Genomic DNA, 57671 nt, shown 5'->3' on the forward strand with positions numbered 1-57671 from the left:
CAATGGCGCCGTGCTCTTCTAACAGAGAAATACGGATGCGTTGTTGCCACCCCGTCGGCGTGGTCAGAGTGTAGACGAAATCAGGCTGCATCGGCCCGGTCGGTCTGCTTTAGCGGTAGCCGGATCGTAAAAATGGTACCGGCGCCGAGTTGACTTGCCACAGTCATGGTGCCGCCGTGGTGCTGAATGATGTCATGGGAGATGGACAGCCCAAGACCGGTGCCCTGGCCTATGGGCTTGGTGGTGAAGAAGGGTTCGAAGATCTGCTGTAGGAATTCATCGGCAATGCCTGGTCCATCGTCGGCAATGGTCAGAGTGCACCATTTTTCATCGCACTGGGCTGCAATAGTGATGTGACCTTTGTCTTCGATAGCCTGGGCTGCGTTGACGAACAGATTCATGAACACTTGCGACAGCTGGCTTGCCGATCCACTAATCGTAGGTAGAGAATCGGGTAGAGTGTGAGTAACCGTAATCCGATTTTTAATTTCATGTTTGGCTAGGTTCAACGCAATCGCTAGGCAGGCAGGAATATCGGTAGGGCAGAACGCTTCTGGCTGGTTATGGGAGAAGTGCTTTAAGTCGCGAATGATTTTCTTGATCCGCTCAATCCCTTCCTCGGTTTCATTCAGCAGTGCAGGATAATCTTCCATCATGAAGGCCAGCTTTTTTGTGTCTATATTCAGGTTTTCTGCAGTGCTTAGAAATTTCTGGAACTGATCATTGCTGATACGCTTTTTAAGTCCCTTAATAAGACCTGCCATGGAGTTGAGGTAATCCCGGCTGCGATTCAAATTGGAAGAAATATAGGCGATAGGATTATTTATTTCGTGGGCAATACCTGCCGATATGGTTCCCAATGAGGCCATTTTTTCCGAGTGTAATAGCAGCGATTCCACCTGATCCAGTTTTTGGCTCTTGTCTTTCACCTCCTGCATTAGTTGATTGTTTTCGGTTTTGATGTCGGTGATATCGGTGCCGAAATAAATATAGCCGTCGTCTTCATCGGAAATGTAAGAAAGAGGAAATAGGAACATGTTCATCCAGTAACGGCTACCGTCTGCATGACGGTTGCATACCTCCCCGTTCCACACACCAGATAGCGCCTGCCCGCAACGCATGAGCGGTAGGGAATCATCTTCAGGATGATTGATCTTTTCGTTCTGACCGATAAGTTGTGAAAAAGAGTGACCGCTGAGAGCGAGAAACTTACCGTTGGCAAAGGTTATGGTGCCGTGGCGGTCGGTTGTCAGTACACAGTATTCGTCGATAATGCGCGCCAGTGGGCCAAGTAGAGCTTTGTTCAGTTTGTATTCGTCAGCATTTACCTCGATCAAATGCAGCTTGCGGCCGAACGGGTTATCCGTTAACGCCGAGAACTCTGTCAGTTTAGCTTCCACGTTAATTGAGGTGCGGTAGGTTTTATACAAAAAGAAAATAATGATCAGCAGGATGACCGTAGAGGACACTAAAAATAGCCCTTGAGCTTCCATGCCAAAGCCAATACTCGTTTTGTCCAGCAAGCTGTTCATGCGCCGAGCCGTTATTAGTTGTTTGAAGGGCGAAAAGTTAAGGGCCTAGCCCTCATAACCCATACTACGCAAGGCTTCTTGTTGCTCCCGAACCGTTTCTGCGAGCATTCGATTTTCCAAAAGAATGTCACGGAATTTTAAGCCTTCACGAATGTTGTCGAGGAGTTGCTCGTCATCCCAAGGTTTGGGGATAAAGCGAAATGCACCGGCCTTGTTAATGGCCGACATGACCGTTTCGATGTCGATCACCCCGGTCAGCACAATGCGAATAGTATCCGGCTGCAGCTCGCGCAGTTCCTGAAGCAGCTCCAAACCGTTCATTTCCGGCATCATATAGTCGGTGATGACCGCATCGAAAACCGTGGTGCGTGCCCGGCGCAGGGCTTCGTGGGGGCTCTGATAGGTCTCGACATCCCAGTCGGTGTAGGTATTGATGGTGCGTTTCAAGGCTTTGAGGATGTACTCCTCATCATCCACGATCATGACCTGATACATGATGAATCTCTCATTCACAGCGTGATATTACGCTGGCGTCCTGTCGGCGACTGCGTGCGCTCAGCAACATTGCGTCCTGCCCTATGTGTCGACAGGACAGGGACGGGAGTATTAGGTTTTACGATACCCCCCGCTCCGGGGGGTGACAATTAGAGCGGGTAACGATAAGGGCCCGCTCATGCGACCCGGATAGCCGTTTGTCAGGCAGGCAAGAAAATCATCAAAATCACAGCGTAAACGTGAAAAAAACCAACTAGGGAAGGGGGCGTGGCTGATCAATGTGCGGGTCTTTCCCGTGGAAATGTATACCGCTTTTTTATAACCTTATCGGCAGGGTTGGGATAAGGCTGTACCGTTGAAGATTCTGATTGTTGATGATCATCCGTTATTTGCTGATGCGTTAAGCGTTACGCTCAAGAATGCCTATGCTGAGGCAATGATTACTACCTGCGAGCAGCCAAAATGGTTGCTGGATAATCGTCAATTCTTACCGTTGTATGATCTGGTAATTCTTGACCAGACGATGCCGCATCTTGATGGTCTGACCCTGTGGAGCCTGATCGGTCGCCTGGTGGGAGGGGCGAAGGTGCTGGTGTGCTCTGGCTCTGCCACGGAAGCCACCGTGCGCCGTGCGGTGCAGCTGAAGGTGAATGGTTTCGTGGACAAGAGTGAGTCCGTGGAACAGATCCTCTTTGCCATCCGGGAGATCATGGCCGGCCGCAGCTACTTTTCTGAATCCTTCCGCTTGATGGCCGGGGCTGCCCCGGAAGAAGCGCTCACCCTCACCCGTCAGCAGTTGGCCATTCTGACCATGCTCCAGGAAGGTCATGGTAACAAGGAAATCGCCCGCCAGCTGTTCGTCAGCGTGAACACCATCAAGACCCACTTGCGACTACTCTACGAAAAACTGGACGTGCCTAACCGCACCGCCTGTATCGAAAAAGCCCGCCAGATAGGCCTGCTTTAGCTTTTCTTGGAGGACATCATTTCCTCCAGTTTTGCGGTTAGCGTATCCGCTGCTACCGGTTTGAACAGCACATCAATGTCCTCCGGCAAGGACTGAATGAATTGCGGATCGGTATTGCCGGTGATGATCAGGGCGGGAATTGGCTGGCGGAACAATGCGGTTACCGCGGCGATGACCGAGCCCGCATTGGTATGCGGTCCTATCTGATCATCGGTAATGACCACTGAAGGTGGCGCGCCTCGCTTTTTCAATGCCTGCATGGCTGGCTCCAGCGAGTGGTGGGCAGTTACTGTTGCGCCCAGGTTGCCCAGCAGGCTGCTCAGGGCTTCTGTAACCCTTTTGTCATCATCTATCAATAGCACGGTCAGTGTTTCAAACAGTGGCAGCGCATTGACCACGTTGTGAGCGGGCTGTGTCTGGCTGGAGGCCGCCGCCGGTAACGTCAACGTGAAGGTGGTGCCTTCGCCCTTGCGTGACTGCATATTGAACGGAATGTCGCACAGTGCAGCCAGTCGGCTGACGATGGCGAGGCCCAGCCCTAGTCCGTTCTGGATCCAACGTTGGTCGTTGTCTATCTGCATGAATTCGTCGAACACCTCGAACTGATAGATTTCGTCAATCCCGATGCCGGTGTCTGCGATGTCCAGCAACAATTGATTGTCCTGCTGCCGGGCGGCAATACGAATATGCCCGCGCTCGGTGTATTTGAGGGCATTATTGACCAGGTTGCGGACAATGCGAGCGAGCATGACCCCATCGGCGAACACATGCTGGCCGGCTAGATTTTTGGTGACCACAGCCAGTTGCTTTGCGTTTGCCTGTGGTCGAATTTCATCAAGGATGGGCTGCAAGGTGTCCAGTAGGCTGATAATGCGTTTGCGGGGTTTTAGTCGCCTGGACTGCAAGCGCGACAGCATGAGCAAGTGCCCCAGCAGTTCATTGCAGGAGCCAATGGCGGTATCCAGCTTGTCGACGATATCGGGTTGTGGGTCGGCATTGTTTTTCAGCATGGCGGCATACAGGGTGGCCGCCTGCAGCGGTTGCCTCAGGTCGTGGCTAGCGGCGGCCAGAAACCGGGTTTTGCTTTCACTGGCCTTGCGGGCACGTTCTTTGGCCTGTTCTGCTTCAATTCGCAGGGCGATAGTGCTGATCTGTGTGCGGTGAACATAAAGACTAAACACGATCATGGAAATCAGGTTGGCCAACGGAATGATTTTTATGATCCCTGGCGCTTGCGGTACGTAAATCAGAATAAAGGCCAGCCAGGCGAGATAAACCGGTGTTATGAAACTGATAAAAATATCCGGATACACACCCATGGATACAGACGGGATCGAGGTGGCCACCGAGAGGATAACCAGACAGGTCAGCAGGGTTACCGGCGTGGCCCCTTGCAGGAAGAGATAAGGGAAACTTGACCACAGTATCGCCCAGATCACGGCAAGGTAGAGGTTTAGCCGATGCCATTTCCGGGTTTTAGGCGCTTCGTGTTCCCGATGGGCGTTGTAAAACCGGATGAGGAAAAAAGATTGTGCTGCGACACAAAGCAGCACGGTATACCAGCCGATAAAGGGCGGCTCTGTACGCAGCTTCAGAAAAAATAATGGCAGTGCCGCTGCAATAAAAAACGACAGCACCATGCGTGACCCCACCTCTTCCATGAACAGGTTGTGGCGCTCCTGAAGGATGCGTTCGCGGTTTTCCGTCACCGCACGACGAAGGGTTTCTGGCATGGCTGGCGGGTTTGTAAAATGACTGGCACCCAGTCTAGCCCGATTATTACGGCATGTAAGCGCCCTCGGGTGAAATTCACCCATCAGGGTGAAGAAGCCAAATTCCTCCCGGTGCTCTAATAAACGCCTCTCTGGGATGAGTAACCAATCGGGGTAAGCGCAATGATCAACAAGCAACTCACTCAACTGGCTGCCGCCATCGGCATGGCCACCATGATGACCGCCTGTGGCGGCGATTCTTCCAGCTCTGGCGGCGGTGGCACCACCGTGGCAGAAGGGGGCAATGGCTTTGTGGTATTTCCTGCGGTTGAAAGCGCTGGCGCGATCGCCGTTCGCAGCGCCACGCCACGGGCGGCAGCGCTGACAGAATACCTTTACAAGACGGACGGTACCTCTGCCGGCACCAGCAAGATCGTTGATGACAATAACAACGGTTTTGAAGTGGGCCGTTTCGGCAGTGGTTACATGGCGGAGCTGGACGGCACGTTCTACTTTGCAGGCAAGGACAGCAACGGTGATGTAGAGCTGTGGGCCACCGACGGCACCGGCGCGGGCACCGAGCGTGTGGCGGATATCTATCCCAATGGCAACGGTCAGCCGCACAATATGGTGCCGGCGGCTGGAAAATTGTTTATGAATGCGGTGGTGGATCAGTTTGGCCGCGAGCTGGTGGTTTTCGACCCCGTTTCTAATGACACCGTAGTGCTGTCGACAAATATTAACGGCAACCCGACCAGCAATACGGCGCCTGAGTCCCTGACCCCGGTGGATGGCGGCCTGTTCTTCTTTGATCAGGATGCCGGCGATGTCTACTTCACCGATGGTACGGCGGCAGGAACCGCGAAGATCGCCACCAATAACGACACCATCACCGGTGGCTCTCTGACGAAATACCCGCAACTGATTGGCGATGATGATTGGCTGGGTTATAACGGCAAGCTGCTGTTTACCGGGCGTTTCAACGCCACCGATGCAGAAACCCGCCTTTACGAGCTGGATCAAGATGGAAATATCGAGGAAGTAGCCTTTGATGATGGTGGCAGCACGGTACGGCTCGATATCACCGAGAATGTGGTGGCCAGCAACGGCAAGGTGTATTTCGTTGCGGATAAGGGAACCAGCACCTCAGACCTGAATATCTTCGAGTATGACGGCAGCACGGTGACCAACTTGACCGCCAGCGAAGCCAATAAGCCTTATGACGAAGATCTGGTCGGCACGTCACTGGGTGTGTTGATGTACGTGGAGCAAGCCGGGCTAACCCCGTATCTTCTGCGCATTGATAATACCAGTGGCTCTGCAGAAATTGATCCGGCAGTGCGTAGCACGGGAGATTATTCCTTCTCTGATGTTGAAGCCTGGACCATGGTGGAGGCTAACGGTACGGTGTTCTTTGCGGCTGATACCGAGGGCGCCGGTGGCAGTGATTTCGGTAACGAACTGTGGAAAACCGATGGCACCTCCCAGGGAACGGAGCTGGTCAAGGATATCAATGATACAGCGGCGGGCGCAGACTCGGAGCCTTTCCCGCTGACGTTCACGTATCAGGTGCCGCCCACCGTGAATGGCGAGCTGGGCAGCAAGTACCTGTTCGTTGCGGATAATGGCAGTGACGGTTATGAGCCTTGGGTATCCGATGGCTCGGCAGCGGGCACGGTTATCCTGAAGGATATCAGCGCCGGAGGGGGTAGCAGCGTGATCGACTGATTCAGGTTGTGAGCAATAGCAAAGCGGGCCTCTGGCCCGCTTTTTTTTGGGGAGCAGATTCTTGCTGGCAAGTGTGTTTTTTTACGGGTGATGCGTTTCGTTATTGCTATCAGGGTGTGAGGCAGACGCATCCCGTTGCCACACGGTGGCGAGAAGAGAGCCAGACAAATTATGCCAGACACTGAACAGGGCGCCCGGTAGCGCGGCCAGTGGGGTGAAATGTTTAATGGCCAATGCCACCCCCAGCCCGGAGTTCTGCATACCTACTTCAATGGCCAGGGTACGCGAGGTTTGCCGGTCCAGACGCAGTAGCCGGGCGACCCCATACCCACCCAGTAATCCCAGTCCGTTGTGCAGCGCTACCGCCACAAACACGGCCAGCCCGGCTTCCCCGATACGCCCCTGATTCAATGCCACGATAATGCCGATGACGGCCACAATGGCGGCCACGGACACCAGCGGGAAACAATCCCGTATTGGTGTGAGCTGGCGGTTGAAAAACGTATTCAAGGCGCAGCCTGCCACCACCGGGACGATGACGATTTGTACCAGCGACAGTAGCATGCCATTCACTGGCACCGGGATGCGCTCGCCCAAGTATAGCCAGGTCAGCAAGGGGGTGGCGATGATCGCTAGCAGGGTTGAAGCGAATGTGATGGCCACCGACAGCGCCACGTTGGCCCGTGCCAGATAGGCAATCACATTGGAGGCGGTGCCGCCGGGGCAGGCCCCGACCAAGATCAGGCCGACTAATAGTTCCTCGGGCAGTTGCAGTGCGATGCCAATGCCCCAGGCGATCAGTGGCATCAGGCTGTATTGCAGGGCAACGCCCAGGCCAATCACGCCGGGGCGTTTCAGTACCCGCTGAAAATCCGCCCAGCTTAATGATAGCCCCATGCCGAACATAATCAGCATAAGCAGTGGCACGATGGCGTCCTTGCCGGCCACTAGCCACTGTGGCTGCCAATAGGCCAGCAGAGAAAACAGCAAGGCCCAGAGTGGGAATAGTTGGGCGAGGCGGTTGAGCATGAAGATCGCCTGTTCGTTGGGAAAGCGGCCAGTGTAAGCTGTCAGACGAAATGACGCACAGGAGTAATCTGTGAAAGCGGTGATTCAAGAAGAGGATTCAGGCTGTGGTATAGCGGCTGTGGCCGCCTTGGCAGGTGTTAGCTATGGGGAGGCGAAGCGGCGGGCAAATGCTTTGGGGATTTATGCTCAGGACCCCGGTTTGTGGTCAGACACGGGTTATGTCTGCCGGTTATTAGAGGAATACGGGTTACATGCGTCTCCGCAAGAACAGCCATTTCAGGATTGGGCGGCCCTTCCTGATCGAGCCTTGTTGGCGATCAAGTGGCACCGGGAAAACGGCACACCCTTTTGGCATTGGGTGGTGTTTGTCCGCGACGGTGGGGACGCCTATGTACTGGATTCCAAAAAAGCCCTGAAACAACACTGCCGCCGGGATTTTTGTCGCATAAAACCCAAATGGTTTATCCCCGTCCGTTCCGGGTAACCGTCATAATAACCGGTGTCATCTGGTGGGTTTCCGTTGTACTCAACGCAACGATGGGGTGGGCAATTTTTACTGTAAAAGGGGTATCGCTGGCGCGATATCAGCGATAAGTGATCACGCCACCAGCGACGCTTCTACGGCACAGAAGGGATTGATGACTAAACCGTCAAATAACGCTTGATCAGCGTCTCATCCAGTTCGCCCATGTCCCCCTCTGCTACTTTACTGCCCCGGTCGATAATGGCGAAGCGATCGGCGGTGGCGCGGGCGAAGTGAAGCTTCTGTTCTACCAGTAGCACGGTGAGCCCTTCTTGTTGGTTTAGAGTTTTGATCACCCGGCCAATCATGTCGACAATGTTGGGTTGAATACCTTCTGTGGGTTCATCCAGAATGAGCAGTGTTGGGTCCAGTGCTAGGGCGCGACCGATCGCCAGCTGTTGTTGCTGTCCGCCGGACAAGTCGCCACCGCGACGATGGCGCATTTCGTGCAGCACCGGGAAGAGTTCGTAAATACGCTCTGGAATTTTCTTGCTGCGATCCGGTCGGGCCTGTAAGCCGGTTTCCAGGTTTTCTTCCACGCTTAGCAGAGGGAAAATTTCCCGCCCCTGAGGGACATAGCCAATGCCCGCTCGGGCCCGCTCTTCGGCGGCTAGCGTAGTAAAATCGGTACCATTGAATTCAATGCTGCCACTTTTAACCGGCAATAAGCCCATAATCGTTTTCAGCAGGGTTGTTTTACCCACGCCGTTGCGGCCCATGACACACAGGCATTCGCCTTTCTTCAGGTCGAGGTCTATATCCCAGAGGGTGTGGGATTGGCCGTAGTATTGGTTAACCTTGTTCAGTTGTAACACGGTGATTCTCCGAATAGAGCAGCAAGCAAGCTATAAGCTGCAACGCGGGAAGGAGCGGTTATAGCCGGCCAGACTTCTCGCCGTGCATAGGGAAAAAGTCTAAAAAACCGGCAATCAAAAAATATTCCTGTCTCTGTCTAATGTGGCAGTGTGTAGCTGCGAATTTATTCGCCCAAATACACTTCAATCACTTTCGGATCGTTCTGTACTTGCTCCATGGTGCCTTCGGCCAGCACACTGCCCTGGTGAAGTACCGTGACGGTGCTGGCGATGGAACGAATAAACTCCATGTCATGCTCGACGACAACGACGGAATGTTTGCCGGCAAGGCTTTTCAGCAACTCTCCGGTGCGCTCGACTTCTTGGCGGGTCATGCCGGCGATGGGTTCGTCCACCAGTAGCAGCTGCGGTTTTTGCATCAGTACCATGCCGATTTCCAGCCATTGTTTCTGGCCATGAGACAGCAGCCCAGCCACCTTGTTGCGCTCGCCTAACAGCCCGACGGTGTATAGCGTTTCTTCAATCCAGTTTGTTTGCTCGCCGCTGAGCCGAGTGAAAAGAGAATGCCAGGGGCCCTTGGGGCTGTGCATGGCCAGCTCCAGGTTCTCGAAAGCGGTGTGTTCCGGGAACACGGTGGGCTTCTGGAATTTTCGGCCGATGCCGGCGGTGGCAATGTCCGTTTCACTCATGCGGGTGAGGTCCAGGGTCTGGCCGAAAAAACAGGTGCCGCTATCCGGACGGGTCTTGCCGGTGATCACATCCATCATGGTGGATTTACCGGCCCCGTTGGGGCCGATGATGCAGCGTAATTCGCCGGTTTTGATATACAGAGTCAAATCATTGATCGCTTTGAAACCATCAAAGCTGACGGTGATATCTTCCATGTAGAGAATATTTTTACTGGTACCAGAATCCAGTTGCCCTGGGAGCACTGGGCGGGTGCCTTGGCGCATGAAATCGAATACCTGATCACGGCGAAAAGTCTCGCGCAGGTTATCCAGTGCATTCATGACAGGTCTCCTTCTGCAGGTCTGGCGGAGCCGGATGGTTTGTTGTTTCGATTCAATCGCGCTTTTATTTTTTCCCAATTTTCCGATACCAAACCCACTAATCCATGGGGAAGGAATACGGTAACGGCTACAAACAGCCCCCCCAAGGCGAACAGCCAGGCTTCGGGCATGATGCCGGTGAATACGGTTTTACCGTAGTTCACCAAGATGGCGCCGATAACCGCCCCATATAGGGTGGCGCGACCGCCAACGGCCACCCATACCACCAGCTCGATGGAATTCAGTGGTGAGAACTCTCCAGGATTAATGATGCCCACCTGGGGCACATACAGCGCCCCGGCGATACCCGCGAGGATGGCGCTGAGGGTGAAAATCCACAGTTTGTAATGTTCAGTGCGGTAACCCACAAAGCGCGCTCGGGATTCTGCATCACGCACCGCCAGTACCACGCGGCCCAGTTTGCTGCCGGTGATCCAGCGGCATAGTACAAAGGCACCGGCCAGGGCTACGGCGGTGGCCATCAACAAGCCCACGCGAGTGGAATCCGATTGCAGGGAAAAGCCGAGCAAATCCTTGAAGTCGGTGAGCCCGTTGTTGCCGCCAAAACCCAACTCGTTACGGAAGAACGCCAGCATTAACGCATAGGTCAGCGCCTGGGTGATGATGGACAGGTAGACCCCTGTGACTCTAGAGCGGAACGCCAGCCAGCCGAATACGAATGCCAGCAGACCGGGCACTAGCAGAATCATCAATGCGGCAAACCAAAATTGGTCAAAACCCTGCCAATACCAGGGCAGCTCACTCCAGTTCAAAAAGACCATGAAGTCAGGGAGGTCCGGGTTGCCATAGACGCCGCGATCGCCGATCTGGCGCATCAGGTACATGCCCATGGCATAGCCTCCCAAGGCAAAGAAGGCGCCGTGGCCCAGGCTGAGAATACCGCAGTAGCCCCACACGAGATCCAGCGCCAGCGCCAGCAGCGCGTAACACAGGTATTTGCCAAGCAGCGTCACGGTGTAGGCGCTTACATGCAGGGCAGAGTCAGCTGGAAACAGCTGGTTGAGTATGGTCACCAGCAGGGTGGCACCAAACAGCACGCCCATAAAGGTTTTTGCTGCGCGGTCGCTGAAGGCGCTTTTGAATGTTGAATCTCGCATGTTATTCCTCCGCCGCCCGGCCACGTTGCGGGAACAGACCCCGCGGTTTGCGCTGTATAAACAGAATGATGAAGACCAGCACCACAATCTTGGCCAGTACCGCGCCGGCCATGGGTTCCAGTAATTTGTTGGCAATGCCGAGGCTGAAGGCCGCAGTGAGAGTGCCCCACAGATTGCCGACTCCGCCGAACACTACAACCATGAAGGAGTCGATGATGTAGCTCTGGCCCAGGTTTGGCCCCACGTTGGTTAGCTGTGCCAATGCGACGCCGGCCACTCCGGCGATGCCTGAGCCCAGCCCGAAGGTGAGAGCGTTGACCCGTTCACTGCGAATACCGAGGCTGCGGGCGGTGGCGCGATTTTGGCTGACCGCACGGACTTGCAGGCCCAGTCGGGTTTTCTTGAGCAAAGTGAGAAGGGCTAGAAAAACCGCCAAGGCAAAGAAGATAATGTACAGCCGGTTGTAGGTCAGCGAGAACACGGGGTTGATTTCCAATGCACCACTCATCCATTCCGGGGTAATTACGGTGCGGTTCAGTGGGGAGAAAATGACCCGTACTGCCTGTTGCAAAATGAGGCTGACCCCAAAGGTCGCTAGCAGGGTTTCCAGTGGTCGGCCATACAGAAAGCGAATGACAAAGCGTTCGATAAGTATGCCGACAAAGGCGGACACAAGAAAAGCAGCGGGAATGGCAATCAGCAGTGACCATTCGTGACTGGTGGGCAACAGTTGTTGCACTACATAGGTCGTGTAGGCGCCCAGCATGATCAGTTCGCCATGGGCCATGTTGATGACGCCCATCACCCCGAACGTAATGGCCAGGCCGATGGCGGCCAGTAACAATACCGAGCCCAGGCTCAGACCGAAGAACACGGTGTCGGCGGTTTGGAACCTTTCAATACGTGCTTCGATGCGGGCGATGGCTTTTTCCAGTGCCTTTTTTTCTGTTGGGTGTTGGGTTACACGCAGGCGCTCATTGAACGCATTCTTAACGTCTGGGTGCAGGTTGCCAGCGAGGGTGTCAATGGCGCTGAGTCGTGTACTCAAATCGTCACTGCGCAGGGCGGCAATATTCAGAGCGGTGTCAATTTGTACGGCAACACGAGGATCCGCTTCCTGGGCGCGGCGGCTTGCCAGCGCTGTTAGCATTTCCGGATCATCATTGCCGATCAGTTGGTTGGCGGCCCGATAGCGAACATCGCTGTCCGGGTCGTTCAGAGCAGCCAGTGCCAGCTGGTTATTGATCACGGTACGCAAGCGGTTGTTGATGATCACTGGCCGTGCAGCGCGGCTATCTACTTGGCCAATAAGCTGGGTGGTTTCTGGATCGCGTAGTTCCCATTGACCGTCTTTCTTGCTGCCTAAGACGATGCTGTTATCTTTTCGATTATGCACCAGTTCGCGATTCATCAAGGCGTTGAGTAGCGCAATAACACGGGGGTTGTCTTGGTTTGCCAGTTCACGAATAGCCGCTTCTTTTTCATCAAAGCTACGACTGGTCAACCGGTCAAGAATGTTTTGGAGGGTAGGGGTGGGTATGCCAGTGGCGCCCTCGCTGTTCTCCGTGATTGGCTGGGTTGGTGTTGTTTGTTCTTGCAGTGGCTCTTCTGCCCAGCTCACACTGACCTGCAGTGCTATTAGCAGCGCTATCAGTATTCGGCTAAATTTACGACCCATGACGGGCTCCTTACAGGGCGTCAAAATGAAAGCCAGATCAATACGTTGGAGGGCGCGCCTGTGAAAGGCGATGGCCACTGTTCTGGTGCTGGCTTCATGTGTTATGCGTAATGTTGGTCTAAGCGACGAGCACCCTGGGCGTTGCCCAGAGTGCTGTTGCGTGCAGCCTTACTCGGCAGAAGCACCGCCACAGGTGTTGGTCTTGGTGTTGTAGTTGCCGCAACGAGTCGGTGCGGTCCAGTCGGAGATCAGGTCTTTGGAGCCCGGCAGGAAATCAGACCAGGCATCACCTTGCACCAACCCTTCGGTTTCCCAGACAACGGCGAACTGACCGTCATCCTGAATTTCACCGATCAATACGGGCTTAGATAGGTGGTGGTTCTTGTTCATCACCGCTGTGCCGCCGGTCAGGTTGGGGGTCTTGATGCCGATCATGGCGTCAGCCACTTTATCGGTGTCGGTAGATTGAGCCTTTTCAACCGCCTTCACCCACATATTGAAGCCGATGTAGGTTGCTTCCATAGGGTCATTGGTCACGCGCTTGTCGTCACCGGTATAGGCGTGCCACTGGTCAATAAAAGCGTTGTTGGTATCGTTGTAGACGCTTTGGAAATAGTTCCAAGCAGCCAGATGGCCAACCAGCGGGCCGGTGTCGATGCCCGATAGCTCTTCTTCACCTACAGAGAAGGCCACCACGGGAATGTCTTCGGCGCTCACTCCTTGGTTGCCCAGCTCTTTATAGAAAGGCACATTGGCATCGCCGTTCACTGTGGAGACCACAGCGGTTTTTTTGCCTTGGCTACCGAAGGCTTTAATTTCGCTGACGATGCTCTGCCAGTCAGAATGTCCGAACGGGGTGTAGTTGATCATGATGTCCTTTTCGGACACGCCTTTGGACTTCAAGTAAGCTTCCAGAATCTTGTTAGTGGTGCGCGGATAAACGTAATCGGTCCCGGCAAGAACGAAGCGTTCAACCTCCAGATCGTTGATCAGGTAATCCACCGCAGGGATCGCCTGCTGATTGGGTGCTGCACCGGTATAGAAGACATTCTTGGACGACTCTTCACCTTCATACTGGACCGGGTAGAACAACAACCCGTTCAGCTCTTCCACTACGGGCAATACGGACTTGCGCGATACCGATGTCCAGCAGCCAAAAATAACGTCCACGTTTTCTTGGGTGATCAGCTCACGGGTTTTTTCTGCAAACAGCGGCCAGTTCGAGGCGGGGTCAACCACAACGGGCTCAAGCTTTTTGCCCATGACTCCGCCCTTTTTATTCTGTTCTTCGATCATCATCAGAACGGTGTCTTTCAGTGTGGATTCACTGATAGCCATCGTGCCGGACAGAGAGTGCAGCACCCCGACCTTGATGGTGTCGGCGGCCATAACGACACCGCTATAGGCAATGGCGCTGGAGGCGATAACCCCGGCAGCTACTTTCTTCATGGATTGTGAAAAACTCATGGTATTTCTCCTTGCTTCTCAGTCGCGTTTAAATGGGCGTTTGTATTGCCGTGAACCCTCCTTCCTACTCCTGTTGGCTCACTGGCTTGTTGTTTCCCTCTAATACGTTAACCATCACTCTTGTTGATAGAGCTTGCGGGTAACTCAGCGCGTACGCTGGCCTCGTGCAGCATGTGTACGGTGATTTTTCTGACTTCGTTACGTGATTCTTCAATGTGGGCACACAGCAGAATTTGTGCTTGCTCCACCTGGCGGTGCAGGATGGCTTCCAGCACTGCCTGGTGTTCGTTATAAGTGGCCTCCACTCGGGAGGGGCTGGTGAAATCCAGGCGCCGTATAATGCGTAGCCGCTCGGTGAGATCATGATGAATGCGTGCCATTTGATTGTTGCCGGTGCTTTCCACCAGTCGTTCGTGAAAATGTTCATCCATGCCGCTGACCACAGGGCCATCGGATAATCTTTGTGCCTTTTCTACACACCATTGGCTAACCAGATTATCCAGTTTGCTTAGTTCACCGCCGTGTTCGCATAGCTTGCGTACAGCGGCGCATTCGAGAACGGTGCGCACGTCGTATAATTCTTCGAAATATTTGAAGTCGAAGGGCTTGACCTGCCAACCGCTGCGATAGAGCACATCTACAAAGGTTTCCCGTTGTAATCGGAACAGGGCTTCTCGCACGGGGGTGCGTGATACACCCATCCGTTCGGCCACTTCGTTTTCACTGAAGCGGTCGCCGGGCATTAGCCGAAAATCAAACATGTCCTGCTTTAATTGCAGATAAATTTGTTCAGCCAGACGTTCGGTTTTTTTTCCCGCTCGCGTATTCATCTTTGATTCCTCAGGCCATCGCGGCGGTGTTGATGGCGATCACTGGATCGCGGGCGTTAATGATGGCTCCAGGCAGGCAATGCAGAACAATAACGTTGCCGCTGATGTGTGCATTGATCAGATGGCTGTGGCGGTCGCTGCTAGCGGCGTTCTGTGCCGTGAGACCGAATTCACAACGCTGTTTTGCAGCGGTTAGCGCCCCCCAGCGCCACGGCTTCATCAGTGTGTTTCCTGAGCGTTTGTCGCCACTTGCGCGATGTAGTTTCTCCAGCCGCCCAGTGCGGTAATGTCGGTGGCGTCCCCAATGGCCCAGGGTTCACAGATAAAGCCTTTCACCCAGCGACCGTCGGTGGTTTCCAGACTACCGATGCCCAGTGGGGCGGGGATTAAGCCGACAAAACTGCCGAAGTGCTTCATCGGCATTCGCCACAGCTCGATGGGAATGCAGTCACCCCCGTCTTTTTCGCTACGAATCAGCCCGGGTTTGGGCGGCACAGTGTTGGCCAGGGCGTAGAGCCGATAACAGGGCGCCGTGTGGGTGGCTTCGAGCAACACGCCGTCGCGTTCGGTGAGCTGGGTATTGAGGGGCATGCCGGAAAGGTGTGCGCCAACCACGGCGACAGTCATTACATCGTCCTCATCATCATTGGCCGCATGGGTCTGCGGCTTGGCCAGCCGCTGTCCGGTAGCGCCGGCCTGCCAGGGCTGGGCCTGCTGCCAGCGCCGGCCGAAGTCGGCCAGGGCGTGGTCCTGCCAAGCGGGGCCAATTAGGGTGACACCGCCGGGCAAGCCGTCTTCACGGAAGCCGCCGGGCAATGCCAGGGCGCACAGGTCCAAGAGGTTGACGAAATTGGTCCAGGTGCCTAGCTGGCTGTTCAGGGTGATGGGGTTGGCTTGCACGGCGGCGCGGGTGTAGATGCCGGGCGTAGTGGGGAGCAACAATGCATCAACCTGGGCCATTAGTGCTTCGGACTGCCGTTTCAATTCAGCCAGCTGGTACTGGGCCCGGAAACTGTCCGCTGCTGTCAGGGCGGCGGCGGGGGCGAGAATGTCACGAATTACTGGCAGCAAGGTGTAGGGGCTTTTTTGCAACAAGGGTTCGGTGACAATGAAACGTTCCGCCACCCAGGGGCCCTGATAGAGTAAAGCGGCGGCATCCTGCAACACCGTGGTGTCGATAGTGATCAGGTTGGCAATCTCTCTGAGCTGGTCCAGCTGTCGCTCCCACAGCTGTTGGGCTTGGCTATCCTCGAACCAGGGAAGGTCTTTGGGGATGCCGAGAGTCGGGCGTTCGGGGAGTCCGGTGGTTAGCAATCGGGGAGCTGCGCGGCTGTAAGGATCTGCGCTGTCGAACTGGCTGATGAGTCGAAAGATCTCTTGGGCATCGTCCACGTTCAGGGCAAAGATGCTGACGCAATCAAGGGTCCGGCAGGCAGGAACAACACCGTGGGTGCTAATGGCACCGCGGGTGGGCTTGAGGCCCACCGTGTTGGTGAACGCTGCAGGTACCCGGCCGGAACCGGCGGTATCGGTGCCCAGTGAAAAGGGTACCAGGCCCAGGCTCACGGCCGTGGCGGAACCTGAACTGGAGCCACCACTGAGGTAATCCGGGTTGAATGGATTGGGTACTTCGCCATAGGGGGAACGAGTGCCAACCAGACCGGTGGCAAACTGATCCAGATTGGTCTTGCCTACGACGATGGCGCCGGCGTCGCGCAGTAGTCGTACCACGGTGGCGTCTTCCGTCGGGGTGTAGGCGAATGCCGGGCAGGCTGCTGTTGTGGGCATGCCCACAACATCAATGTTGTCTTTCACGGCAAAGGGAATGCCATAGAGTGGCAGCGATGGATCCGTTAGCGCTTGCGCCTGGGCCGTCAAGGAAGCCTCATCCAGGAGATGGATCCACAGGGCGCGCTCACTATCCTGCAGAGTGGTGGCCAGTTGTTTCATGGCCTGTACCGGGGTGAGTTCACCGCTGCGGTAGGCCATCTGCCATTGTTGAAGAGTCCAGCCAATCATTCGTTAGCACACCTGGTTGTACACAAGTTGGTATTCTTATTTGTGCAAAGGGGGTGCCAGCCATGAAAAATATTTAACGCTTTGTTTTTACAGTAATTAATAAGGTTAATGTTGAGTGAAGAGAGCTATGTCCAGACACTGGGTGCGCTAATCTGATGCAGCTGCGCGGTATCGGTGCAGCCCCGCAGTGCCTTCCCTGACGGCGGCTGTGGGATGTATCAGCGATGACGATGAAAAGGACAGTAAGACTCTATTTCCCTTCTTTGGGAGGCCTTGGCATCGTTGTTGAACCGATTCAAGGACGTACAGCCCAGACCGGTTCGAGGTGGAGGGAAAAGAATGTCACAGCGTGCGTTGGTAGTGGAAGGCGGTGCCATGCGCGGTATTTTTGCTGCCGGGGTGTTGGATGCGTTTTTGGAAAAAAAACATCAGGATTTCGATTTCGCCGTGGGCGCGTCTGCCGGCTCGACCAATCTGATCGGCTATCTGGCAGGTAATCATGGCCGCAGCCGTCAAGTGATCACCGACCATGCCTGTCGACCGGACTTTATCAACTGGTCACGTTTTATGTCGGGTGGACATTTGTGTGATGTGCACTGGTTGTGGCACCAGTCTCGCATAGACGTGCCGTTGAATTTGGAGAGACATTGGCAGGGAAATACTTCTCTGTGGGTAGTGACTACCTCGATAGAAGACGGGGCGCCGCGTTATTTTCAGACCCAGCCGAGTAATTTAGATGAGGTAATCACCGCGTCCTGTTCTATTCCTTTTGCCTACCGAGACTTTCCCAAGGTGGCCGGCCACCCCATGACCGATGGCGGGCTAGCGGATTCCATTCCGGTGCGTTGGGCTTACGAACAGGGCGCGCGGGATATCACCGTGGTGTTGTCCCGCCCTCAGGGTTTCCGCAAACGCCCTAGTGCGTTGACGCCTTTATTAAAGCCTTGGGCTCGTGATATCCCCGCCTTTTATGAAGCCATGGCGAAACGTACAGATGTCTATAATAGAGCATTGGATTTTATTGACAGCCCGCCTGATGATTGTTGCCTCAATGTTATCGCCCCACCGATGCACTTCCCGGTGAATCGGTTGACCACCAATGTGGAAAAATTGCAGCAAGGATATCAGCAGGGGCATCGTGCGGGATTACAGTCGTTGGGGGTGGAGAAAGCAGTAGTGGGGTAATGTGCAAGCGCTTCACGCTGCAACAGGTTTTGCTTTCTACGTGGCGTAATCCTGCCAGGTCGAGCTAAAAGGTTTGGGCGTGGTGTTTTGTGAGCCAGGGCACTTCAAATAGTGTAGCGCCTAGCGCTCTTTCTCTTCGCAGTGCCAAACCCAGGCATCCAGCTCAATATGCTCAATACCGCGAAAATGATTCTCCATCATAAACTCGCGGCGGTCGCTGAGCATGGCGCGATTGCCGCCGGCTTTTTTGATGGCTCTGGTGAGCTTCTTGTTCACGTGGCGATCTATTCGCGCATCGCTGAACAACATGCCCCGCATTTTGCTGCCGGACGATACCGAAACCGCGCTTTTTTCTTCGCACTCCTGAGGGGCTTCGCGCAGTAGCCGTATTTTATCCGCCTGTGCTGCGAGGCAGGAGCCGAGTAGCAGAATCATCAGACAAAAACGCATGCTGTTTCCTGTTGTTATTATTGCGCTGCCATCTTGCAGGCCTGCCGGGCTTTGGCCACGTTTTCTTGTAAGTGGGCGGGGTTAATGGTGCCAGCAATGATACTGCTAACGCCGGCGATGCCAAGGATTTGGTCCAGACTTTCCTGTACCGGGTCATCAAGGGTGTCATTGAGGTGACCGCTGGCAAAGGCCTTCTTGATTAGGATGCCTTTTTGCCGGGCGGCGGCGTGCTCGATCACGGGGGCTTCGTCTTGCTGATGCAGGTTGTAGGTGACCATGGCCATGTCCGCGTGATTCAGGCTGGCGATGCCGCCAGCCACGGTTTTCGTGGACATGCCTGTGGCGCGGATCAGGCCGGCTTTTTTCAGGTCGTTGAGAGCGTCCAGAGTGCCCTTTTCGATGATTGCCAGGTCATTGCCGTCGGAGTGAATCAGCACGCAATCCAGATAGTCCGTGTTGAGCCGTTGCAGGCTACGTTCCACCGAGAAACGCACGTGTTCCGGTGAAAAATCAAAATGGCTGTCACCACTGTTGTTATCAAATTCTTCACCGACCTTGGTGACGATGACCCAGTCTTGGCGTTGGCTCATTAACTGACCGAGCCGCTGTTCACTGTGACCGTAGGCCGGCGCTGTGTCGATTAGGTTGATGCCCAAATCCTGTGCCTGAGCGAGTAGTTCTGTTACCGCACGATCATCGGGGATGGTGAAGCTGTTGGGGTACTTCACTCCCTTATCGCGGCCGATTTTCACTGTGCCCAAGCCCAGTGCACTGACGGTTAATCCTGTGTTGCCCAGTGGGCGCATGAAGGACATGATGCTTCCTTATTGGTGTCGCTGCAGGTCCGTTGCTAGCGGTGTGATGAGGAACGGTTGCAAGTTTTCGGTTCAGTAGCGACGCTGGACTTGTGTCCATTTAATGCTTGGGCGTCGCGCCCATGCCAGGTCAGTCTCGGGTTCGGGATGAAAAGATTATTCATCCTTCTCCTTTTTCCCTTTGCGCTTTAACGTTCAACTGACATTTGCGCAGCACCAACGACGCCTTGCTACAGTAATCATTAAAAACAGCGATGCCAGTACGGTACGCCCATGGGCGCCCGTTGAAGGGCTGGCGGTATCGTTAATGGCTCGCCGGGTTGAAGGCCCGTTTCTTCCACCAGCGCCATTACCCGGTCGCCTAGATCCGGCGCCAGGGTGAGTTTAGTGGGCCAGGCGATGATCAGGTTTTGATCCCGGCGGGCGTAGGCGTTATCCGGCTTGACCAGCGCATGTTGTTTGGGTTCGGCGCGGGTCACATCTAGGGTGGCGAATTGAGCGTTGCTAAAATCTAGCCAAGGGAAAAGGTGCGATAATTCTTCCCGACCGGCATGTAGTTGTTCTTCATCAGTACGCTCTACCCCCCGCTCTGCCAAGTCGCCGCCGAGGTACCACACCACCTTGCCGTCCGGACAATCGTGGGTGGTCACAGTGAGCACGGGTTTGTTGCTGGTGCCAACACAGTGGGCGTAAAGCCGATGGCCTTGGTCGTGTTTTACCAGCACCATTTTCAATGGCCGCAGCTGGCTGTGTTCCTGTTCCAAAAGGTGGGCGCGATGAGCGCCGTCAAGCAGAGCTGGGTTACCGTTGCCGGCGGCCAGCAGGGTCAGCCGTGGCTCAATGCGCTGGCCATTAATGGTGACGGCGCGCAGGCCGTCGTTATTCCATTCTAGAGTATCGCGCTGGGTATCGAACGCCAGTAGCCGGTCTCGGACCGGGGCGCTAAGGGTGTCGATCAATGATTCAGTGTCGATCACTAGGTCGTCGAGTTTATAGACGTTGCCTTTGAAAGCCTTATTGGCCAGCGCGCTGGGGAAATGGTCACGCTTGAGTTTTTCGATTCGGCCACGGAGCATCTTGCTAGCGAAAAAGTTAGTCATCCGTGAGGCCACTGATCCGCTGGACCACATGTGTTGAGTATCGCTGAGCACTTTCAGGTTGCGCAGGTCTACCGAGTCGGTGCCGGCCATGGCGGCACGCCAGCGATCCGGCATCTGGGCAATCGCTTCGGATTCGTTGGACAGGTTGCCGCTTAAGGCATACTTGAGGCCGCCGTGGATAATCCCCTGGCTCGCGAGGGTCTGGTCGCCACCAAGGCTGGCGGATTCCAGCAGTAGGCATTGGTAGCCGGCGGCGTGGAGCCGGTTTATTAGCCACAGGCCGGCAATGCCGCCACCAAAGACCACAATGTCTGGGTGGATTGTGTCGGGTTTTAGGGTCGAGTCACTCATGGCTCACCATCGTTGAACTGTGCGGCTATGCTAGCATAAGCAAGGCCGCTGGCACGCGCATCGGCGCTGACACAGACAAGATGGATCATGTGTTTTGGGCTGTGCGCGTTGCCCGTGTATTGCCTCTACATTGAGATAAGAGCCCCTATGCGAACTATTTATTCCGCCCTTTGGTATTTGCTGCTTCCCGCTCTTTTTCTGCGCTTGTGGCTGAGAGGTAGAAAAGCACCGGCTTATCGTTTGCGGTGGAAGGAGCGCATGGCGTGGGGGTACCGGTCCGGGATCTTGAAAAAAAGCCTTTGGGTGCATGCGGTGTCGGTGGGGGAAACATTGGCGGCGGCGCCGTTAATTGAGCGGTTGCTGGAAGACTACCCGGATGTGCCTTTACTGGTCACCACCACTACGCCCACTGGCTCAGAGCGGGTGCAGGCGTTGTTCGGGGGCCGGGTGACTCACGTTTATTGTCCTTGGGAATTGCCCACGGCGTTGAACCGTTTTATGCGCGCCTTTGATCCGCAACTGGTAATCGTGCTGGAAACCGAGCTGTGGCCGAATCTGTGTGCGGCGGTAAAGCGCCATGGCGCTAAACTGATGCTAATGAATGGGCGATTGTCGGAAAAAAGTTATCAGGGTTACGGCAAGTTGCCGCGGTTGATTCGCCCAATGATGGCACGCTTTGACGCGCTGGCAGTGCAGACACAAGTGGAAGCCGAGCGTTACATGGCGCTAGGGGCTTGGCCGGAACGGGTATATCCCATTGGCAGTGTGAAATTCGATATGACACTGGATGCAGCAGTGAAACAGGCTGCGGCGGCACTGCGCTCGTCGTTCGGTAACCGGCCGGTGTGGATCGCTGCCAGCACCCATCCCGGAGAGGACGCTCTGGTTTTGGCTGCCCATAAAGCATTGCGTGAACAGAGGCCCGAGGCGCTGTTAATCCTGGTGCCTCGACACCCGGAACGGTTTGCTGCAGTGGCCGATCAGATCCGTGAGGCAGGCTTGTCGGTGGCTCGGCGCAGCCAGCAGGAGTCGGCCGCCGGCGTGGATGTGTACTTGGCCGATACCATGGGTGAGCTGTTGATGTTGTTTGGCACCTGCGATGTGGCTTTTGTGGGCGGCTCTCTGGTGCCGGTAGGTGGGCATAATTTGTTGGAGCCGGCGGCTTGGCAGAAGCCGGTGCTCACCGGGCCGCATTTACATAATTTTACTGCTATTGGGCAGTTGCTTGATGATGCTGGCGGGCTCAGTGTGGTGGAGGATGCGCAATCGTTGGGGGCGACCTTGCTGGCCTTGCTGGATGACCCGGCACAATGCGCTCGGCAAGGCAAAGCTGCTGCCGGCGTGGTGGAAGCTAATCGAGGGGCGCTGGAAAAAGGGCTGCGGTTGGTTGCCATGGAGCTGAATACTGGACTTGGCCCTTCGGGTTAATGCGATCTGCTGTTTAGGTTGTGTACCTGCGCATGAATTTTTAGTGTGAAGGGCTGAACATCAACCGTCGGATTTTTCTCGCAAGTAAATATAAAAAAACCGCTGTCCGGTAACGGCTAGCGGTTTTTTTATATTTTACGATCCTGTTGACGGCAATCTCTGGCGCGGTGTTTGCCTCAGGTGGTTAGCGTCAATCGATGGACGAATTCTCCGGGACCATTTTTTCACTCTTACCGTCCAGATCCGGGTTGTAAAGGTCTAGGGGTTGTTCTGGTGCCAGCCAGTTATTCACCGCAGCGAGGTCTCCCTGCTGCAGGTCTCCGGTGGTGGATTTCAGGGTCAACGAGTTGATGATGTAGTCGTAGCGGGCATTGGCGTAATCACGTTCGGCGGCGAACAGGGCGCGCTGAGCATTGAGCACGTCGACCACATTACGGGTGCCCACTTCATAACCGGACTGGGTAGCATCCAGAGCAGAGCGAGTGGAGCGGATAGCCTGCTGGCGAGCCTTGATGCGCAGGGCGTCCGCTTCCACGGTGCGGTAAGCGCTACGGGTCTGTTGGACGATATCGCGTACGGCTTGATCGTATTGGTAATCTGCCGCATCTGCTCGCAGGTAGGCTTCTTTGCGGCGGCTGTTCAGGCCGCCCCCCTGGAACAGAGGCATGCTAACTTCAATGCCGATCTGTTTGGTTTCAGTATCGTAGAGTGAGCTGCTGCTGTAGAGTGAGCTGCTGCTTAAGCTGCCGGTTGACGATGAACTGTCTGGAGAGAGGTGGGAATGCTGATATTGTCCCACTAGTTGAACCTGAGGCAGCATGGTGCCCAGCTGACGTTTGGCCGTGTTTTCGGTTAGCTCGGTATTGTAGAGCGCGGCCAGCACTTGTGGATTTTGTGCTTTGGCTTTTTCAATCCAGTCGTTCATGTCCGTAGGCTGCGGGCCCTCCATGGGCAGTTCATTGCGCAGCTCTAGCAGGGTTGCCCATTTTTGGCCGGTGAGTGTTTCCAGCTGGTCACGGGCAATCTCGTATTGCTGGCGGGCGACAATCAGGTTGACCTGGGTCAGGTCGTAGGTTGCTTGCGCTTCCTCCACGTCGGTGGCCGGTACTAGGCCCACATCAAACCGCTCTTGGGTCTGTTCCAATTGGCGACCGATGGCCTTCTCTTCAGCTTTTGCCGATACCCAGGTATCCCAGGCACGCAGTACACCGAAGTAGCCTTGGGCGACGCGCAGCACAAAGTCTTGGCGAGCTTGTTCGAAGTTAGCCTGCGCGATATCGGTGCTGGACTGTGCTTCTTTATAGCCATACCAGGCATCAACACGGAACAGGGGCTGCGTTAGAGTGAAGGTGCTGACTTCGCTGCCGTAATTTTGCTCGTCGGGTGCGAGAGGAGGAGCGTCTTCGATTTCACGGTCGTTGTCGTAACGTCCGTAGCTGGCGGAGATGTTCGGGAACAGGGCGGCACGGCCTTGTACCATCAGCTCTTGGTCGGCATTCCAGTTCATCCGGGCAGAGCGCCAGGTACCATCGTAACTCCAGGCGGCGTTAGCGACTTGAGTGAGATCAGCGGCCTGTACGGCGCTGGCCAGTGAGGTAAGAAGAAGAACTAGGGACGTTGCCGGACTACGCTTCATTCTGGTGCACTCTTATTGTATGTCTGGTTGGTCATTATGGTACTGGCAAGTACAGAAAATTAACACTGCCTGTTTGGGCCAGTTCCGCGGTTGTTTGGCTGCTGGGCGCTGACGTATAGTGTCGCAATTCCTGAATTTCCTTTATTTTAGCCTCTGGAGGCCGACGTGCCAGACGATCAGCGCCCCATCGCCAACGCCATTGACGAATCTTGTCAGCCTATCGCCGGTTCACGAAAAATCTATGTCACGGGGTCGCGCCCGGATATTCGTGTGCCCATGCGGGAAATCCAGCAGCATCCGACCCCTTTGGCGGACGGAAAGTTCGAGGATAACCCACCGCTGTCGGTTTATGATACCTCTGGTCCTTATACCGACCCAGATACCTATATCGACATCCGTAAAGGGCTGAACCCAATTCGGGATGCCTGGATTGCTGAGCGTGATGACACCGAACAGCTGGCCGGGTTGACCAGTGAGTATGGTCGCAAGCGAGCCAATGATGTTGCCAAGGCAGGGCTACGCTTTGAGCACACTCGCATTCCTCGTCGTGCCCGTGCGGGCAAGAATGTTACCCAGATGCACTACGCGCGCCAGGGGATCATCACCCCGGAGATGGAATATATCGCCATCCGCGAGAATCAGCGCTTGCGTGAACATCGCGAAGCGGGCCTGCCTGTGAACCAGCATCCCGGCCAGAGTTTTGGTGCGGCGATTCCGGCGGAAATTACGCCGGAATTCGTCCGTGATGAAGTGGCCCGTGGTCGAGCAGTGATTCCGGTGAATATCAACCATCCGGAAATTGAGCCGATGATTATCGGCCGCAACTTTCTCACCAAGATCAACGCCAATATCGGCAACTCGGCGGTGACGTCCTCCATCGAGGAAGAGGTGTCGAAGATGACCTGGGCCACCCGTTGGGGCGGCGACACGGTGATGGACCTGTCCACCGGTGACAACATTCACGAAACCCGCGAGTGGATTCTGCGTAACTCGCCGGTGCCCATCGGTACGGTGCCGATCTATCAGGCGTTAGAAAAGGTTAACGGCGTAGCCGAAGACCTGACGTGGGAAATTTTCCGCGACACCTTAATCGAGCAGGCGGAGCAGGGGGTGAGCTACTTCACCATTCACGCGGGTGTGCTGCTGCGTTATGTGCCGATGACCGCTAATCGCGTTACCGGTATCGTCTCTCGGGGTGGTTCGATTATGGCTAAGTGGTGCCTGGCGCACCATGAAGAAAGCTTCCTCTACACCCATTTCGAAGATATCTGCGAAATCATGAAGGCCTACGACGTGACCTTCAGCCTGGGTGATGGTTTGCGTCCGGGTTCTTTGGCAGATGCCAACGATGAAGCCCAATTCAGCGAACTGCGCACTTTGGGCGAGCTGACCAAAATTGCCTGGAAGCATGATGTGCAGGTGATGATCGAAGGGCCGGGCCATGTGCCCATGCACATGATCAAAGCCAACATGGACGAGCAGCTGAAGCACTGCGGGGAAGCGCCGTTTTACACCCTTGGCCCGCTGACCATTGATATTTCTCCGGGTTATGACCACATTTCCAGTGCCATTGGCGCGGCCATGATCGGTTGGTATGGCACTGCCATGCTGTGCTACGTGACGCCCAAGGAGCACCTAGGGCTGCCGAACCGTGAAGACGTGAAAGAAGGCATCATCGCCTACAAGATTGCAGCCCATGCGGCGGATTTGGCGAAGGGTCACCCGGGAGCCCAGTTGCGCGATAATGCGCTGTCCAAGGCCCGCTTTGAGTTCCGCTGGGAAGACCAGTTCAACCTGGGGCTGGATCCGGATCGTGCCCGCGAGTATCACGATGAGACTCTGCCAAAGCAGGCCCACAAGGTGGCGCATTTCTGTTCCATGTGCGGGCCCAAGTTCTGTTCCATGAAGATCAGCCAAGAAGTCCGCGAGATCTATGGTGACGGCACCGCCCAGGTGGCTCAGGCTGAAGCGGGCATGGAAGAAAAATCCAAGGAGTTTCGAGAGCAGGGCTCCGCGCTATATCATGAGGCCCATGAGTAATCATTCGTTAACACCGCCATTTGGCCCTCAGGACGTGGAAGTGTTGGCGCGGGAGACCCCGTTCCAAGGCTTTTTCCGGGTGGATACCCTGACCCTGCGCCACAAGCACTATAACGGGGGCTGGGGCGAGCCTGTCCGCCGGGAATTGTTTGTGCGCCCACCGGCAGCGGCCGTGTTGCCCTATGATCCGGTGCGTGGCGAGATTTTGCTGGTGGAGCAGTTTCGAGTCGGCGCGCTGGAGTGGCGAGATACCCCTTGGTGCCTGGAGTTGATCGCGGGCATTGCAGACAAGGATGGCGAGAGCGCTGCCGACCTGATTCGTCGCGAAGCGGTGGAAGAGGCGGGGCTGACCTTGGGCACCCTGGAACCGATTGCCGCTTACATGCCCAGCCCGGGTGGTACCAATGAGCGCTTGCAGTTGTTTGTGGGCCATGCGGACTTGGCTGGTGCGGGTGGTATTTTTGGTTGTCCAGACGAAGGTGAAGACATTCGTGCCGTGACAATGAGTGCTGATGACATTCCTGCGTTATTGAATGGTGGCCAGGTAGATAACGCGGCCTCGCTGATTGCCCTGCAATGGTTGCTGTTGAATCGTGCCCGGTTGGATGCGGGTTGGGGAGGTAAGTGAGCCGCCGCGATCGCTACCAGCTGGATTTCCGTGCGCTGATGACTCAGTGCGAGGAAAACTATGCGCGGCTGTTGCCCTTGATGAAAGCGTTGGGGGAGCGTGACAGCATGGCTGTGGAAGTGGGCCATGATCACCATTCCCATACTTTGCAGATGAGCGTGCTGGAGCGTTCCCCCTATACCACTACGGTGCGCCTGGAGGATCAGGAGCTGCTGGCTACGCTGCCGGCGTCCCGCCTTACCGTGCGCATGTACCATGATGCGCGCCTAGCAGAAGTTACCGAAGCTCGACCTTTTCGGCGGGTAAATGCCCGTTATGCCTACCCCAATCGGAACATGCACCAGCGGGACGAGAAAGTGCAGTGGAACCGCTTTTTGGCAGAATGGTTGCGTCACCTACACGATCATGGCCGCGACAGTGGTCAAGCTTGGCGACAACAAGTCACCGGTGGCTGATTGCTTGCATGCTTTTAGTCAATAAACAACCTTTCGTGTCACGCTATGTGGAGAATTGGTAACCAATTCCTGCTCTTGGACATGTGTCCTAGAAAAGTGCCATCATCTTGGTTATAAGTGTCAAGCAGAGCTGTTCCGCGGTGCTGGGGAGTACAGGGAGGAACAGGCAAAAGATATTATATAAATAGTTAAGGGAGCGGGGATCTTGACGCAGCAGTTGCAACCCCTTCGCGTTGTGCAGTTGTCAGACTGCCATTTGTTTGCCGATCCGGAAGGTAAGCTGCTGGGCTTAAATACCCAATTCAGCCTGGACAAGGTGCTGGAACTAATCCGCAAGGAGCAACCCAATCCGGATCTGATTCTGGCCACCGGGGACCTGTCTCAGGATGCTTCCTACGAATCCTACCAACGCTTAGATCGCACTTTGTCGGGTTTTGATGTGCCCGTTTACTGGCTGGAAGGGAATCACGATAAGCCCGCTCCCATGTTGCAGGCGCTGGGTGCCCACCGCGAAAAAATGAGCCCCTGTGTGCTTAACGTGGGTAATTGGACCATCGTCATGCTCGACTCCACCATTCCTGGTGAGGTCCCAGGTGAGTTATTCGACGGGGATCTGTCATTCCTCGATAGTGCTTTGCGTGACGCCACCGGAGACCATCTGATGGTATGTCTGCATCATCACCCGGTACCGATGGAGTGTACTTGGTTGGATGCTCAGGTGGTGGGCAGTGCCGACAAATTTTTCCAAGTCATTGATCGCCATGAGCGAGTGCGTGCCATTATCTGGGGGCATGTGCACCAAGAATATGATAAGCACCGCAACGGCGTGCGGATGATGGCGGTGCCTAGCACCTGTGTGCAGTTCAAACCCAAAAGTGAAGACTTCGCAGTGGATGATGCCAGCCCCGGTTACCGTTGGCTGGACTTGCATCCGAATGGCCAGATCGACACGGCGGTGAGCCGGGTGGAGGGCATTCCCTTCGAGGTAGATTTCACCATCAAAGGGTATTGAGTTTAACGTTGGAAGTTGAAACGTGGGGTTAGGGCAGACCATTTATCGGTCATCTCTTCGCGTTGCAGGGATAATCTGAACAACGGGCACTCAAGAGATACTCTTGAGGATCACGCTCGTGCTTTTAACTTTGAACTTGCAACTCTTCCCCATCCCGGCACACTTCCGGATAGTGCAGTCATCAGGAAAGATTATGCCGGTCCCCGAAACGTCTCTTATTTATATCCACGGTTTCAATAGCTCACCAGCATCCCATAAAGCCGGGTTGTTGCGATCAGTGTTTGAGCAAGCGGGCTGCCCGGAACGGTTGGTCGTGCCCGCATTGCCGCCTTCGCCAGTGCTGGCCATGGCGGAATTGGATGCAGCCATTGCTGGGGCTGGCCCGGTGGCCCTAGTGGGATCGTCGTTGGGCGGCTTCTACGCCACCTGGCTGGCGGAGCACCATGGTTTGAAGGCTGCAATCGTAAATCCTGCGGTAAGGCCGTGGCGACTACTGGACAAATACACAGGTATCCAGCATAACTACCATACTGGCGAAGCCTATCAGTTCGATCCGGCTTGGCTGGAGCAGTTGCGCCGCTATGAGGTAGCAGAGCTCACCCAGCCGGAAAATCTATTGTTGCTGACCCAGACGGGTGACGAAACCCTGGACTGGGAAGATGGCTGGGACTATTACGGCGACTGTCACCGTTATTGTGGCTTGGGTGGCAGTCACGGCTTTGATAACTTTGACGCCTTCATTCCGCTGATGCTGCGGTTTTGTGGGATTGAAATACACGCCTGATGCCCGACGCTAGGGGCGGGACATGCGGTAGAGCATGTCTCGCCTCTGGCGCACTGCGTGAGGTGCTGCTGGAAAATCTATGACCAATAACTATACGTCCGAAAATATTGAAGTGTTGTCGGGCTTGGACCCGGTGCGTAAGCGCCCGGGCATGTACACCGATACTTCGCGCCCCAACCACCTTGCCCAGGAAGTGATCGATAACTCGGTGGATGAAGCGCTGGCAGGCCACGCCAAATCGATCAAAGTCACCCTATTCAAAGATGGCGGCGTGGAAGTGGAGGATGATGGTCGCGGCATGCCCGTGGATATGCATCCGGTACAGAAAAAGCCCGGCGTGGAAGTGATTCTGTCCACCCTGCACTCCGGGGGTAAGTTCTCCAATAACAACTACCAGTTTAGTGGCGGTCTGCACGGCGTAGGTGTGTCGGTGGTTAACGCCTTGTCCACTAAGCTGGAAATTCTGGTCAAGCGCGATGGCCAACTGCACCGTATGGAATTCGGTGATGGCGAGAAACGCAGTGATCTGGAAGTAATCGATACGGTTGGTAAGCGCAATACCGGCACCATCTTGCGCTTCTGGCCAGACAGTCAGTATTTCGACTCGCCGAAAATATCGGTGAGCCGTCTCAAACATTTGCTGAGGGCTAAGGCGGTTCTCTGCCCCGGCTTGTTGGTGACGCTGGATAATCAGCAAACCGGTGAGAGCGATGCCTGGCAGTTTGATGATGGCTTGATTGAATATCTACTGGAGTCCAGTACCGGGTGGGAACGGGTTCCTGCGGAGCCGTTTAACGGTGCCATGAGCGCGGAAACAGAAGCGGTGGATTGGGCTGTCACCTGGCTACCTGAAGGCGGCGAACTGGTTCAGGAAGCCTATGTAAACCTGATCCCCACGGCCCAGGGCGGCACCCATGTAAACGGGCTGCGTTCCGGCCTGTTGGAGGCCATGCGCGAGTTCTGTGAATTTAGAAATTTGTTGCCCCGGGGAGTCAAGCTGACGCCGGAAGATATTTGGGACCGTGCGGCCTTCGTGCTTAGCGTGAAAATGCAGGACCCGCAATTCGCCGGGCAAACCAAAGAACGGTTGAGCTCCCGTCAGACCGCGGCGTTTGTTTCCGGGGTGGTAAAAGACGCCTTCTCTCTGTGGCTGAACCAACATACCGATGAGGCCGAGAAGCTGGCGGATCTGTGCATCAATAATGCCCAGAAGCGACTACGGGCCGCCAAAAAAGTCACCCGAAAAAAAGTCACCAGTGGCCCGGCTTTGCCCGGCAAACTGGCAGATTGCACCAGTGATGACCCTTCCCAGAGTGAGATTTTCCTGGTGGAAGGGGATTCGGCGGGCGGCAGTGCCAAGCAGGCCCGAGATCGGGTTTATCAGGCGATTATGCCGCTGCGAGGCAAGATCATGAATACCTGGGAAGTGGATTCCAACGAGGTCTTGGGTAGCCAGGAAATTCACGATATCGCGGTGGCGCTTGGCATCGAGCCGGGCAGTGATGATCTCAGCAGCCTGCGTTACGGCAAGGTGTGTATCCTTGCGGATGCGGACTCTGATGGTTTGCACATTGCCACGCTGATCTGCGCGCTGTTTCTGCGTCATTTCCCCGCATTGGTGAAACAGGGCCATGTATTTGTGGCGATGCCGCCGTTGTATCGCATCGATGTGGGCAAAGAAGTCTATTACGCCCTGGACAAGCAAGAGCGTGATGGCGTGCTGGATCGCATCAAGGCGGAGAAAAAACGCGGCAAGGTCAACGTAACCCGCTTTAAAGGGCTGGGTGAAATGAACCCGTTGCAATTGCGCGAAACCACCATGGCCCGCGATACCCGCCGCCTGGTGCGCTTGGATGTGTCCACCGACGACGGCACTCACCAGCTGATGGACATGCTGCTAAGCAAAAAACGGGCTTCTGATCGCAAGGTTTGGCTGGAAGAAAAAGGCAACCTGGCAGAGATATAGACGCTGACACGCGACACGCCACCGCGCTCTAAGGCTGCATGTGCTGAAAGATGTAAGCATGATGGTTGTGCTGGCTTTTAAATGGGTTCGAACTTAAAAATAGAGCAGCTGACGTGCTGCGTTGATTGCAGAAAGGCAATGCAGAAAATGTGTTGCGTGACGCTATTAGCGTGCAGGCCAGCGAGTATAGCGAGCAAAAATGGCTGACGAATTTGAAAGTTTTCCGTTAAAGGAATATACCGAAAAAGCGTATCTGGATTACTCCATGTACGTGATTCTAGATCGGGCTTTGCCCAATATTGGCGATGGTCTGAAGCCGGTGCAGCGGCGCATTGTTTACGCCATGAGCGAGCTGGGTCTTAAAAATACGGCCAAATACAAAAAATCGGCCCGTACCGTGGGTGATGTATTGGGTAAGTATCACCCCCATGGTGATTCGGCCTGTTACGAAGCCATGGTGTTGATGGCCCAGCCGTTCAGTTATCGCTATCCGCTGGTGGATGGCCAGGGTAATTGGGGCAGCGCAGACGATCCAAAATCTTTTGCTGCCATGCGTTATACCGAGTCCAAATTGGCACCGTATGCGGAAGTGCTATTGTCCGAGTTGGGGCAGGGGACAGTGGAGTGGCTGCCTAATTTTGATGGCACCATGGATGAGCCTAAGTTGTTGCCAGCTCGCTTGCCCAATGTGTTACTCAATGGCACTACGGGTATCGCGGTGGGCATGAGTACCGATATTCCACCGCATAATTTGCGCGAAGTAGCCAATGCCTGCATCCATTTGCTGAAAGATCCCGGCGCCTCGCTGGATGATTTGATGCAATACATTCAGGGCCCGGACTTCCCTACCGAAGCAGAAGTAATCACCCCAATCAACGACATCATTCGCATGTATGCACAGGGCAAAGGCTCTCTCAAGCAGCGCGCGGTGTATGAGCGTGAAGAGGGTGATATTGTGGTGACGGCGCTGCCGTATCAGGTGTCTGGCGCCAAGGTGCTGGAACAAATCGCGGACCAAATGAACAAGAAAAAGCTGCCCATGGTCAGCGATCTGCGTGATGAATCCGACCACGAAAACCCCACCCGACTGGTGATCACGCCGCGCTCTAATCGGGTGGATGTGGAACAGTTGATGAGCCACCTTTTTGCCAGCACTGACCTGGAGAAAAACTACCGGGTTAATCTGAACATGATCGGCATCGATGGCCGCCCCCAGGTGAAAAGCCTGGACATGATTCTCAACGAATGGCTGCAGTTCCGCATGGTGACGGTGCGTCGCCGGTTGCAACACCGCCTCGATAAAGTACTGGAACGTTTGCACATTTTGGAAGGCTTACTGGCAGCATTCCTTAATATCGATGAAGTGATTCACATCATCCGTACCGAGGATGCGCCAAAGCCGGTATTGATGGAGCGCTTTGGTGTCAGTGATCGCCAGGCAGAAGCAATTCTGGAATTGAAGCTGCGCCACCTGGCGAAATTGGAAGAAATGAAAATTCGCGGTGAGCAAGATGAGCTCAACGAAGAACGCGAATACTTGGAAACCACTTTGGGCTCCATGGCGAAAATGAAGAAGCTGGTTGCCAAGGAGTTGAAGGACGACGCCGAGAAATATGGTGATGACCGTCGCTCTCCTTTGGTGGAGCGTGAGGACGCCAAGGCGTTGGATGAAAGCGATCTGCTCAGTGCCGATCCGGTAACGGTAGTGCTCTCGGAAAAAGGCTGGGTGCGAGCCGCTAAAGGCCATGAAGTGGATGTGGAAGGGCTGAGTTACAAGGCTGGTGATAAGTACAAGGCCTGCGCCAAAGGTAAATCTAACCAGGCGGTGTGCTTTATCGATAGCACTGGGCGAACCTATTCTTTGCCCGCACATACTCTACCCAGTGCGCGGGGGCAGGGTGAGCCACTGTCTGGCCGAGTGAGCCCACCCTCCGGTGCCAGCTTTGTGGCAGCAGTGATGGGTAAAGACAAGGACGCGTACTTGATGAGCACCGATGCAGGTTACGGTTTCGTGGTGCGTTATGCGGATTTGTTGGCCAACAAGAAAGCCGGTAAGACGGTACTTAATGTACCTAAAGGTGCGCGGGTCTTGTCGCCACAACCGATTGCCTCAACCACAGATGATTTGATTGCCCTGGTGTCAAACGAAGGCCGGTTGTTGGTATTCCCCGTAAGCGAGTTGCCGGAAATGGTCCGCGGTAAGGGCAACAAGATGATGTCGATTCCCGGCGCCCGCGTGGCGGATCGGGTGGAGTTCGTACAGGATGTTCAAGTAGTTGGGCCGAATGACGCGTTGACCCTCTATGCGGGTAAGCGCCACCTGACCCTGAAAGCCAATGACTTGGAACACTACTATGGTGAGCGGGGGCGCCGTGGCGCGAAGCTGCCCCGTGGTTTCCAGAATGTGGACGCCATGGCCGTGGAGCGTAAGGGCTGATCGTGCGGGTGTAGACGGGATAAGGTCGGAAATGCGATCGGCCTTTTCTCGCTGTGCGCAGGGTATGCTGCTGTGGTGAGTGCTCCCTTAATGGTAAAGGTTCGCCGGGGTAATTTAGCGCGAACGCATAAAGATTAATCGTATTAACGAGGTTTTCGCGACATGCTGACGGGAATTCTTGCCATTGTTCTGTTGTTTCTCAACACAGTGATTTTAATTGGCCCGATGTTGTTGGTGGCACTTTTAAAGCTGGTGCTGCCTGGTGTTGCAACAAAGCGTGCCTGTTCAGCTACGGTCATGTGGATTGCGGAAAGCTGGGCGGAGATTTGTAAGGGGATTTTTACGCTGCTCACACCGACCCACTGGGATATTCGTGGAGCCGAAGCATTGCGCAAGGATACTTCTTACTTGGTGGTCAGCAACCATCAATCCTGGGTGGATATTCCGGCGCTAGTGCAGACCTTCAATCGCAAAACACCGTACTTTAAGTTTTTTCTGAAAAAAGAGCTGATCTGGGTGCCGTTCTTGGGGCTGGCCTTCTGGGCGTTGGATTACCCGTTCATGAAACGCTACAGCAAAGCGTTCCTGAAAAAGAACCCCGCATTGAAAGGGAAAGATTTGGAGATTACCCGGCGAGCCTGTGAGAAGTTCCAGGGTATCCCGGTGACCGTGGTGAATTTCTTGGAAGGCACCCGGTTTACCCCAGCGAAACATGCGGCACAGCAGTCCCCTTATCGTAATCTGCTCAAACCAAAGGCGGGTGGGGTAGCGTTTGTGTTGGCTGCGCTGGGCGATAACCTGGATGCGCTGCTGGATGTGACGGTGGTGTACCCGGATGGCGAGACACCGGGGTTCTGGGATTTGCTCAGTGGCAAGGTGCGAAGGGTCATTGTGGACGTGAGAACCTGCCCGTTAGAGCCGCGCCTGTGGCGTAGTGATTACCAGGAAGATCCAGTGTTTCGTGAAGAAATTCAGCAGTGGGTGAGCGAACTCTGGCAGCAAAAAGATGCGCGCATTGATGCGATTCGTCGCGAGCTCCAAGACGCTCAATAACCGCCAGCGGTGCCATCCGTAGGTGGCGTAGGTGTCAGCCCTCGGCCTGCCTTCGCGCCGGCGCTACCGCCTGATGTCGGGTTACGTCTTTGAGGTTAGCGTGCTCTTGGGTAACGCCGGCTGTCAGTCCGGTTATGCTAGGTTTCATTCGGCTTGCACGCCAAGGGCCGCTCAGGCCCCAGGCGTGGGCGGCTAACGGTTTAGAAACTCAGTGAAATGGCAAGGTAGGGCCCGCCAATATCCAGGTCGGTATCCAGATCATTCACGTCATCGAGCACGATATTCATGCGGCTGTACCCCAGCTCCAGCCCTAACAGATAATCCGAGCGCCAGCCTATCCGAGCGTTATAGTCATTCATTTTGCTGCCATCATAGGCAATGGCGTTTACTTCCCCTCCCACATACAGGCCGGATAGGGGCAGCTTCGCTCGGATGCCGCCATGGAGCATGGGGACGGTTTCATTAATGCTCAGGCTGGTTTCTTCCGTTGGGCCGTCGAGTTGAAGATCGCCGTCCATACGCCGCACGGTGAGGCCAAGGTCGACCTTAATAGCGTTGTTGAGAGGACTGAAATAAAGGGTTCCGTCTACCATTTCCAGGTCGAAATCAGTGGCTACCCGAGTATTGGCAACAAACGTTTGTCCGTTGAATTCAATGTTTCTGCTGATGATACTGCTGGCGCTATCGGATAGATCGATATAACGCAGGCGAACATTGGGCACCAGCGGTACGCTATGTTCCACGCCCAAATAAAGTACGTTTTGGTCCGCCTCATCGAAGCCTAGCTCATCTTGCATACTGATGTCCGATCCTCCAGACGCTACATGGCCTTCCAGTTCTGTGTCCCAAGTATAGCCACCCCCATAAATGGTCAGGCCGGGGGCTGCATGGGCGAAAGGGGCGGTGGTCAATAGCGCGGTTAGGAGTAAGCTGGCACGTTTCATGAAGGAGCCCTCATTATTCTGAATTTGTTCCAGTATTGCAGGTGTGGAGGGTGGCACCAAGTCCATGCGGAGTCTGCTATCATTACGAACATACCGTGTTAATTGTTTGTTAGTGCCTTAAGGTGCTGCCTGAACCGATGATGACCCTATGTTCCTTGATGAAATGCCTGGCAAATTTCGCTACCCGCAGCCGGAAGATGCTGAAGATAAAACGCTGTTGGCCGATATCCAGCGCAAGGGCTGGCACCACTTTGCCGTTTCCGGCGGTGATGGCCTGCCCGGTTATACGTTCAGCGTGGGGCACTTTCTCAATCTGAATCACCCGGAATTGATTGTGGTCGGCCTGAAAGACGCACTGGCCAGCAAATTGTTGGATAGCGCGGCGGTTCGTATTCGTGGGCTGAAAAAACCTTATCAGCCGTACCGCCTGTATAACGACATTGCCGATGGTCTTGAAGTGATGTTCTTGCCGGTGGCTTTTCCGCACTACAAGGAATATCTGGGTTTCGCTAACTGGTTCTACCAGAGCCTGCCGGCACCGTATCCGGCGTTGCAGATGGTCTGGCCAGATCCGAAAGGCGTGTTCCCTTGGCAGCCCGGTTATGATGCGCGTTTTCATCGTGCTCAGCCGTTGCTGGGTAAGGCTCCGGCCTCGCCGCTAGGCCAGCGTTAATAGTCTGTCGACGGCCCTTCCTGAGAGGGGGCATCTGTTTATGGAGAAAGAGAGAGCATCATGGCGAACTCACTGCAGAAGCAATTAATGAAAGCGGGGCTGGCGGACGAGAAAAAAGCCCGCAAGGCCAAGCAGCAGAAGCGCGAGGATGTAAACAAAGCCAAGCGCGGCGAAATCGAGATGGAAGATCCAGCAGATCGTGCCCGCCGCCTGCGCGAGGAAAAGGCCGAGGCAGACCGCCAGCGTGAGGCCCAGCGTAAGGCCGAGCGTGAAAAGAAAGAAATCGCCGCACAGATCAAGCAGATGATCGAGCAAAGTCGGCTAGAGCGAAATGGAGAGGTCGCCTTCCAGTTCGTGCAGGACAAGAAGATAAAAAAAGCCTACGTAACCGGTAACCAGCAGAAGCAATTGGAACGGGGGCAGATCGCCATTGTCGCCTTAGGTGAGAGCTTCGAGTTGGTGCCCACTGTGGTAGCGGAAAAGATTCGTCAACGGGACGAAGCTGCGGTGTTGTTGCTCAATGAGCGTGGCACTGAAACGGTGGACGAAGATGATCCCTATAAGGACTTTCCGATCCCTGACGATTTGATGTGGTAAGGCGTGCTGTACCTGCTACAAGCGACAGTCCAGGGTTCCGCAGATTCCTCCACTCACGTTTTCAACCAAGCAGGCCAGAGCCATGACCGTAACCCCTAAACTGGGCACCCGCCATTCCCTTGAAATCCTAAAGGTCATCCGCAATGGTTTGCTGCTCGATGGCGGCGAGCTGGGCGAGGTGCTGCTGCCGTCGCGGGAAGTGGAAAACCAGTCTCTGGCTCCCGGGGACAGTGTCATGGTGACGCTGTACAGTGACGGTGAAGCTCGCCCCATGGCGAGCTTGCGGACCCCGAGAATACAGCTTGGGCAGGTGGCGTTATTGAAAGTGGTGTCCACCAGCAAGATCGGTGCGTTTGTCGATTGGGGCATGCCTAAGGATTTGCTGCTGCCGTTTGCCGAACAGAAAGGTCCAGTGCGGGAAGAAAGCTGGGTGTTGGTGATGTTGACCACGGACCGGGAAGGACGACTGATGGTCAGCGCCCAACTGGACCGTTTCCTATCAGATACCTGCCAGGCGTATCAGCAGGGTGATGAGGTGTCGTTGGTAGCGGCGCACAGCACCGATCTGGGTTACAAGGTGGTGGTGGATGATCATGCCTGGGGGATGATTGCGGCCAGCGAGTTACGCGCCCCGCTGCGTCCGGGCCAGCGGGTGACCGGCTATGTGCAGCGTTTGCGTGAGGATCAGAAACTGAGCCTTTCCCTGAATGCGCCGGGGGCGGCCAAGAGTGATGGGCTAACGGAACAGATTCTGGCGGCGCTGGAAAACGCCGGCGGCGAGTTGCCACTGGGTGACAAGAGTTCGCCGGAAGTCATTTTTCAGACCTTCCGTTGCAGCAAGAATGCCTTCAAGCAAGCCATTGGCGGCCTCTACAAGGCCCGCCGGATTGTCATTGAGAAAGAACGTATCTTCTTTCCTGAAGGCGAATAGTGGATAGCGCCCCGACGTATTCCATCCGGGGCGCTATCCGCGTGACAATTAGAATCGATAGTCCATGTTCAGGCTGTATTTGCGAGCATCTCCGCAGTAACCCCCGTTATAAAACCCCAGGTTATTGAAGTACTTTTCGTCCGTCAGATTGCTCACGTTGGCGCCCACGGACAAGGCGGCGGTGACTTGGTAGCGGGCCATCAAATCCACCAGCGTGTAGCTTTCCTGAACGAACTTGTAGTCGGCGCTGGCCCCGGGGCGGGTTACGAACGCATAGGTTTTGTTCTGCCAAGATACTGCTGTGCCGATAGTCAGGCCGTTCAGGTCACCGCGGAAACGGTACTGGGTGGACAGACGAATCATGTCTTCCGGTGAGGTGGTGTTTAGCTCGTCGCCATCCGGGTCTTCGGTAATGCGGTAGGTGTAGCCTGCCTGTACCTGCCAGCCAGGCAGAATCTCGCCGGCTGCTTCCAGCTCAACGCCATTGGTTTCGGCGCCATCCACGGCGCGGTAGGCCTCGGCGTTGGCTGGCCCGCCGGGAATGGGCTGGCCGGTGGATTCGGCCAGGTTATCCTGATTGATACGAAACACCGCGACGGTGGTGTTTAGACGGCCCTCATTGAGCTCACTCTTCAGGCCGGCTTCGTAACTGTTGCCTTCTTCCGGGGCAAGAATTTTATTGTTGATGTCGCGCACGGTTTGCGGTTGAAAGATGCGGGTGTAGCTGGCGTACACCGAGTGGTGATCGGTTAGGTCATAGACCACCCCCAGGTAGGGAACCACTTCGCCATTTTCCTGATAGGATTCGTCGTCAATCGGGCCTCGCCCGTTAAAGCCTGTGGTTTCTTGTTTCCAGTCCACAACTTGCCCGCCGGCAATAACAGCAAGACGATCAGTGGGTTTGAAGCGGGCGGTGGCGTACAGGCTTGTTTGGCTGCTGCTCTGGTCCTCCACGGTGGTTGGCGCGGCCCAGGCCGGTTTTGGAATGTCGCCATTCCAATTAAGCAGGTCCGGTACCACGTTATTGATACTGACCGGTGACTGGCCGGTGTAATCGCTCTCGGCGTCCGAATAACTGGCACCCACCACCAGTTCATGTTGGCGGCCAAACAGTGTGAAGGGCCCGTTGGCGTAGACATCGAAAGTGTCCTGGGTTTTGTCTTCTACATAGCGTCCGGCCCATAGTGTCTTGCCGCTGCCATCGCGATTAAGCTGGCCGCCACCGGCGGAGGCTAGCTGAGCGTCGTAGTTGCTCTGCTGATTATTGTAGGCAAACTTGCTGTACCAGCCGTTTTCGAAATGGTGCTCCAGGTTCAGGAAAATCGTCTGGGTATCCCGGGCCCAACGGCTCCAGTCGGTGGCCGGGTTCAGGTCGCGGTCCAGGTCGGCGATGCCGCCGTCGCTGTAGAACAGCGGGATGCCGCCCCAGGTGGAGCCCCTGGGATCATGATCCATGTAGTCCATGCCTACGGTGAGCAAGGTGTTGTCGAATAGGTCAGCTTCGATCACCCCATAGAAGATCTGTTTGTCGTTTTCGTAGTGATCCAAAAAAGAGTCGCCCTGTTCGTAGGCGCTGACGAAGCGGCCGCGAACCCGGCCATTGTTGGACAGTGATCCGCTGGCATCGAATTCTCCGCGATAACCATCCCAGCTGTTTAGCTCCACACCCACTTGGCCAGTAAAATCACGGGTAGGTTTTTTGCGTACCAGGTTCACGGTGGCAGAGGGCTCGCCAATGCCGTTGAGCAGCCCGCTGGCGCCGCGCAATACTTCGATGCGGTCGTAGATGAACGTATCGGAAAGGACGGCTTGTTTCGCCTGGCCGGCCCGCGTGGAGGGAATGCCGTCATAGAGGAAATTGGTGATGTCAAAGCCACGGGCAGACAGTTGCAGGCGTTCTGTGTCCAGTGTTTTTACGGTCACCCCCGGGGTGCGTCGCATGACATCAGCCACACTGTTGAGGTTGAAGTCGTCCATTTGCTGGCGGGTTATCACGGAAACGGATTGCGGTGTTTCACGGGGTGACAGCACCATGCGGGTCGCGGTATTGGTGGCGTTTGTGCCATATCGATCGGTGCCTTCGGTGGTCATACTGGCATCATGCTTATCCATGCCACTGGTGCTGACATGGATATCGCCCAGTGTATGTGCCTCGCTATCGGTTATGGTGTCGGAATATGCCGCGCCGGATGCCAGCATAAGGCTGGCCAGGGCGGAAAAACGCAAATCAAACATGGTTCCCCCAGTAATGAATAGTATGCAGTAGCGATGCACGCAGGGTATGCGGACATCGGGAAGGTGATAGCTGGGGGGAGCCTGGCGAGAATCACTTAATGCAAATGATAATGGTTTTCATTTTTGAATCAAAGTAGCCATGGAGCTACCTGTGAGGCCGGGACGATGATTATGCTGTAGGCGCTGTAGCGGCGGAGATAAGCGCAGAAGCCCTGCCACAAAGTGATGGCCCTCGCCTTTTTGCATGGGTAAGGTTTGCCATACTATTCCTCTCTGAATAGAGATGATTGACGATAATTAAGGAGTAACTATGAACGCTTTCCGTTTTGGCCTGATGGGGGCCTCTTTGTGTTTGGTTTTGAGTGCGCCGGCCCAGGCGTTTGACCTGAAGTCCATAACTGATTCGGCTAACAAGGCCGTGAGTGACGCCTCTGACAAGGCCTCCTCCAGCGTGAATCAGGCCAATGAAGCTGCCACCGGTGCCATGGATAGCGCCAACAGTCAGCTGGCAGTGACCGGTGAAGCCAAGGCATTAGTGGACTCTCTCTCAACCGACCTAGGCGTCACGCAGCAACAGGCGGCAGGCGGTGCCGGTGCCTTGCTGGCTATGGCCCAGAGCAACCTGTCAGGTGATCAGTTCAGCGGCATCATGAACAAGGTGCCGGGTTTGGATTCGCTGCTGGGTAGTGGTGGTGGCGTGGCGTCTTCCATGCTGGGTAATATTTCGTCCCTGCAGGGCGTATCCACAGCCTTTAGCGCCCTAGGTCTGAGCCCGGAAATGATCTCCCAGTTCGCACCGAAAATTCTCGGCTTTCTGGATGGGGAAGGCGTTGGCGCCACTGCCTTGAACAGCCTGAAAGGTGTGTGGGGTGTGGCAGGTTAAGGTGTGATTGAGCGGCGCCTTATGCCGTATTGACGGGCTGTTGGCAGGCAGGGTGGGGACTTTCGCCTTGTCTGCGTTGTTGAGTAATTCATGGATTCATTGTCACAGGCCGTGTTGGGCGCCTCTGTGGGCGGCGCCGTTCTTTCCCGGCCTCTGGGTCGCTGGGCTTTACTCGGTGGTGCACTGCTGGGGACCTTGCCCGATCTGGATGTGTTGATTGACTACGGCGATGCGGTGGTTAATTTCACTGAACATCGCGGCTTCAGTCATTCCCTGTTGGTGTTGCTGCCCGTCTCTTTTTTACTGGCCGTTTGCCTCGCTCGCTGGCAGACGCGGATTTCCCTATGGCGTTGGTGGTTATTCACCGGCTTGTGCCTGATAACCCATCCGTTGCTGGATACATTCACTACCTATGGCACGCAACTATTCTGGCCCCTAGGTGACCCGGTGGCCATTAGTAGTGTCTTCATTATCGATCCGTTTTATACCTTGCCGCTGCTGATTGGCGTGCTGTGGACGATAGCAAAACCGTCGTCGTCACGGGTGCTGATCGGCGGCTTGGTGCTGTCCTCGTTGTATCTGGTCTGGAGCCTGGCTGCCCAGTATGCGATGACCCAGCGAGTCATGCCGGCCCTGGCTGAACGCGGACTTTCAGAGGCGCCACGATTAGTGCAGCCAATGCCGTTCTCCACTTTGCTGTGGCGGATCACCGTGCTGGGTGAGCAACAGAGGCTAGAAATTCTCACAGGCCTCCTCGATCAGGATGTGCCGTTGCAGGTGGAATCATTTCCCCGCGATGCGTCACGGTTGGCAGCGATTGAGGCGCTTCCCGCGGGGCAAACTCTATTGCACTTTACCCGAGGTTTTGTGGCGGTAGAGGTGCATGGTGATGAGCTGCTGGCCACGGATATTCGTCTTGGGCTACCTGGGCTGCATCCATTCCAGTTTGTTTTGGCTACCCGCCAAGGGGCAGAGTGGCAGCCCTTAATGGCCACCCGCCGGGTACTTCGACCGATGACACATCCGCAGGCCTGGCCGGCACTGTTGTCTCGCACCCTGTCGCGTCCGCCGGGGTTGTGTTTGTCTACCTTGTCAGCGGCGGTGGATGGTCGCGGTTGCCGTTAATCCCACAGTAAAGGCGCTCATGGATGCGGCTGTAACGGTTTCTTTCGTCGCTGGTGATGGTGGCAGAGCCATTCAACCCGGGCATGATCGGGGTTAGTCCCAGCCAGCAAGAACCAGTTTCCCCACTGTGTTGCCAGACTCCAGCCGCCGGTGGGCTTCTTTCAGGTTGGCGGCATTAATGGTGCCCAGGCCTTCGCTGACGGTGGTCTGGACTGTGCCTTGATCCACTAGTTCGCTGAGCCGGGTAAGGATGTCGCCTTGATGCTGCATGTCGGTAGCGAACATGGCGCGGGTGAACATGAATTCCCAGCTGAAGCGCGCGCTCTTGGCCTTAAGGGGGTTCAGGTCGAGAGGCGCACGGGCGTCGACGATAGCGCAGATGCCTCCCAGCGGTGCGACGGCTTGGCAGGCAGTGGCCCAATAGTCGTCCAGATTTTGGGTAATGAAGATGCCGTCAATCTGCGGGCAACCAATGGCGTCCAGCTGCGCTAGTAATGGCTTGCGGTAGTCCACGATATGATGAGCGCCGAGGCTTTGACACCAGTTGGCAGAGGTTTCGCGACCCGCAGTGGTGATCACCTTAAGACCAAAATAGTGGGCGGCTAGCTGGATAGCGATGGACCCCACTCCTCCTGCGCCACCGATCACCAGCACACTTTTCCCCTCACACTCTCCGGCTTGAAAACCGAGCTGATCTTCCAGGGCCTCCCAGGCGGTTAGTGTGGTGAGGGGGAGTGCAGCCGCTTCTTGCATGCCCAGGCTATTCGGTTTTTTTGCCACTAGCCGTTCATCAACACACTGGTACTGGGCATTGCTGCCCTGGCGTTGCACGGCGCCGGCATACCAGACCCGGTCGCCGACGTTGAAGTTTTCCACTTCCTCGCCCACCGCTTCCACCACGCCGGCAGCATCAAACCCCAGTACCCGGTAACCGGGCTGCTCCAGGGGGCGTTGGCGAAGCTTGGTATCAATGGGGTTGACCGAGATAGCGTGTACGGCCACCAGTAGGTCCCGGGGGGCGGGCGAGGGAAGGTCCAGCTGGATGTCCTCCAGGGCGTGTACATCTTCTATGGCTCTGGGCCGATTGAATCCAATGGCTTTCATTCTGGCTCCCTCGTGGATCGCTAACGTATTCTTTCAAATGCTGTTCACAATGATTAAGCATACTTGGCTGCGCAGACTATGCCACAGTATGGATTGATCGTCTGGTAGCAGGCCATTCCTGCGCTTCGGGATAGTGAAAGGGAGAGCACAATGAAGTTTGCAGAATACCGCCAGTTTGATGCCATCGGGCTTGCCGAGCTGGTGGCGCGGGGGGAGGTCACGGCAATGGAATTGCTGGAGCTGGCGATTGCCCGTGCCGATGCGGTGAACCCGCAATTAAATGGTTTGATTATTCCATTGTATGACATGGCCCGAAAGCGCGCCGCGGGGCCATTGAGCGGACCGTTGGCGGGTGTGCCCATGCTAGTAAAAGATCTTTTTCAGGAAATCGGCGGTGCGCCCAACTATCAGGGCAATAAAGCGCGCAAGGCTCGTGATGTCCATGCGCAAAGAGATTCTACCCTGGTGGCACGCTGGAAACAGGGCGGGCTGGTACCATTCGGCCGCACCAATACCCCGGAGTTTGGCGCCAAGGGCGTTACCGAGCCGGATTCGTTCGGGCCGGCGCGTAATCCCTGGAACGTAGATCACACTCCCGGTGGTTCGTCCGGGGGCTCGGCGGCTATGGTGGCTGCAGGTGTGGTACCGGTGGCCGGCGCTAATGATGGTGGCGGTAGTATCCGGATTCCCGCTGCCTGTTGTGGTCTGTTCGGGCTCAAGCCGGGCCGTGGGCGCACCCCCTGGGGGCCCGAATTCACTGAGGCCATGCATGGAATAGCGGTAAACCACGCGCTGACCCGCAGCGTGCGTGACAGTGCGTTGCTGTTGGATATTACCCAGGGTGACGAGCGCGGTAGTCTGTTTCAGATTGCTCCGCCGGAGCAAGCTTACGCCCTGTCTGCGGCTAGCCGCCCCGGCAAGCTGCGTATCGGTTTTTCTACTCGCTCGCCGCTAGGCACCGATGTGGATTCGGAGGCGATCCGGGCGGTGGAGAAAACCGTGGCGTTGTTACGGGACTTGGGCCACGAAGTGGAAGAGGCTGAGCCACAGATGGACGCCAAACAGATGTGCATGGATTGGCTATCGGTTTGGTTTGGCCAGTGTGCTGCCGAGGTGGATGAGGTGAAAACGATGACCGGTTGCGGTGATGAGGGCTTTGAGCTGGATACCTTGGCCATTGCCGCTTTTGGCCGTGCTACCCCGGCCCATGAATATGTGAAGTGCCAGACCCGTTGGCAGTTATACATGATCGCCATGGATACCTTCTTGGAGCAGTACGATTTCTGGTTGACCCCTACTCTGGCGTCCCCCCCTGTCGGTATCGGCGCTATGGCGACACCGCCGTGGCAGCAGACCGCTCTGAAGGTGTTGCTCAAGGTCGGCGGGGAAAAGCTGTTAATGAAGACCGGCATGATTGAGCAGGTGGCCATAGAGAACTTCAAATACATGCCGTTCACCCAGTTTGCCAATGTCATTGGTGTGCCTGCCATGTCGGTGCCACTGCACTGGTGTGATTCTTCTTCAGGAAACGTGGGCCTGCCGCTGGGTTCCCAGTTTGTTGGTGGCCATGGGGATGAAGGCAAGCTGCTGGCGCTGGCGGCGCAACTGGAAGAGGCGGCTCCGTGGTTCAATAAGGTGCCGATGTAATGCCCTGTCGGAACGTATCGCAAGAGATGGTTCGCAAGGTTCCCGAATGTTGCTCTCCTCGTTGGTCAACAATCAGAGGAAAGCTTACAAACATTACAAAATAAATATTGTTCGCATTTGATAATGGTTATTGTTTAGGGAATACTCTCCCCCGTTTTGATTGATATGGCAATACGGGGGTAGAGGATGAAGCGGTCTTTGGGAATGCCAATTCTGGTAGGTGTTGTGGCTAACGGCTTAGCTATGCCGGCGGTTGCGCAAGAGAATACGGTCCATGAACTGGGTGCGGTCACGGTAGTTTCTGCCGCTGGTTTCGAGCAGAAAATTACCGATGCCCCAGCCAGTATTTCGGTAATTAGCCAACAGGAACTGCATAGCCGGCCTTTCACCTCCGTGGTGGATGCGGTGCGTGAGCTGGAAGGGGTCGACGTGGGGGAAACCCGTGACAAGACGGGCCAGTCCACTATCTCCATGCGCGGCATGGGGGCGGACTATACGCTAATCCTCATTGATGGCCGCCGGCAAAATAACCACGGCGATATCTACCCCAACAATTTTGGCGGCAACCAGTTTAATCATATGCCGCCGCTAGAAGCCATTGAGCGCATCGAAGTTATCCGTGGGCCGTCGTCCACTCTTTATGGTGCGGATGCCATTGGTGGGGTGATTAATATCATCACCAAAAAAGAGTATGAAAAATGGGGCGGCAGCATCAACGTGAGTCGCACTATTCAGGAATATGACCAGTACGGTGATGCGACCTCAACGGATTTCTCCGTGTCTGGCCCGTTGGGCGATCAGTTTGGCCTGGCGTTGCGAGGCAGTCTCTACGACCAGGATGCATCTAGCCCGGAATACGATCCGGTGACCGATCCTAGTGGGGTACTTCAGGAGCGAGAACTGGGTTTCGGCAGTGGTGGTCGTACTGTAGACAATGAGGACACGGCTCTGGGTTTCACTTTGAGATGGACCCCCACGGATAATCAGCGTATCTCGCTCGATTATGATGATTCCGTGCAAACCTACGACAACTCAGAGAGTCAGTTGGGTACCCATGATAGCGCTGACCGCCTACCTCGGGCGGGCTATGCACAAGACCAGGAGTTCACCCGTGAGCAAATAGCGCTGACTCACGAGGGCGAGTGGGGCTTTGGTTTGAGCAATGTTTCGTTGACCTATTTGTCCACCAATAATGAAGGGCGCACCTTGCCACTAACCGCGGATGAGCGTCAGCAATATGACGACATCGTTGCGACCAATGCGGATTGTGTTGCGGATGCCGGCAGTGACGCCTGCCTTGCCGTGCTAGGCTCCACTTTCTTACCACGCCCGGAGCGGACTTTGGAAAGCAGCGAGCTGCGCCTGGACGGTAAGCTGGACCTGCCCATCAATGATCAGCACTTTGTGGTGGTAGGTACCCAGATTCTTCGCGGTGAGTTGGAAGATGGCGTGTTCGGCCTAGAGAGTGGTGACGCGGGCGAGGTGTTTGAGAATAATTTATGGGCGCTGTATGCCGAAGATAACTGGACGCCGGTGGAGCCGTTTACGCTGACAGCGGGTGTGCGTTACGACAACCATGAAACCTTTGGCGATCAGATTAGCCCGCGCCTCTATGGTGTTTATACGCTTTCACCAAGCTGGACAGTGAAAGGCGGTGTCAGCACGGGCTATAAGACCCCCAAAACCACTGACTTATACGACGGCATTACCGGCTTTGGCGGGCAGGGCACACGCCCCTGGGTGGGCAACCCGGATTTGGAGCCGGAAACCAGCGTCAATTCTGAAATCGCTCTTTATTGGGAAAGTCCGAACCGACATAGCGCTAACCTGACGGTGTTCCATAACGACTTTAAAGACAAGATTGTTCGCCAAGACAGCGCGTTGTGTTCAGCCACTGGTGGACAAACGCCCTGTGTGGACCTAGGGGACTATGACACGGTGGGCGGTATTGTTACCCAGCCAATGAATGTGGATGAAGCGGTGATTCAAGGTGTGGAAGTGGCAGGGCGCTACCAGATCTCTCCGCGTTGGTCGCTACGTGCCAATTACACCTATATCGACAGTGAACAGAAAAGCGGGGAAGAGAAAGGCTACCCCCTCACCGGTACAGCACGGCATATGTTTAACGGCACGCTGGATTGGCAAACCACCCAGGCGTTTGCCATGTTTCTGACGGTAGAAGGGCGCCAAGATCGCTTCCGGGGCTTTGGCAGTACAGATGCCAGCGGTGGTGAATACTGGAAGGACTATGAGATTTATCACCTTGGTGCCCGTTTGGCGCTCAACAAATCTGTCACCTTGCATGCCCGGATTAACAACCTGCTGGATGAAGACTTTACTACCTATGATGTGGGCTTCGTGAATGACGGTAGCGGTGGCTATGATGTGGAGTACTACGATGACTACAACAATAAGGATGCCCGTCGTAACTTCTGGGTGGGTCTGCAAGCGACCTTCTAAGTGATGTTCCGAAAACTGGGCTGCACTCAAGTGTCGTCGTGAGATTGAAAATAAAACGGCATGGTGAAGGAATTCGCCATGCCGTTTTACTATTGCGCGACAGCCTCTCTCTTGGAAGCTGGAGACTAATACTCCCGTTACAAAACGGCAGCTGCCTGGGCTGCCGGAGAGCGTGCCAGATAATCTAGGGCCTGTTGAGTATCGCCTTCATTGATTGGGTGAAACCGCGGCGATACCCAACGCAGGGTGGCGTTGAATAAGAAACTAAAGGTGGGCACGTTTTGTGTTTTCTGGCCGACTTGCTGCAGTTGAATGAGGAGCTGAGGAAGCAGCTTGCGAGCTAACTTACGGGTTTCTTTATCTGGGTCTTGACCTGCCAGGCTCCTGCCGCCTTCCGCAATGAAATAAATGAACAAGGGGAATACCAGTGCCATTAATGCCTGGCGGCTGACGTAAAAGCCTAGTTGAGTCTTGCACAGATGTTCAAACAGGTCGTAGGCAACAGTGCGGTGCTCTACTTCTTCGGCCAAGTGCCACTTGAATAGATCGACCATGGTGGCGTCGCCGTTTTGTTCCCAGCTTTCGTTATCCATGGCCCATTGGCCAAGCACACCAGTGAAGTGCTCGATGGCGGCGATGATGCCAACACGCAATACCAGCCAGTTTTTTTTCAGGGGCTTGCGCTTTAGCAGTGTTAAACCGAAGGGCGCATCTGCCAAAGCCGTTCCAAACAACCATTCCACTTTATTCAGGAAGGGCGCCACACGTAAGCCATGACGCTCAAGATACATCTGCGCTTTGCTGTGGGCACGCGAGTGCACGGCTTCCTGACGAATAAAGCCTTCTACATCTGCTCGAAGTTGATCGTCTTTAATTAAAGGAAGCGCCTGGTTATAAACTCGGCAGAACCACAGCTCACCTTCCGGTAGTAACAAGTGAATACCGTTGATGATATGAGTAGAGAACGGGTCATCGCGCAGCCAATGCAGTGGTGTATCGTCAAAATCGAATTGCACCCGCCGAGCTTTAATTTGATGGCGAACAGCGTTGTTCATGATGTCCGGTCTCCGTGAGAGTGTATAACTGTGTACCGACATAATTACCGTGGGTAGGCACGACCAATTGTACCGGCCAGCCTGCTTCGTGTTTTTTGGATTGATTCGCTTGTGCCCAGCGTTAGCTCGATACAGCTGCATTCCCCATTTTCCGTCATCGCCGATAGTGTAGGCATTCTAAGCGCCTTGGCTGTGAACGGTGGTGGTCATATGGGCTCCCAAAACAGGACGGGGCCGTATCTAGACGACGTCAAGTTGGGAATGTATCAGTGGCCAGTGTAACGGTCAATATGCGCCTTATGACACAAGAATGAATGCTTGGCGGGCAAAGACGCTGGAAGGTGGGCTGGTGCGAAATGAAGGGGTGAGAAAATAGAAACGGCGACCCGTAGGCCGCCGTTAGTAAGGTTGGAGCAGTGGATCAGGGATTAATTACTGATCGTTGCGTTTGGGGCGCTGTCAGGCGCACCTTTTACAGAATGAACCTTGTTTATCTTTACGATGCTACGGCCATCGTCATGGTCCACTTCGCCGGTAAAGGAAAGTCGGGTGCCGGCTTTCAGCGGACGTTCTGCAGTGAGATCTTCATCTAACTCGATCTCGACTTGGCCTTTGATGTCGCGCAGCAAATAACGCTCATCACCGAGTGCCTGAACTACTTCACCTTCCATGCGCACCTCAGTACCTTCCTTGATGCCCTGAGTGATCGCTGCGCTGTCAGTGGTAATGGTCTCGCCAGCGGTAACGGTGGCGGTAGCACCCAATAGTATTGATGCAAGAATCAATTTCTTCATGAATCATCCTCCTTGGTAGATGTCTCACTAAGTTAGTGGCGGATAAGGGGGGATCGTTCCCGGTGTTTGTAAAAGTTCAGTTAAAGCATGCTATGGGTGGGGGGGGGGATAAGCTGTCACACAGGGGTGGGGGAGGATCATAAGGAGGCAGCACGCCGTGGACGGTCTTGCCCTTCAGCTGTTCTTGTTCACTTTGCAGTATGGAGACCGGCCTGGCCATCAGGCCCCGTTGGCTTGGGGAAGCGGGGGCCACCAGTCGCTAACGGCGCCGTTTTCCCATACCGCCAAGTCTCCGAATTGCAGCAATACAAATTCGCTTTGTGTGGGGCGGAGGAATAATTGATCGTCGACCTGTAGTGCGGTGTCTTTGCTGGCGTTGTACATCATCTGGTTACTGCTGGCGCCATATAGCGGGTTGGCCTGGATGCTAGGCGGAGAGATCGGCTCGGCTTTCCAGTAACCCCCGTAAATAAAATAGCTTTGCCGGCGATTGGTGTCCCAGCTTTGCCAGAGTTCGCCCAGTGGTAGTGGGCCGGGCAGGGCGAGGCCATTCAGTTGCTTGATCACCGGGGCGGCAATAAAGGCCGCGGGTTGGAAGCGTTGCAGTAGTGGCAGATCGAAGTCGCTGGCTTTGACTAGGCAGGAGCCGGCACTGAGTTCGTTGACCACGGTGCTGTCGTCATAGAGCGCTAGCGTTGGGCTGCCGGCACCGTTAAAGCACAGGTCTTGTTTTCGATAGGCCGGATTCAGTTGGTACAACCTGTGGATATACTGCTGGTAGAGGGCCTCCGTTTCCCGGTGGCCTTCTTCTGCGCTCTGTACAAAACCGGGTAGTCTACCCACGTGAGCGTCGTAGCCCATGAAGCCACTAAAGCGTAGCTGTTCGGGGTGGGCCTCAATCAGCGCGATCATGGCGTCCAGTTGCTGGGGGTCGGTAAGCCCGCCCCGGTGCAGGCCCACATCGATCTCAATGTTGATGTTGAGATGTCGTTGCTGCTCGCGGGCAAGGCTCAGGTATTGCTCTAGGCGAGAGGAGGAATCAATCAGCCACTGCAGTTGTTGGTCCGGTTTGAACGGGCTGGGATGGCTCTGTTCATTGTGGCTCAACTCAGAATAGAAACGTCGTGCTGCCCGAATCGGCATGGGTTTACCCAGTAGCATGTCACAGCCGGGTTCGGCATCGGCCAGAGCGTTCATAAAAGGTTGATGGAATACCATTATCCGTCGGCTGCCGGTGTGGGTCATTACTTCCTGAATAAGGGGGACGCTGGGTAGGGATTTGGCCACGATACGAAGCTGGCAGTGGCGGGGCATCATGCTCATCAGTGTCTTGCAGTTGGCGGCCAGTCGTTGGCGATCGATGAGCATCAAGGGGCGGCCCGGTCCGGCGCGACGCAGGTAGTCGTTGATGGTTTGAAAGTAATCGCCGTGGGGTTGGCCCTGATTGCTCGGCCTTAGCAGCCAGCCACTGGCGGCCAGGGTGGCCATCGCGATTAGAAGTCCACGGCGTTTCATAAACGCCCCCTTTTGCTATCAATGAAGACGGTGCAGGCAAACCTCGCACTACGTAAACAGCGTCTTGAGATGGTCATTCAGCATGCGTCCTTGTGGGTCCAGCTCACGACGTACCGCTTGAAAGCGCTCAAAAGCGGGGTACAACTCCGTCAATTCTTCGCGTTCCTGGCTGTGAATTTTGCCCCAGTGGGGGCGTCCGGCGTAGCGGCGCAGAATAGGTTCAACCACACCGAAGAGGGGCTGATAGTCCTGTTCGTAGTATTGGTGTATAGACAGGCTGGCGCTGGGTTGCTGATAGAACATGGATAGCAGGTTGTTGTCGGCGGCCACATAGCGAAATTCAATGGGAAAGAAAACATTGATGTCATGCTGACGAATGGCGTCGCACACTTCTTCCAGGCAAGCCATGCCGTCTTCAGCAGGCACGCTGTATTCCATCTCGTTGAAACGTACGGTGCGATGGTTGGCAAACACCTTGTGCGACGGCCCGGTGAAGGTGGCTTCTTCGACAAATTTCGTGGCGAGCGTTTGCAGGGTTGGGGTCAGCCAGCCGGCATGCATGGCCAGTTTGCAGGCCATTTCCAGGATGTCATTTTCATTCTGGCGTGGCGGGCCATTCTTCGGGTCGTCGGTGATTTCCAATGTTTTGACGATGGCCTGCTTGCCGAGCGGGAAGGGGAAAATTTCAATATGGCGGTAGTTGTCTTTCTCCTTCTGCACATAATCCATGGCGTCACGAAGGGGCAGAGTCCAGGTTCGCTCCTTGAGTCGATAGGTTGGCTGATGGCGCAAAGTGATGTCTGAGACAATACCCAGTGCGCCGACGTTACAGCAGGCGGCAAGGAAGTGATCCCCGCCATCGGCGTTTAATTCCAGTAGTTCGCCACTAGGCAACATCAGGCGAATAGCATCCACTTGCCCGGATATGCTGGTAAGGCCGGTACCGGTTCCGTGAGTGCTGGTGGCAATGGCCCCGGCAAGGGACTGCAAATTAATGTCCGGTTCATTGCTGAAACTGTAGCCCAGGCTATGGGCCTGGGCGCTGGCTATGGCCAGCCGGGTGCCGCCGCCCCAGGTAAACAGGTCTTCATTTTGGTGGCGTAGTCCCCCCATGGCTTCAAGCGAAATCATGGTGTCGTTAGAGGGGGCCACCGCACTGAATGAGTGGCTGCCACCAAAGGCGCGCAGGGTACCGGTGCCAGACGTAACCGCATCGCGAAGTTCGTCCTGGTTACGGGGGAACAGTAACTGGCTGGGCTTGGCTTGCTGATTCCCTGACCAATTTTGCCAGGTGGCGGCTTTGCTCGTGTCGGCGAGCAGTTGGCTAGGGCTCATTGAGCCTAGAGCGCCAGTGGCGGCCAGGGATTTCAAAAAAGCACGGCGGTTCAGTGACGAAAAAACAGGCATGGGCGACCTTGTTGTATTTTTCGTACGATCGTACCACGCTGGAATTTGGGCGCCACCCTGCTCTGTGAGCCGGCGCCCATTCTAGGATTATTCCGGGGTGTCGATGCCCAGTGAGGACCACATTTCATCCACCCGGGTTTTTACAGCGGGATCCATGGCGATGGCGCGGCCCCACTCGCGGGTGGTTTCGCCTGCCCACTTGTTCGTGGCATCCATTCCCATTTTGGAACCAAGGCCGGCCACCGGAGAGGCGAAATCCAGATAATCAATGGGCGTGTTTTCGATCATCACGGTATCGCGGGCCGGGTCCATGCGGGTGGTCATGGCCCAGATCACATCTTTCCAGTCACGGGCATTCACATCGTCGTCGCAGACGATCACGAACTTGGTGTACATGAACTGACGCAGGAATGACCAAACACCCATCATCACGCGCTTGGCGTGGCCGGGGTACTGCTTCTTCATGGTGACCACGGCCATGCGGTAGGAGCAGCCTTCCGGCGGCAGGTAAAAGTCGACGATCTCGGGAAACTGCTTTTTCAGGATGGGCACGAAGATTTCATTCATGGCCACGCCGAGTACCGCCGGTTCATCCGGCGGCCGGCCCGTATAGGTGCTGTGATAAATCGGGTTGCGACGGTGAGTGATGCGCTCCACGGTGAATACAGGGAAACGCTCCACTTCATTGTAATAGCCGGTGTGGTCGCCGAAGGGGCCTTCGTCAGCCATGTCACCCGGATAAAGAAAGCCTTCCAAAACGAATTCGGCGCTGGCGGGCACTTGCAGGTCATTGCCTATACATTTCACCAGCTCGGTCTTGGAGCCGCGCAGCAAACCGGCAAAGGCGTATTCGCTGAGGGTATCCGGCACTGGGGTGACAGCGCCCAGAATCGTGGCCGGGTCGGCGCCCAGTGCCACGCTCACCGGGAACGGTTCGCCAGGATGTTGCTGTTGCCATTCTTGGAAATCCAGTGCTCCGCCCCGGTGGCTCAGCCAGCGCATGATCAGCTTGTTGCGGCCGATCAGTTGTTGGCGGTAAATCCCCAGATTCTGACGTTCCTTGTTAGGGCCGCGGGTGATGACTAGCGGCCAGGTCACCAGGGGGCCGGCATCATCAGGCCAGCAGGTCTGGATGGGCAGTTTGTACAGGTCCACCTCGTCGCCTTCCAGCACCTTTTCCTGGCAGGGGCCGGAGCTGGACACCTTGGGGCTCATGCTCAGGACCTTGCGAAATACCGGCAGTTTTTCCCAGGCATCACGGAAACCCTTGGGCGGCTCCGGCTCCTTGAGAAACGCCAGCAGCTCACCCAGCTCGCGAAGCTCTGCCACCGAGTCACGGCCCATGCCCAGTGCCACCCGCCGTTCAGTGCCGAACAGGTTGCCCAGCACCGGAGTGCCAAACCCCACCGGGTTTTCGAACAGCAAGGCTGGCCCGCCGGCTCGCAGAGTGCGGTCGCAAATTTCCGTCATTTCCAGTTTAGGATCCACCGGCACAGTGATGCGCTTAAGCTCGCCGAGCTGTTCCAGTTGGCTAATGAAGTCTCGAAGATCGCGGTATTTCATGGCCTTCCTTTTGATCCGGTAACCGAGCGGGTTGTGCGGCGAGTATAACAGTAAGGACGGCAAACGCTGGACGGCAGGAACATGAAGCAAAGAAAAATAAATAAACAGAGGGAAGGGAGCCAACAAAACACGGCAGACTTCACCGCAGGCGAAGCCTGCCGTGTTTTTTCCTATTCGCTTTTCATCAGCGGCAGGCTTATTGGGTGCAGGTCAGGCTGCCAGACGTTTGTGAGGGGGGACGAAAAGCATAACAGCTACAGTAGGTTTCTTTGCCCTGGCAGGCCAGACGCTGTTCTTCCAGGTTGTCACGCTGTTGTTGCCGGATTTTTTGCTCTAGTTCAGCGGTTCTGGCTGCTCTGGTGCGGGCAAGTGCCGCGGCTTTCTGTTTGCGGACGGCGGCATCGCGCTGTTCTGCTTGTTTGAGTTGTGCCAGTGCGTCTGCCAGGTTCCCGCTTATGTTTGCCAGTTCACGGTCCAGTTGGGCCTTGCGTTCTGCGTAGGTTCCGCCTGTGGCGCGCCATTCTCGGCAGGCTGCATCGCGGCGAGATTGCGCTTTTTTGCGGGCTCTGCGTTCTTCTAGGCTTTCATCTGAAGGGTTGCTCTCCAAGCAAAGCTTGAACGCGCAGGTGCATTGAGAGGGGTAGCTGGCTTCCTTTTCCTCGAACTCTTCCCGGGCATCACGCTGCATGCGTTGATACCGGGAAACTTCTGCATTGAAGGGTTCGGCTTCTTTGCTTATCGAGGCAAGGCGTCGCTTGTCCTGATTCGTGATGGATTGTTCTGCGAGGGTCGCGGGGTCGGTTTCCTGCTTTGTGCCATAGCGTCCATAGTCTTCGTAATGGAGTTGGCCATTGCGAGAGCTGACGCCTTTTTCATAGGGCTTGCCGTCGTAGAAGGTGCCCGCAAAGACTACGTTGCCATCGGCGTCGGTGAGCAAACCTTTCCCTTCTGGCTTGCCAAAATAGCTGGAATACTCCCCTTTATAGCGTTTGCCATCAGGGTAAATAAGCACGCCATCAGTGGTGTAATCCCCTCGCTCCATGCGTCCTTGGTAGGTCATGCCGTTCGGCAGGCGTAGCGTGCCTTCGCCGTGGGCGAGGAGCTTGCGTGCAGGCCCCTGCCATTGCCCGCCGTAGGTTTTTATTGCTTGGGCGGTTTCGGTATGGGGAACCTGTCTTGTCAGAGTGCGACCTTCAAGCGCACCGGCCTTGAATGGCCAGGCCGTGTAAAAATTCAGGGGGTTGCTGCTGGCGTCGACATAGCCCATTCCAAGCAGATTGATTTCACCGGCATCGATACTAATGCCTTTAGTTGCCATCTCACCCCCTTGGCGGTGTTTGCCTAGTGCGGTGTAGGGCAGTAGCTCGACAGTGATATCGTAATCGCCTGGCCAGAGTTCCAGCAGGTAGTAATCTGAGGTACCAATCGTGCCAATGATTTCGTCATCCACCAGTAACTGTAGCTCGTATTCCCTGATGTTTTCTTGCCAGTATTTTGCGTAGAAAACGTAAAGCAATGCTTTGCCTGGGGCTGGTGTTTGCGCAGCGAAGGGAGGCGTGCTGGAGATGTTAACGGCGGAAGTCAGGCAGCTGCTCAGGAGTAGTGTAGAGAGCAGGATAAAGGCCGCTTTTCGCAATACATGTAAGTAGGTGTCCATGTGATGCTTCCCCCAGCACCTGAAGATATAGGTCCCAGGGGCATGATGTTTGAAAGTGTTGATGTCACGAGATTAATAGAAAGATAGCGTAGCCGCTGATCGGCAGGCAAGCGCCGGTGGCGGATAACAAAAACCCCGCCGAAGCGGGGTTTTGCATGTTGCTTGAAGCGTGCGGCGCGTTGCGCCGCTTATTTGCGCTTCATGGAATCGAAGAATTCCAGGTTTGTCTTGGTCTGCTTCATGCGGTCGATGAGGAATTCCATGGCGCCAATTTCGTCCATGGGGTGCAGCACCTTGCGCAGGATCCACATCTTCTGCAGTTCGTCTTCGCTCACCAGACGTTCTTCACGACGGGTGCCGGATTTGCGGATATTCATGGCCGGGAACACACGCTTCTCTGCCACCTTGCGGTCCAGATGCAGTTCCATGTTGCCGGTGCCTTTGAATTCCTCGTAGATCACTTCGTCCATTTTGGAACCGGTGTCGACCAGAGCGGTGGCGAGGATGGTCAGGCTACCGCCTTCCTCGATGTTCCGCGCGGCACCGAAAAAGCGCTTGGGCTTTTCCAGGGCGTGGGCGTCAACACCACCGGTGAGCACCTTGCCGGAGCTGGGCTGCACGGTGTTGTAGGCGCGCGCCAGACGGGTGATGGAGTCCAGCAGGATTACCACGTCCTGTTTGTGCTCGACCAGCCGCTTGGCTTTCTCGATCACCATTTCAGCCACCTGAACGTGACGGGCCGGTGGCTCGTCAAAGGTGGAGGCCACCACTTCACCGCGCACGGTTCGGGACATTTCTGTCACTTCTTCCGGGCGCTCGTCGATGAGCAGCACAATCATGTGAGTTTCGGGGTTGTTGCGGGCAATGGACTGGGCCACGCTCTGCAGCAGCATGGTCTTACCGGCTTTGGGCGGCGCGACGATTAGGCCACGCTGCCCTTTACCGATGGGTGCCACCAGATCGATTACCCGAGTGGTAATGTCTTCGGTGGAGCCATTACCGATTTCCATGACCAATCGCTGAGTAGGAAACAGCGGGGTCAGGTTCTCGAACAGGATTTTGTTCTTGGCGTTTTCCGGGCGGTCAAAGTTGATCTCGTTGACCTTGAGCATGGCGAAGTAACGCTCGCCATCCTTGGGGGGCCGGATTTTTCCGGCGATGGTGTCGCCGGTGCGTAAATTGAAGCGACGGATCTGGCTGGGCGAAACGTAAATGTCGTCCGGGCCGGCAAGATAAGATCCTTCAGCGGAACGAAGGAAACCGAAACCATCCTGCAGGATTTCCAGCACGCCATCGCCGTAAATGTCGGAGCCATTTTTGGCGGCGCGTTTAAGGATGGAAAAGATAACGTCTTGTTTACGGGTTCTTGCCAGGTTCTCGAGACCGAGTTCCTTGGCAATGTCCAGAAGTTCTCCAATCGGCTTCTGCTTCAGTTCAGAAAGATTCATTGGCGTCTAATTTGGTGTCTTTGGATGAATTGAGAGGATGCACCACCGCAGTGTTGCAGTTGTTTTGATAATCCGGTTTTTTCGGAATCTGGCCCGGCAAGCCTAAAGGGGGCCATAAGGAAAATAGGTAACCAGAGGTTCCGAGGACTAACTAAAGGGGGTGCTTTATTAAAGCTGGTTCTGGAATCTATCACTCATGGTTGGGGCTGTCTAGCCCGTCGGTCGTGGCAGGGTAAGGAAACCCCTTCGCCGGGCGACGAAGGGGTAACAGGTTATTACATCCGTGCTTAAAGCGTGCTGTCTAAGAATGCGGTCAGTTGGCTTTTAGACAGGGCGCCCACTTTGGTGGCTTCCACGTTGCCATTTTTGAAAACAGTCAGGGTAGGGATGCCTCGAACGCCGTATTTCTTCGGTGTTTCCGGATTATCATCGATATTGATTTTGGCAATGGTCAGCTTGTCGCCGTACTCTCCGGCTAGTTGCTCAAGGATCGGCGCGACCATTTTGCAGGGGCCACACCAAGGAGCCCAGTAATCGACCAGCACGGGGCCGTCTGCGTTGATGACCTTGGCTTCGAAGTCCGCATCGGTCACGTTAATAATCTCGCCGCTCATTGAATTCTCCTGATATAAAGGTTTCAAAGACCTGTCACGGTTGCTTACCGGCCTCTGTGATGATGAATAATATCAGGTTGCGGGTGAAGAATTTCAAGCGAGGTCGTTAATTATCGCTGTAGTCGCTGCCTATGACATCGTAACGCCATGATTTTTGGATAGAATTGGCCCAAAAGAAGGAGTGACTATGGAGCATGGCGAACATCTGGCTGCCATTGATTTGGGGTCGAACAGTTTTCATATGGTGGTAGCCCGACAAGCGCAGGGAGAAATCCAGATTCTCGACGGGTTGTCGGAGAAGGTGCAATTGGGGGCCGGCCTAGACCGGGAAAATCGCTTGGATGAGGACACAGTGGAGAGGGCGCTGGAGTGCCTTGGCCGGTTTGCCCAACGGATTGCCGGAATTCCACGCGGTAGCGTGCGGGTGGTGGGGACCAATACCCTGCGCCAAGCCCGTAATGCCCGGGATTTTATCCGCCGCGCGGAAGCCGTGTTGGGCCACGATATTGAGGTGGTAGCCGGACGAGAGGAAGCGCGGCTGATTTACCTGGGGGTGGCCCACACCTTGGCTGATGACGCTGGGCAGCGGCTGGTGGTGGATATTGGCGGTGGTTCCACTGAGCTGATCATTGGTGAGCGGTTTGAATCCACGGAAACCGAGTCGTTGCATATGGGCTGTGTTAGCTTTGCCCAGCGTTTTTTCCCCAATGGCGAGAT

At 55.4% G+C, this 57671-nt stretch carries 49 protein-coding genes (2 of these 49 cut by a window edge); 21 read left to right on the forward strand and 28 right to left on the reverse strand.

Translation table 11 applies throughout. The features are described from left to right. The 3 genes in view from Y017_RS07630 to Y017_RS07640 are tightly spaced (at most 45 nt apart) and all read right to left on the reverse strand, a layout consistent with a single transcriptional unit that may run on beyond the window. Nucleotides 1–91 carry the beginning of a hypothetical protein gene (locus tag Y017_RS07630; RefSeq protein WP_011589793.1) on the reverse strand. 602 nt of this gene lie to the left of the window's left edge, so the window shows 91 of its 693 coding nt (coding positions 1–91); it begins with the start codon at nt 89–91; the stop codon falls past the left edge of the window. Next, nucleotides 81–1532, reverse strand: a complete 1452-nt coding sequence (locus tag Y017_RS07635) for an ATP-binding protein (RefSeq protein ID WP_035460041.1) — start codon at nt 1530–1532, stop codon at nt 81–83. Before Y017_RS07635 ends, Y017_RS07630 begins: the two co-directional genes overlap by 11 nt. A gap of 45 nt (nt 1533–1577) precedes the next feature. After that, nucleotides 1578–2027: a response regulator gene (locus Y017_RS07640; RefSeq protein ID WP_035460043.1), complete on the reverse strand. Its 450-nt coding sequence runs from the start codon at nt 2025–2027 to the stop codon at nt 1578–1580. A 355-nt stretch (nt 2028–2382) separates the two neighbouring features. Between Y017_RS07640 and Y017_RS07645 the strand changes: the two genes are divergently transcribed. Next, a complete protein-coding gene (locus Y017_RS07645) occupies nt 2383–2994 on the forward strand; it encodes a response regulator (RefSeq protein WP_035460045.1) in 612 nt (203 codons plus the stop codon). On the opposite strand, the gene Y017_RS07650 is transcribed toward Y017_RS07645, so the two are convergent. After that, nucleotides 2991–4727, reverse strand: coding sequence for a hybrid sensor histidine kinase/response regulator (locus Y017_RS07650; RefSeq protein ID WP_035460047.1), 1737 nt, complete (start codon nt 4725–4727; stop codon nt 2991–2993). The genes Y017_RS07645 and Y017_RS07650 overlap by 4 nt on opposite strands. 162 nt (nt 4728–4889) lie before the next feature. Between Y017_RS07650 and Y017_RS07655 the strand changes: the two genes are divergently transcribed. Then, the gene (locus Y017_RS07655; protein WP_035460048.1) at nt 4890–6434 is read left to right on the forward strand and encodes a hyalin; all 1545 of its coding nucleotides are present in this window, start codon (nt 4890–4892) and stop codon (nt 6432–6434) included. An 81-nt stretch (nt 6435–6515) separates the two neighbouring features. Here the strand turns inward: Y017_RS07655 and Y017_RS07660 are convergent, their stop codons facing one another. Continuing rightward, a complete protein-coding gene (locus Y017_RS07660) occupies nt 6516–7463 on the reverse strand; it encodes a bile acid:sodium symporter family protein (RefSeq protein WP_035460049.1) in 948 nt (315 codons plus the stop codon). A 70-nt stretch (nt 7464–7533) separates the two neighbouring features. On the opposite strand from Y017_RS07660, the gene Y017_RS07665 reads away from it, so the two are divergent. Continuing rightward, entirely contained in the window at nt 7534–7947 is a 414-nt protein-coding gene (locus Y017_RS07665) for a hypothetical protein (RefSeq protein ID WP_011589786.1), read from the forward strand. 158 nt (nt 7948–8105) lie between these two features. On the opposite strand, the gene urtE is transcribed toward Y017_RS07665, so the two are convergent. From urtE to atzF, 8 genes are all read right to left on the reverse strand, one after another. Next, the gene (gene urtE / locus Y017_RS07670) at nt 8106–8801 is read right to left on the reverse strand and encodes an urea ABC transporter ATP-binding subunit UrtE (protein ID WP_011589785.1); all 696 of its coding nucleotides are present in this window, start codon (nt 8799–8801) and stop codon (nt 8106–8108) included. A 164-nt stretch (nt 8802–8965) separates the two neighbouring features. Continuing rightward, a complete protein-coding gene (urtD, locus tag Y017_RS07675; RefSeq protein WP_011589784.1) occupies nt 8966–9811 on the reverse strand; it encodes an urea ABC transporter ATP-binding protein UrtD in 846 nt (281 codons plus the stop codon). Then, a complete protein-coding gene (urtC, locus tag Y017_RS07680; protein WP_011589783.1) occupies nt 9808–10968 on the reverse strand; it encodes an urea ABC transporter permease subunit UrtC in 1161 nt (386 codons plus the stop codon). The genes urtD and urtC overlap by 4 nt, the downstream gene beginning before the upstream one ends. Nucleotide 10969: 1 nt before the next feature. Further along, nucleotides 10970–12646, reverse strand: a complete 1677-nt coding sequence (gene urtB / locus Y017_RS07685; protein WP_011589782.1) for an urea ABC transporter permease subunit UrtB — start codon at nt 12644–12646, stop codon at nt 10970–10972. Between the two features lie 168 nt (nt 12647–12814). After that, nucleotides 12815–14113, reverse strand: a complete 1299-nt coding sequence (gene urtA, locus Y017_RS07690; RefSeq protein WP_011589781.1) for an urea ABC transporter substrate-binding protein — start codon at nt 14111–14113, stop codon at nt 12815–12817. A gap of 107 nt (nt 14114–14220) precedes the next feature. Then, complete coding sequence (locus Y017_RS07695) at nt 14221–14943, reverse strand: GntR family transcriptional regulator (protein WP_011589780.1); 723 nt, start codon at nt 14941–14943, stop codon at nt 14221–14223. 10 nt (nt 14944–14953) lie between these two features. Then, on the reverse strand, nt 14954–15163 hold the full coding sequence (locus Y017_RS07700) for a hypothetical protein (RefSeq protein WP_011589779.1): 210 nt from the start codon (nt 15161–15163) through the stop codon (nt 14954–14956). Continuing rightward, nucleotides 15163–16962: an allophanate hydrolase gene (atzF, locus tag Y017_RS07705; protein WP_011589778.1), complete on the reverse strand. Its 1800-nt coding sequence runs from the start codon at nt 16960–16962 to the stop codon at nt 15163–15165. The genes Y017_RS07700 and atzF overlap by 1 nt, the downstream gene beginning before the upstream one ends. A 339-nt stretch (nt 16963–17301) precedes the next feature. Between atzF and Y017_RS07710 the strand changes: the two genes are divergently transcribed. Beyond that, nucleotides 17302–18147 carry a patatin family protein gene (locus Y017_RS07710; RefSeq protein WP_011589777.1) on the forward strand — a complete coding sequence of 282 codons (846 nt, stop codon included), beginning with the start codon at nt 17302–17304 and terminating at the stop codon, nt 18145–18147. Nucleotides 18148–18267: 120 nt separating this feature from the next. Here Y017_RS07710 and Y017_RS07715 read toward each other — a convergent pair whose 3' ends face one another. From Y017_RS07715 to Y017_RS07725, 3 genes are all read right to left on the reverse strand, one after another. Continuing rightward, on the reverse strand, nt 18268–18597 hold the full coding sequence (locus tag Y017_RS07715) for a hypothetical protein (RefSeq protein ID WP_011589776.1): 330 nt from the start codon (nt 18595–18597) through the stop codon (nt 18268–18270). 17 nt (nt 18598–18614) lie between these two features. Next, nucleotides 18615–19412, reverse strand: a complete 798-nt coding sequence (locus Y017_RS07720; protein WP_011589775.1) for an aldo/keto reductase — start codon at nt 19410–19412, stop codon at nt 18615–18617. A gap of 242 nt (nt 19413–19654) precedes the next feature. After that, nucleotides 19655–20863 (reverse strand): FAD-dependent oxidoreductase, encoded by a 1209-nt coding sequence (locus tag Y017_RS07725; protein WP_011589774.1) that lies wholly within the window; start codon nt 20861–20863, stop codon nt 19655–19657. A 147-nt stretch (nt 20864–21010) separates the two neighbouring features. Between Y017_RS07725 and waaA the strand changes: the two genes are divergently transcribed. Beyond that, nucleotides 21011–22291: a lipid IV(A) 3-deoxy-D-manno-octulosonic acid transferase gene (waaA, locus tag Y017_RS07730; RefSeq protein ID WP_011589773.1), complete on the forward strand. Its 1281-nt coding sequence runs from the start codon at nt 21011–21013 to the stop codon at nt 22289–22291. A 190-nt stretch (nt 22292–22481) separates the two neighbouring features. On the opposite strand, the gene Y017_RS07735 is transcribed toward waaA, so the two are convergent. Further along, the gene (locus Y017_RS07735; protein WP_011589772.1) at nt 22482–23927 is read right to left on the reverse strand and encodes a TolC family outer membrane protein; all 1446 of its coding nucleotides are present in this window, start codon (nt 23925–23927) and stop codon (nt 22482–22484) included. A 165-nt stretch (nt 23928–24092) separates the two neighbouring features. On the opposite strand from Y017_RS07735, the gene thiC reads away from it, so the two are divergent. From thiC to Y017_RS07775, 8 genes are all read left to right on the forward strand, one after another. Further along, nucleotides 24093–25967 (forward strand): phosphomethylpyrimidine synthase ThiC, encoded by a 1875-nt coding sequence (thiC, locus tag Y017_RS07740; protein WP_011589771.1) that lies wholly within the window; start codon nt 24093–24095, stop codon nt 25965–25967. Then, nucleotides 25960–26595, forward strand: coding sequence for an NUDIX domain-containing protein (locus Y017_RS07745; protein ID WP_035460053.1), 636 nt, complete (start codon nt 25960–25962; stop codon nt 26593–26595). The genes thiC and Y017_RS07745 overlap by 8 nt, the downstream gene beginning before the upstream one ends. Then, on the forward strand, nt 26592–27050 hold the full coding sequence (locus tag Y017_RS07750) for a DUF1249 domain-containing protein (RefSeq protein WP_011589769.1): 459 nt from the start codon (nt 26592–26594) through the stop codon (nt 27048–27050). Before Y017_RS07745 ends, Y017_RS07750 begins: the two co-directional genes overlap by 4 nt. Nucleotides 27051–27255: 205 nt before the next feature. After that, nucleotides 27256–28062, forward strand: coding sequence for a 3',5'-cyclic-AMP phosphodiesterase (gene cpdA / locus Y017_RS07755; RefSeq protein WP_011589768.1), 807 nt, complete (start codon nt 27256–27258; stop codon nt 28060–28062). 193 nt (nt 28063–28255) lie between these two features. Beyond that, the gene (locus Y017_RS07760; RefSeq protein ID WP_011589767.1) at nt 28256–28846 is read left to right on the forward strand and encodes a YqiA/YcfP family alpha/beta fold hydrolase; all 591 of its coding nucleotides are present in this window, start codon (nt 28256–28258) and stop codon (nt 28844–28846) included. Nucleotides 28847–28925: 79 nt separating this feature from the next. Then, nucleotides 28926–30812: a DNA topoisomerase IV subunit B gene (gene parE, locus Y017_RS07765; RefSeq protein WP_011589766.1), complete on the forward strand. Its 1887-nt coding sequence runs from the start codon at nt 28926–28928 to the stop codon at nt 30810–30812. 199 nt (nt 30813–31011) lie between these two features. Then, nucleotides 31012–33249 (forward strand): DNA topoisomerase IV subunit A, encoded by a 2238-nt coding sequence (gene parC, locus Y017_RS07770; RefSeq protein ID WP_035460055.1) that lies wholly within the window; start codon nt 31012–31014, stop codon nt 33247–33249. Nucleotides 33250–33411: 162 nt separating this feature from the next. Beyond that, entirely contained in the window at nt 33412–34302 is an 891-nt protein-coding gene (locus tag Y017_RS07775; protein ID WP_011589764.1) for an acyltransferase, read from the forward strand. Nucleotides 34303–34502: 200 nt separating this feature from the next. Here the strand turns inward: Y017_RS07775 and Y017_RS07780 are convergent, their stop codons facing one another. Then, on the reverse strand, nt 34503–35246 hold the full coding sequence (locus Y017_RS07780) for a TIGR04219 family outer membrane beta-barrel protein (protein WP_035460162.1): 744 nt from the start codon (nt 35244–35246) through the stop codon (nt 34503–34505). 148 nt (nt 35247–35394) lie between these two features. On the opposite strand from Y017_RS07780, the gene Y017_RS07785 reads away from it, so the two are divergent. The 3 genes from Y017_RS07785 to Y017_RS07795 all read left to right on the forward strand — a co-directional run bounded on the left by Y017_RS07785 (nt 35395) and on the right by Y017_RS07795 (nt 37447). Beyond that, nucleotides 35395–35919, forward strand: a complete 525-nt coding sequence (locus Y017_RS07785; protein ID WP_011589762.1) for a DUF4262 domain-containing protein — start codon at nt 35395–35397, stop codon at nt 35917–35919. Between the two features lie 60 nt (nt 35920–35979). After that, complete coding sequence (locus tag Y017_RS07790; RefSeq protein WP_011589761.1) at nt 35980–36516, forward strand: DUF2058 domain-containing protein; 537 nt, start codon at nt 35980–35982, stop codon at nt 36514–36516. 82 nt (nt 36517–36598) lie between these two features. Next, nucleotides 36599–37447, forward strand: a complete 849-nt coding sequence (locus Y017_RS07795; RefSeq protein ID WP_011589760.1) for a S1 RNA-binding domain-containing protein — start codon at nt 36599–36601, stop codon at nt 37445–37447. A gap of 48 nt (nt 37448–37495) precedes the next feature. Here Y017_RS07795 and Y017_RS07800 read toward each other — a convergent pair whose 3' ends face one another. Then, nucleotides 37496–39682, reverse strand: coding sequence for a TonB-dependent siderophore receptor (locus Y017_RS07800; RefSeq protein ID WP_035460058.1), 2187 nt, complete (start codon nt 39680–39682; stop codon nt 37496–37498). A gap of 310 nt (nt 39683–39992) precedes the next feature. On the opposite strand from Y017_RS07800, the gene Y017_RS07805 reads away from it, so the two are divergent. Further along, nucleotides 39993–40565: a DUF2780 domain-containing protein gene (locus Y017_RS07805; protein ID WP_035460061.1), complete on the forward strand. Its 573-nt coding sequence runs from the start codon at nt 39993–39995 to the stop codon at nt 40563–40565. 90 nt (nt 40566–40655) lie between these two features. Next, complete coding sequence (locus Y017_RS07810) at nt 40656–41690, forward strand: metal-dependent hydrolase (protein WP_035460063.1); 1035 nt, start codon at nt 40656–40658, stop codon at nt 41688–41690. Nucleotides 41691–41783: 93 nt separating this feature from the next. Here Y017_RS07810 and Y017_RS07815 read toward each other — a convergent pair whose 3' ends face one another. Further along, complete coding sequence (locus Y017_RS07815) at nt 41784–42794, reverse strand: zinc-binding alcohol dehydrogenase family protein (RefSeq protein WP_011589755.1); 1011 nt, start codon at nt 42792–42794, stop codon at nt 41784–41786. Nucleotides 42795–42944: 150 nt separating this feature from the next. Here Y017_RS07815 and Y017_RS07820 point away from each other — a divergent pair, with 150 nt between their 5' ends. Together Y017_RS07820 and Y017_RS07825 are read left to right on the forward strand one after the other, a co-directional pair. Then, a complete protein-coding gene (locus Y017_RS07820) occupies nt 42945–44441 on the forward strand; it encodes an amidase (RefSeq protein WP_011589754.1) in 1497 nt (498 codons plus the stop codon). A 204-nt stretch (nt 44442–44645) separates the two neighbouring features. Next, nucleotides 44646–46901 carry a TonB-dependent receptor domain-containing protein gene (locus Y017_RS07825; RefSeq protein ID WP_231483438.1) on the forward strand — a complete coding sequence of 752 codons (2256 nt, stop codon included), beginning with the start codon at nt 44646–44648 and terminating at the stop codon, nt 46899–46901. Between the two features lie 137 nt (nt 46902–47038). On the opposite strand, the gene Y017_RS07830 is transcribed toward Y017_RS07825, so the two are convergent. From Y017_RS07830 to trxA, 8 genes are all read right to left on the reverse strand, one after another. Then, nucleotides 47039–47956, reverse strand: coding sequence for a metal-dependent hydrolase (locus Y017_RS07830; protein WP_035460067.1), 918 nt, complete (start codon nt 47954–47956; stop codon nt 47039–47041). 428 nt (nt 47957–48384) lie between these two features. After that, complete coding sequence (locus Y017_RS07835) at nt 48385–48750, reverse strand: NirD/YgiW/YdeI family stress tolerance protein (protein ID WP_011589751.1); 366 nt, start codon at nt 48748–48750, stop codon at nt 48385–48387. Nucleotides 48751–48969: 219 nt separating this feature from the next. Next, nucleotides 48970–50265 carry an alanine racemase gene (locus tag Y017_RS07840; RefSeq protein ID WP_035460069.1) on the reverse strand — a complete coding sequence of 432 codons (1296 nt, stop codon included), beginning with the start codon at nt 50263–50265 and terminating at the stop codon, nt 48970–48972. Between the two features lie 48 nt (nt 50266–50313). After that, complete coding sequence (locus tag Y017_RS07845) at nt 50314–51672, reverse strand: D-arabinono-1,4-lactone oxidase (RefSeq protein ID WP_051428727.1); 1359 nt, start codon at nt 51670–51672, stop codon at nt 50314–50316. An 87-nt stretch (nt 51673–51759) separates the two neighbouring features. Further along, nucleotides 51760–53235, reverse strand: a complete 1476-nt coding sequence (gene ubiD, locus Y017_RS07850; protein ID WP_011589738.1) for a 4-hydroxy-3-polyprenylbenzoate decarboxylase — start codon at nt 53233–53235, stop codon at nt 51760–51762. A 196-nt stretch (nt 53236–53431) separates the two neighbouring features. Continuing rightward, complete coding sequence (locus tag Y017_RS07855) at nt 53432–54892, reverse strand: hypothetical protein (protein ID WP_035460071.1); 1461 nt, start codon at nt 54890–54892, stop codon at nt 53432–53434. 188 nt (nt 54893–55080) lie between these two features. Next, nucleotides 55081–56340, reverse strand: coding sequence for a transcription termination factor Rho (gene rho, locus Y017_RS07860; protein WP_007151393.1), 1260 nt, complete (start codon nt 56338–56340; stop codon nt 55081–55083). 287 nt (nt 56341–56627) lie between these two features. Beyond that, nucleotides 56628–56954 carry a thioredoxin TrxA gene (trxA, locus tag Y017_RS07865; RefSeq protein WP_011589736.1) on the reverse strand — a complete coding sequence of 109 codons (327 nt, stop codon included), beginning with the start codon at nt 56952–56954 and terminating at the stop codon, nt 56628–56630. A 187-nt stretch (nt 56955–57141) separates the two neighbouring features. Here trxA and ppx point away from each other — a divergent pair, with 187 nt between their 5' ends. Next, nucleotides 57142–57671, forward strand: partial view of an exopolyphosphatase gene (gene ppx / locus Y017_RS07870; protein ID WP_035460072.1) — the 5' portion only. 961 nt of this gene lie beyond the right edge of the window; the window shows 530 of its 1491 coding nt (coding positions 1–530); its start codon is at nt 57142–57144; its stop codon lies off the right edge, out of view.

The sequence above is a fragment of the Alcanivorax sp. 97CO-5 genome, assembly GCF_000524665.1.
Lineage (GTDB): Bacteria > Pseudomonadota > Gammaproteobacteria > Pseudomonadales > Alcanivoracaceae > Alcanivorax > Alcanivorax borkumensis.

What these genes read in the sequence shown, in the direction of transcription:
- Y017_RS07735 (WP_011589772.1), bottom strand. Translation starts at nt 23,927, where the DNA reads ATGAAGCGTAGTCCGGCAACGTCCCTAGTTCTTCTTCTTACCTCACTG.
- Y017_RS07715 (WP_011589776.1), bottom strand. Translation starts at nt 18,597, where the DNA reads ATGCGTTTTTGTCTGATGATTCTGCTACTCGGCTCCTGCCTCGCAGCA.
- Y017_RS07790 (WP_011589761.1), top strand. Translation starts at nt 35,980, where the DNA reads ATGGCGAACTCACTGCAGAAGCAATTAATGAAAGCGGGGCTGGCGGAC.
- Y017_RS07640 (WP_035460043.1), bottom strand. Translation starts at nt 2,027, where the DNA reads ATGTATCAGGTCATGATCGTGGATGATGAGGAGTACATCCTCAAAGCC.
- ubiD (WP_011589738.1), bottom strand. Translation starts at nt 53,235, where the DNA reads ATGAAATACCGCGATCTTCGAGACTTCATTAGCCAACTGGAACAGCTC.
- parE (WP_011589766.1), top strand. Translation starts at nt 28,926, where the DNA reads ATGACCAATAACTATACGTCCGAAAATATTGAAGTGTTGTCGGGCTTG.
- Y017_RS07815 (WP_011589755.1), bottom strand. Translation starts at nt 42,794, where the DNA reads ATGAAAGCCATTGGATTCAATCGGCCCAGAGCCATAGAAGATGTACAC.
- Y017_RS07660 (WP_035460049.1), bottom strand. Translation starts at nt 7,463, where the DNA reads ATGCTCAACCGCCTCGCCCAACTATTCCCACTCTGGGCCTTGCTGTTT.
- Y017_RS07820 (WP_011589754.1), top strand. Translation starts at nt 42,945, where the DNA reads ATGAAGTTTGCAGAATACCGCCAGTTTGATGCCATCGGGCTTGCCGAG.
- Y017_RS07795 (WP_011589760.1), top strand. Translation starts at nt 36,599, where the DNA reads ATGACCGTAACCCCTAAACTGGGCACCCGCCATTCCCTTGAAATCCTA.
- Y017_RS07840 (WP_035460069.1), bottom strand. Translation starts at nt 50,265, where the DNA reads ATGAAACGCCGTGGACTTCTAATCGCGATGGCCACCCTGGCCGCCAGT.
- urtA (WP_011589781.1), bottom strand. Translation starts at nt 14,113, where the DNA reads ATGAGTTTTTCACAATCCATGAAGAAAGTAGCTGCCGGGGTTATCGCC.
- Y017_RS07700 (WP_011589779.1), bottom strand. Translation starts at nt 15,163, where the DNA reads ATGAAGCCGTGGCGCTGGGGGGCGCTAACCGCTGCAAAACAGCGTTGT.
- Y017_RS07800 (WP_035460058.1), bottom strand. Translation starts at nt 39,682, where the DNA reads ATGTTTGATTTGCGTTTTTCCGCCCTGGCCAGCCTTATGCTGGCATCC.
- Y017_RS07845 (WP_051428727.1), bottom strand. Translation starts at nt 51,672, where the DNA reads ATGCCTGTTTTTTCGTCACTGAACCGCCGTGCTTTTTTGAAATCCCTG.
- Y017_RS07775 (WP_011589764.1), top strand. Translation starts at nt 33,412, where the DNA reads ATGCTGACGGGAATTCTTGCCATTGTTCTGTTGTTTCTCAACACAGTG.
- Y017_RS07760 (WP_011589767.1), top strand. Translation starts at nt 28,256, where the DNA reads ATGCCGGTCCCCGAAACGTCTCTTATTTATATCCACGGTTTCAATAGC.
- Y017_RS07745 (WP_035460053.1), top strand. Translation starts at nt 25,960, where the DNA reads ATGAGTAATCATTCGTTAACACCGCCATTTGGCCCTCAGGACGTGGAA.
- trxA (WP_011589736.1), bottom strand. Translation starts at nt 56,954, where the DNA reads ATGAGCGGCGAGATTATTAACGTGACCGATGCGGACTTCGAAGCCAAG.
- Y017_RS07855 (WP_035460071.1), bottom strand. Translation starts at nt 54,892, where the DNA reads ATGGACACCTACTTACATGTATTGCGAAAAGCGGCCTTTATCCTGCTC.
- Y017_RS07825 (WP_231483438.1), top strand. Translation starts at nt 44,646, where the DNA reads ATGCCAATTCTGGTAGGTGTTGTGGCTAACGGCTTAGCTATGCCGGCG.
- atzF (WP_011589778.1), bottom strand. Translation starts at nt 16,962, where the DNA reads ATGATTGGCTGGACTCTTCAACAATGGCAGATGGCCTACCGCAGCGGT.
- Y017_RS07805 (WP_035460061.1), top strand. Translation starts at nt 39,993, where the DNA reads ATGAACGCTTTCCGTTTTGGCCTGATGGGGGCCTCTTTGTGTTTGGTT.
- Y017_RS07785 (WP_011589762.1), top strand. Translation starts at nt 35,395, where the DNA reads ATGTTCCTTGATGAAATGCCTGGCAAATTTCGCTACCCGCAGCCGGAA.
- Y017_RS07655 (WP_035460048.1), top strand. Translation starts at nt 4,890, where the DNA reads ATGATCAACAAGCAACTCACTCAACTGGCTGCCGCCATCGGCATGGCC.
- Y017_RS07710 (WP_011589777.1), top strand. Translation starts at nt 17,302, where the DNA reads ATGTCACAGCGTGCGTTGGTAGTGGAAGGCGGTGCCATGCGCGGTATT.
- Y017_RS07835 (WP_011589751.1), bottom strand. Translation starts at nt 48,750, where the DNA reads ATGAAGAAATTGATTCTTGCATCAATACTATTGGGTGCTACCGCCACC.
- urtB (WP_011589782.1), bottom strand. Translation starts at nt 12,646, where the DNA reads ATGGGTCGTAAATTTAGCCGAATACTGATAGCGCTGCTAATAGCACTG.
- Y017_RS07695 (WP_011589780.1), bottom strand. Translation starts at nt 14,943, where the DNA reads ATGAATACGCGAGCGGGAAAAAAAACCGAACGTCTGGCTGAACAAATT.
- Y017_RS07830 (WP_035460067.1), bottom strand. Translation starts at nt 47,956, where the DNA reads ATGAACAACGCTGTTCGCCATCAAATTAAAGCTCGGCGGGTGCAATTC.
- Y017_RS07635 (WP_035460041.1), bottom strand. Translation starts at nt 1,532, where the DNA reads ATGAACAGCTTGCTGGACAAAACGAGTATTGGCTTTGGCATGGAAGCT.
- Y017_RS07810 (WP_035460063.1), top strand. Translation starts at nt 40,656, where the DNA reads ATGGATTCATTGTCACAGGCCGTGTTGGGCGCCTCTGTGGGCGGCGCC.
- urtC (WP_011589783.1), bottom strand. Translation starts at nt 10,968, where the DNA reads ATGCGAGATTCAACATTCAAAAGCGCCTTCAGCGACCGCGCAGCAAAA.
- waaA (WP_011589773.1), top strand. Translation starts at nt 21,011, where the DNA reads ATGCGAACTATTTATTCCGCCCTTTGGTATTTGCTGCTTCCCGCTCTT.
- Y017_RS07780 (WP_035460162.1), bottom strand. Translation starts at nt 35,246, where the DNA reads ATGAAACGTGCCAGCTTACTCCTAACCGCGCTATTGACCACCGCCCCT.
- Y017_RS07725 (WP_011589774.1), bottom strand. Translation starts at nt 20,863, where the DNA reads ATGAGTGACTCGACCCTAAAACCCGACACAATCCACCCAGACATTGTG.
- Y017_RS07650 (WP_035460047.1), bottom strand. Translation starts at nt 4,727, where the DNA reads ATGCCAGAAACCCTTCGTCGTGCGGTGACGGAAAACCGCGAACGCATC.
- urtD (WP_011589784.1), bottom strand. Translation starts at nt 9,811, where the DNA reads ATGAATGCACTGGATAACCTGCGCGAGACTTTTCGCCGTGATCAGGTA.
- rho (WP_007151393.1), bottom strand. Translation starts at nt 56,340, where the DNA reads ATGAATCTTTCTGAACTGAAGCAGAAGCCGATTGGAGAACTTCTGGAC.
- Y017_RS07720 (WP_011589775.1), bottom strand. Translation starts at nt 19,412, where the DNA reads ATGTCCTTCATGCGCCCACTGGGCAACACAGGATTAACCGTCAGTGCA.
- parC (WP_035460055.1), top strand. Translation starts at nt 31,012, where the DNA reads ATGGCTGACGAATTTGAAAGTTTTCCGTTAAAGGAATATACCGAAAAA.